The following is a 49,702-nucleotide window of genomic DNA, read 5'->3' as shown; positions in this document are numbered from 1 at the left end:
TATAAGAATTTTCAGGGTTTTACATACTGTTCAGTTTTCAAGGTTCTGTGCTGTTCTTGTCTTTCTCAGCGACAGCTTAGATAGTATATCATGTTGTTCGCCGTTTGTCAACAACTTTTTTCATTTTTTTATTTTTCCTTTTTTTCAGGAATTTTTGTCGATATCACTCAACATCGAACGAAAAAAGTAACAGCTCCGTGAGGTCTGTCCCTCATCGGAGTTTTAATATACCATGTTCTTCCAGGAATGTCAAGCAAATTTGTGTTATTTTTTAGAACAATTTTTCCTGCTTTTTACCAATCACAAGATACGACTTTTTTTCCTTGTTTTATCTATATTTTGTGGTTATCTTCTAAAAGTCCTCACTTCTTTTTTTACCTTTTCCTATGGTCATTCTATGAAAATTGTGTATTGCAGTCATACAATTTGATCCCAGGGCCGAAAAGATTTTCGGCCCTGGGATCATTTTTTACAGCATGCCCTTTACCAGGCCCAGAATAAAATATGAGATCACATTATGGTCGTACAGCCAGGACAGCCACGGGCTTGCCGCCACCTGCCCCATGGCTGCCGCTCCAAAATCCGTCCCAGACAGCGCAGTAAGTACCAGGCAGACGATCCATAAAAACATAAGGCCCTCCACGCCTCCCAGTACAGCTCCGGCGATCTGGTTGAGTCCTTTTATTATAGGAAGCCTTGCGATCAGATCCAGCCAGGCTGCCACAATATGAAGCAATATAAATACCACTGCAAACAGCAGGATCGAGGCCGCCGCTTTAATGACCGTATCAGCCAGGTATCCGCCCACGTAATCTCCAAACTGCTCCACACCCAGCATCTGATACACTTCTCTATTATTATTTTCGATCAGGATCCTCTTCATCTGCTCTGGCAGCTTCAGCTCTTCGATGGTCCTCCTCTCTCCAATTCCGGCTCCATTCCCGCCGGTTCCTTCTCCGATATCCAGCACACCGTCCAAAATCCCATCCAAGCCGACTGCATCCGCCATCCCCTGACGGATGGACTCATAGACCGGCGTATCGTTTTTAAGCCACTCTGTCACGTATGGCAGGGCCACCCGCACTGTCACAAGGCTGATCACCAGGGCCAGCGCTGACACACACAGCCGTATAAACCCTCTGTAATGGCCATACAGCACCATTCCCACCAGATATACCGCTGCCAGGATCTCCAGCCAGTGGCCGGAGAATCCAGAGACTCCTTCCATCATCTTCCATCTCCTCACTCAAGCACAAATTTTCGGATCGCACTGGCTACGCCTGCATCGTTGTTGGAAACAGTCACAAAATCCGCCGCCTGCTTCACCTGCTCCTCTCCATTTTCCATGGCAACCCCCAGACCGGCTGCCCGGAGCATGGACAGATCATTTTCTCCGTCCCCAAAGGCCATGGTCTCCTCCCTGCCGATACCGAGAAATTCCGCCAGTCTGAGAAGAGCGCTCCCTTTATCCGCGCCTGCCGCATTGATCTCCAGGTTATTGGGGATCGAGGATGTCACCAGGATCCCTGGAATCTGCCCAAGGGAAACACGCATCCTCTTTCTGGCTTCCATGTCCGTAAAAAACATGTTGATCTTATCGATCTCCTTCCCCATTTCCTTTACATACCGGATATTATCTGGAACCACCCGGCGGGTCTTCCGTATGAGCGCCGCCACTCCGGCAGAAACTGCATACCGTTCTGCGTGATCATAAAAATACTGGGTCGTACAGCCTATGCCGTCCATATAGGCATCATACATGATGTCATCACCGCTGTCTCTGGCCATTTCCAGTACCCGCAAAGCAGTATCCACCGGGATCCGGCAGGTGCTGATGATCCGGTCCTCTTTCAGATCCGCCACCACGGCTCCATTGGTGGTTATGGCATAGCGGACTCCCGGAAGCGTCCGGATCCTGTCGGGGATCCCCCGTACCGTGCGCCCAGTGGCCGGTACGATCTGGATCCCTCTGGCCGCACATGCCAGAAGAGCCTGCCAGTTTGCCTCCGGTATCTGTTTCTCATCATCCAGGAACGTCCCGTCCATATCGGTTGCGATCAGCCTGATCTTCATTCTCCACTCTCCCTGGTCATAATCAGAAGGGGCTGCTGCAAAAAGAAAGCGCAGAATCCGCTTTTTACAGCCCCCCCCGGTCCATTAATCAAAAAAGTTATCTTCCCGTAAGATCAGATGGCCTTCCTTGTCATACTTTGAAGAAAACAGCCCTGTGATCTTCTTTCCAAGAGACGGTTTTTCCGCCTTATCTGCGGCTTCCTCAATAAGATCCACCGCTGCCTTCCTCGTCAGCCGGACACCATCCTCTTCCATCATCTCGATACGTTCATAGAGAGCCAGCATGCTTTTTCCCGTAATGCTGCAGTCAATATCCGCCGCATACTTGCACGCATACTGCGCGAACTCCTCCAGCTCCATTTCCGTGCTGTCATCCAGATCATCCTCTTTCGGAGCTCCGGCAACCATCTTCGGGGCCGCTGCCGCCATTTCCCGGACAGGCTCTTCCTGCTCCAGATGCGGCGGCTCCTCCCTCCTGGCTTCAGGCATATCCCGGAAATCCTCTGTTCTTCCGTCAAAGCCATCCTCCGGCTCTGGCTCCCGGCCCTGGACCACCTCCTGGGCGATCTTTTCCTGGACCTCTGTCTGCTTTAACAGCGCCTCCTCCAGGGCCGCCTCATTCTGCTGTTTTTCCTGGGCCCTGCTGTCTGCTCCGATATACTGGAACTTGCTTGCCAGGGACATATTATTCCCATGGAGAGCCTCCAGATTCTCCGGAGTATCAATGAGCACCACGATCATGCCGCTCTTATCCCGTTCCATCAGCTCATCCAGCTCGTTCTGGACTGCGTTGCTGAGGCCTGCCGCATGTTCGATGATCAGATCCTTTCCCGCCAGTCTGGAGGCCACAGCGCTGATGCCGCGCTTGTTTAACTTCTCGCTGCTGATCTTGGCCACCGGATTCTTATGGCCTAACTCCCGGTGGATCTCTCTCAGGGCGTCCAGAGCTGCTGCCAGGCCATCCTCATCGTTGACCGCTTCGATCATAAGGTTATTCAGGTCAAGACCCTCGTCCAGAGATTCCAGTTCCAGGCTGTCGCTGTCGTCCTCTTCCTCTTCCGGACGGATGGTGCGCACGCTGCGGCGCATAGCCCGCTCTCTGTCGATCTCCGCCTGCTTTCTGGCGCGGCGCTCCTCTTCCTCTCTGCGGGCCAGCTCCCGCTCCTCTTCAGCACGGCGCAGAGCCTCTTCCTCCATCTCCTCCCGGGCCTTGGCAGCGCGGATAGCCATTCTCTGCCGCTCGATCTCCCGGTCAGACTCTTCTCCCTCCCGCTCTGCCTCCACATCCAGCACCCGCCTTGTGGGCCGGATCTCTTTAATGGAACGCAGATCGTCCAGGGTCCTTGTGGCGTCCATGTCGTCCTCTTCCACCTCTACCGTATGGGCAGCCGTATCGGAAAGCTTGGACATCTCCCGGGCCAGTTTCTGGGTCTGGGCGTCCTCATGAAGGCGCATGACCACTTCCTTTTCCACATCATAGGAAGGTTCCTCCAGCTTTGCGGCCTCCTTCCCGTCCTCATAATCATCCTGGTACGAGGGATTTCCGGCAAATTCCTCCTCCACAGCCCGGAGCTTCGCTTCATATTTGTCCCGGTTCTCCACCAGATCCATCTGATATTTGTTGAGAGGCTCGTACTCCAGCTTCAGATCCATGGCCTTTTCCACATATTTTCCCAGTCCGAACAGCAGCATGATCTTATCGCATGTCCTGACGCACTGGTCGCCCATGCCGCCCTTGTGGTACAGCTCTGCCAGCTCATACAGCCATTTCTCGTCCACTTCCACCGCCGTATACGTTTCCAGGGCGCGGATCAGCTGGTCCAGGGGCGCTTTTTTCGCCTTCAGGATCAGGTACCGGAGAAGGTACTGGCGGGAATCATCCTGGGCCAGGTCGCAGAACTCCCGGTAATAGGCCTCGGCCTCGGCAATGTTCCCCTCCTTCAGGGCCAGGTCCGTCAGCTTGTAAAGCAGGCGCTTGCCAATGGGGGCCCGCTCAAAGGCCAGCAGCAGAATATCCTTTGCCTCCTGGTATTCCTTGTTTTTTTCATAGATCTCAGCGATCATGGAAAGCAGGCTCGCATTCCGCACGCGGTGCCAGTCGATGGTATCCGCGATCTTCATGGCCGTTTCGTAGTCTCCCCGGCTGACCATTTTCTTGATCTGCTCCACCTTTATGTTAAACTCATATTTATCCATTTCTTTTGCATCTCCTAAATTCCTCGGCCGTCTTACGCCTAAAGCTCCACACGGCCCTCCAGCGCACGTAAAAGCGTCACCTCGTCGATATATTCCAGGTCTCCGCCCACCGGCACGCCGCTGGCGATCCTGGTGACCTTGATCCCTGTGGGCTTGATCAGCTTACTGATGTACATGGCCGTAGTCTCCCCCTCCAGGCTTGAGTTGGTCGCAATGATCACTTCCCTCACATCCTTCTGGAGCCGGGTCATCAGTTCCTTCAGCTTAATGTCCCCGGGACCAATCCCCAGCATGGGGGAAATGGCTCCATGGAGCACATGGTAGACCCCCTCAAACTTCCCGGTCTTTTCATAGGCCGCCAGGTCCCTGGGGTTCTCCACCACCATGATCACGCTGTGGTCCCTGGCCGGGCTCTTGCAGATGGGGCAGAGCTCCTGATCCGTTAAGGTATAGCACTCCCGGCAGTACCGGACGTTGTGCTTGGCGTCCCGGATGGCTCCGGAAAGCCGGTCCACCTGTTCCTCCGGCATATTGATGATATGGAAGGCCAGGCGCTGGGCCGTCTTATTTCCGATCCCCGGAAGCTTTGACAATTCCTCGATCAGTTTCGAGATCTGGCTGCTGTAATAGTCCATGTTAGAAAGAAAGGCCTCCTAAACCTCCAAGGCCGCCTGTCAGCTCCGCCATAACGGCACTGGACGCCTCTTCCATCTGATGGAAGGCCTCATTGGCAGCCGCCACGATCATATCCTCCAGCATTTCCACATCATCGGGATCCACTGCCTCGGGAGAAATCTTCACAGATACCACTTCTTTTTTACCGGAAACGGTCACCGTCACTGCACCGCCGCCGGCTGCTGCCGTATACTGCTTTTCCTCCAGCTCCTTGGTCTTCTCCTCCATCTGACGCTGCATCCTCTGGGCCTGTTTCATTAAATTTGTCATATTACCGGGCATACCGCCCGGAAAACCACCGCGTTTCGCCATGATTCTTTCCTCCTGCATATTCTTTTCGTTTTTTCTGTTTATTTCTATTTTTACCTGTTTTTGATATTTTTTATTGCCCCCAGGCATATCGGACTGCGGACAGTTCCTTAATCCTCTATGGTGATATCCATATGGATATTTTCCCTCAGCTCTTCGTCTGTAATATACCTGGTATCCAGACGCTCGCCGCTTTCCCTGAGGCGCGCCTTAAAATAGATGGATTTCCCGTAGGCCTGCTCTACATGGCGCTCCAGATCCCCAAGGATGCTGGGGCGGCTCCCCATGCTGAAGTTCATGGCATCGCTGAATACGATGCACAGGCAGCTGTCGCCCGCCGGCTCTACCACCGTCTCCCGGAAGCTGGGCCGTATGGACATTCCCATCTCCCGGACGATCTTTCCCCACTCATTCCGGATCAGGTTCAGATCCTCCAGCTGGGCTTTAGGAAGGGTCACCGTCCTGGGCTCCGCCTCTCTGCTTTCCAGAGACGGGGCCTGGGGCTGTACCGCCTGGGGCAGGGCTGGCTGGCTTCCGTCCCCGGCCATGTTTCCAGGCCACGGGGCCGCCGGGATCCCTTCCTCCATCTGGCGTTCCAGCCGTTCCAGCCGCTCCAGCACCGCATCCATGGACTGCTCCATCTCGGGCTTCGTCAGCCGGATAAACGCCAGCTCCACAAGGACCCGCTTCTGGGCCGCAAACCGGATCTGATTCAGGACCTCGGAAAACACACGGATATACCGCATCAGCACATTTTCATCGGCCAAAGCCGCATCCTCCCTGAGCTGCTTCAGATTGTCCTCCGACATATCCAGAAGCTCCTCCGCCTCATCCGCCGTCTTTAAGATCAGGAGATTCCGCAAAAACCAGATGAAATCTGCCACAAACTGGGAAAGCTCCCGGCCCTGGATCACCATTTCTTCCAGTCTTAAGATACAATCTTTTGTCTGCCCGTTCCTCAGGGCGCCAAACAGCTCCCGGAACACCCGGTTGTCCACAGCTCCAAGTACGTCCAGTACATTCTCATAGGTAAGGGTCTCCCCATAATGGAAGGCCGCGCACTGGTCCAGAAGGCTCAGTGCATCACGCATGGAGCCGTCCCCGGCCTTCGCCACATACCGCAGGGCACGGTCCTCCACCGCCATGCCCTCTGCATCGGTCAGTTCCTTTAACCGGTCCGCAATGGTATCCACCGTGATCCGCCGGAAATCGTATCTCTGACACCTGGAAAGCACCGTGATCGGGATCTTATGGACCTCCGTGGTGGCCAGGATAAAGATCACATAGGACGGCGGCTCCTCCAGCGTCTTAAGCAGGGCGTTGAAGGCGCCAGTGGACAGCATGTGCACCTCATCGATGATATAGACCCGGTACTTTCCTTCGGTGGGCGGATACTGGACCTGGTCCCGGATCTCCCGGATATTCTCCACGCCGTTATTGGAGGCCGCGTCGATCTCCACCACATTTAAGGATGTGCCTGCCTGGATCTGCTGACAGCTGGGACACTCTCCGCAGGGGCTTCCGTCCTCTGGATGCTCACAGTTGACTGCCTTAGCAAAGATCTTGGCCACAGAGGTCTTTCCTGTTCCCCTGGTCCCGCAGAACAGATAGGCGTGGCCGATCCGCTCTGACCGGATCTGATTCTGTAAAGTCGTAACGATATGGTCCTGGCCCTTCACATCCCCGAAGACCCGGGGCCGCCATTTCCTGTAAAGCGCTGTATATGACATCTCTTATTTATCTCCGAAGCTGATCCCCAGAAGCTTTGCCTCTTTAATAATATCCGACTGGGGATCCACATATTTCAGTTTTCCGGCGCTTTCCTCCAGGGGAATATCTGTGATCACGTTGTTTTTCACGACCACCAGCTTTCCAAAATCTCCCCGTTCGATCATAGCTGCCGCATGAGCGCCGATCCTGGAAGAAAGTACCCGGTCAAAGGGCACCGGCGCACCGCCTCTCTGCATATGGCCCGGAACCGTGACCCGGATCTCCTGTCCGGTCATCTCCTGGATCTTCGCTCCGATCTCATAGGCCACAGACTGGTATTTCTGCGCCCGTTCCTCCAGCTTTTTCTTATATTCCTTTTTGGACATGGCCGCCTCTTCTTTGGATATGGCTCCCTCTGCCACAGCCAGGATCGAGAAACGGCTGCCGCCCCTGGTCCTTTCCTTGATCTTTTTCACCACAGCGTCCAGATCATAGGGGATCTCCGGAAGCAGGATGATATCGGCTCCGCCCGCAATACCGGCGTGCAGCGTCAGCCAGCCCACCTTATGGCCCATGATCTCCACGATAAACACCCGTCCGTGGGAAGAGGCAGTGGTATGGATACAGTCGATGGCATTGGTGGCGATATCCACAGCGCTCTGGAAGCCGAAGGTCATATCCGTTCCCCAGAGGTCATTATCAATGGTCTTTGGAAGGCCTACTACGTTTAAGCCCTCTTTGCTTAAGAGATTGGCTGTTTTCTGGCTTCCATTTCCCCCGAGGACCACCAGAGCGTCCAGCTTCAGCTTATAGTAAGTGTGCTTCATCAGCTCCACCTTGTCCAGCCCGTTTTCGTCCGGAACCCGCATCATCTTAAAGGGCTGTCTGGAGGTTCCCAGCATAGTTCCGCCCTTTGTCAGGATCCCAGAGAAATCAGAGCGTTTCATCATACGGTAATTGGCATACATAAGCCCTTTATAGCCGTCTTCAAATCCAATGATTTCTACCTCATCCTGATAGATCTGGTACAGGCCCTTGGCCACGCCGCGCATGGTCGCATTTAACGCCTGGCAGTCGCCGCCGCTTGTAAGAAAACCAACTCGTTTCATATGGTCCATCCTTTCTGTTCCGTTCTGACGGTTACGAGTCAAACAGGTACACGTCATCCATTATGTCATTATAATACAAAGGAAACATAGGGGCAAGAAAAATTTTAGCCACACGCGGACAAGAAGACACATACCTGAACACTCACAGATTTCAGCCTGCCCGCAACGCGAAAGAGGGCACGGTGTTTTTCAACACCGCACCCCCTTCAGGCCTAATTATATCTTTTATCCGCACGTTCTGCTTTGAATGCCCACCATAAACGTTACCCTGGCAGCCTGCTCAGTTCCGGCTCCCTCACGGCACATGAGAGGTTCCCCTTAGTGCTGCTGCATTCCTGCCCTGACACGGTTCAGAGATTCCCATTGCGTAAGACCAAAACGTCAACGCCTCTTACCAGGGGCAGCTTCACAGTGAAACACCCGGGGCAGAACATCACCCCTGCTCTAGCGGCTTGCAGGTACAGGGCACCGCTGACTCCCCGGCTGTGCGGATTAGTTAAGTATACATGGAAGCCGTGGTTTTGTCAAGTATTCCCGCCGTTTTCCGCCGTTTTCCCTGCTTCCGGAGCAGTCCCTTTTACTGTCCGCAGCAGCCTCAGGCATCTGCTGCCTAAGATGAAAAAACACGATCCGGAAGGAAGAGGGCCGCCAAAGCACAGCCTATGAAAGGGCGATCTCCTCCCCGTCGATGAACAAGCGCTTTACGCCGCCGTCATACTCCAGTGGATCTCCGTCCCAGATCACCAGGTCTGCGTCCTTTCCAGGCTCCAGAGTGCCTACTCGGGAGGAAATTCCCATATACTCTGCCGGATAAGCCGTCACACCCTTGAGCGCTTCCTTCCGGCTTAAGCCCCGGTCTGTCATTAAGATCAGCTGGGTGCTTAAGATCTCCAGATTCATCTCCGGATGGCCTGTGGAAATGGCCGCATGGACGCCTTCCTTCTCCAGCTCTGCTCCCAGAGACAGGGATTTTCCATTTTCCTCCACGGAAAAGCTGGTCCCATAAAGGGGACCGATGATAAAACGGAGGTCCTTTCTGTCCAGATCCCGGATCACCTGGGAGGCGTCATAGGCCATGGTCAGCACATAGTTCAGCCCGAACTCCTCGCCGATGCGGACCGCCGTCTCCATATCGTTGGCCTTCATGGCCGCCATCTGGACCGGCATCCCGTCAAATACCCTGGAAAGGGCCGCCAGCTCCAGCTTGAACTCCTGGCTTTCTCCCGCCTTTTCCTTTCTGGCGTACTCCTTCGCCTTAAAAAGGATATCCCGGATCATGGCCGCGGAAGCCAGTCTCGTCTGGGGCGCCCGGTTCTTTCCGCCGTACCGTTTCCTGGGCCCGCTGGTGAGCACGAAGCGGTAAGCCGCCTCGGGCTTTATGATCCGTTTTTCCCTGGACGCCCCGGCAGTCTTTAAGGCCGCGCAGGTGCCTCCGATGAGGTTTCCATTTCCAGGCCCTGTTACCACTGTGGTCACTCCGGCCCGCAGGGCCATGGAAAAGCCCTCGTCCTCAAAATTCAGGGCGTCGTAAGCCCGCAGCTCTGGAACAATGGGGCCCTCCTCATTGGCATCGTTTTCCTCGAATCTATGGATCTGGCTGTTGACGCCCACCTGGCAGCTGGGCTCCACGATACCGGGAGTCACCAGAGCGCCTTCGGCGTCGATGATCTCCTCGTCTCCCTCCGGCATGAGGCAGTCCGCCACCTCTTTGATCTTTCCGTTTACGATACGGATGTCCTTCATCTCTTCAAAAATATCTGCACCGTCGATCAGCATACAGTTTTTTATCAGCATGGCTGCCACCTCCTTAATTTTCCGTCTGGTACTGGATCTTACCGTTGATGAGTACCGTCCGCGGCCTTCCTCCGGCCTTAAAGGGCTCGGATTCCCAGATCACTACGTCCGCCGCCTTGCCCGGCTCGATGGATCCCAGCTCGTCGGCCAGATCCAGGGCCTTTGCCGCCCGGATGGTCACGCATTTATAGGCCGTTTCCTCTGTGAGTCCATGTTTCATCAGCACAGCCACCTGGGATAAGAAGCCCTCCATGGGGATCACATGGGAATCGGTGGTCAGGGTAAACTCCACGCCGGCCCTCTCCAGGATCGCCGGGGCGTCATAGCGCTTATCCTCCACCTCCAGCTTACTCTTTCCGCCTACGGTGGGGCCGATGATGTAATGGGCCTTTGCTTCCTTTAAGTCGTCGATCATCTTCCAGCCCTCGGTACAGTGCTCAATGCTCAGATTCAGCCCGAACTCCTTTCCGACCCGCAGGGCCGTCAGGATATCGTTGGCCTGGTGGGCATGGATCTTTACCAGCATTCCATCGAAGGCACGCATCAGAGAGTGCATGGCCAGATCATATGTAAAGGTGGATTCTTCTCCATTTTTCAGCTTTTCTTCATGGGCCAGCCATTTTTCCCGGTATGCCTTCGCCTTATAGAACGCTTGGCGCATCAGGGCAGCAGAGCCCATTCTCGTGGACGGGGTCTGGCCCTTTTTCCCGTAGGAAACCTTAGGATTTTCTCCCAGGGCCATCTTTAAGGCAGCCTCCTCCTTCATGATCCTTTCGTTTAAGGTAGCTCCGGCGGTCTTCAGATAGGCAAAGGTGCCTCCCATGATGTTTCCGCTGCCAGGTCCCACAGCTACGGTGGTGACGCCGGCCTCCAGAGCCCGGTCGAACAGGCTGCAGTGAAAATCAATGGCGTCAATGGCCCGCAGCTCCGGGTGGATGGGTCCGGTCATCTCATTGCCGTCCTGGCCATCGGCGTCAATGATGCCCAGATGACAGTGGGGCTCAATGAAGCCTGGCGTTACCAGCTTTCCAGCGGCGTCGATGACCGTGTCCTCCGGCCCCGGGACGATCTCTTTTTCAACTTTCGCAATTTTCCCGTTTTCCACAGCAACATCGTATTTTTCCTTATAGATGCCTGCCATGGAGATCAGGGTTCCGTTTTTAATTACCAGCATGGCTGTCCTCCTTTATTTCTTCGGTTTTCTCCGCTTTTTTCCGTTTTCCTTCCTCTCGCAGCTCCTTGAAGAAGTCCTTCATCATCCGGGAGCACTCCTCTCCCAGCACTCCGGTCTCTACCTCTGCCTGGTGGTTGAAGCCGTCCTCATGGAGCATGTCCAGGACAGAACCGGCGCATCCGGCCTTTGGATTCATGCAGCCGATGACCACCCGGGGGATCCTGGCCTGAACGATGGCCCCGGCGCACATGGGGCACGGCTCCAGGGTGACGTACATAGTGCAGTCCTCCAGCCTCCAGTCTCCGATCTTTCTGCATGCCTTGCGGATGGCAATGATCTCCGCATGGGCCAGGACATTTTTATCAATGGTGCGGCGGTTATAGCCCCGGGCGATGATCGCTTCGTCGTAAACGATCACACAGCCGATGGGGACCTCCTTTAAGGCAGCCGCCTTTTTTGCCTGGCGCACCGCCTCCCGCATATATTTTTCTTCCTGTGTCATACGCTGTCTCCCAGATTCATGATTCTGAATATAAGTTTAACCGGGCCGGAAAGCGGTGTCAAGGAATTCGTTTTACAGCCCCGGCAAAAATAAACCGCTTACCATCGCTTACGGACAGCTTACCTCCTCGAGGAAAAAGATCCCCTCCGCCAGATTGATAAACATTTCCCTGTCCTTTATGGCCCGCGGCCTTCCCTTCCACCATACGGTCTCCCGGTCAGCTGAAACGGAAACCGTCCTGCCGTCATCCAGAACGTATGTAATGGTGATCATGGGGCTGCCGCCGGAGACCGGCTCCTCAAACAGGGCGTATCTTAAAAATCCTGTGAGCTTTACCGCCTGCTCCACATGCTCCCGGTCCGTGAATTCCTTCTTCTCATCCGTGACTCCGGGATACTCCACCACAACGCTCTGCACGTCCTCCGGATCGGGGATCCCCAGAAGGTACATGCCGTTCATGAAAATGCTGACGGCGAGCACTGCTGATACAGACAGAAATACGGCAAGGACGAAACGCAGGAGCTCTTTCACTGCCTTATGTTTCATGAAAATTCCTCCCTTCCAGCCGGAAAGCTGTACATCATTTCCTCCGATATTCCCATTATAGCAGAAAGCTGTCGTTTTTTCTTCTGTTTTTTCTATAAATACATCGCAGGTGGCCTTCTCACAAAAATAATGGCGCATCCAGCCGCCCAGACCGGCAGCCGCCGTCCGCTTTACATGGAGCCGGAGGAGTGGTATATTCATGTGGAAAGGATGGGATATTATGAAGATCTGCGGATTACAGAAAACGACGCTTTTAGATTTTCCCGGCCATGTGGCCGCAACCATATTTACCGGGGGCTGCAATTTCCGCTGCCCCTTCTGTCACAACAGCGACCTTTTGGGAAGCGACGCCCCGGCGGCCTTTACCGACGAGGAGGTGCTGGATTTCCTAAAAAAACGCAGGGGGATCCTGGAGGGGGCTGCCATCACTGGCGGAGAACCCACGCTCCAGCCGGATCTGGAGGATTTCATTCAGAAGGTTCGGGCGCTGGGATACCAGATCAAGCTGGATACCAACGGCTACCGGCCGGAGGTGCTGAAACGTCTCTGTGAAAAAGGCCTCGTCGATTATGTGGCCATGGACATAAAAGCATGTGAGGAACGGTATCCGGCGGTGGCCGGAGTATCGTCCCTCCAGATGGAAAACATTCGTGAAAGTATTGAATTTTTAAAAAGCGGGGCTGTTCCCTATGAATTCCGTACCACCGTGGTCAGAGAGCTCCACTCTGCGGAGGATTTCCAGAAGATCGGACCATGGATCGCAGGGGCTCCCCTGTATTTTCTCCAGAACTTCTCTGATTCCGGCAGTGTACTGAATCCCATATACACAAGCTGCACCGTCCCGGAGCTGACCTCTTATCTGGAGATTGTAAAGCCCTTTGTGGGACATGCAGAGCTCCGCGGCATCGACTACTAGACACCCGGCCTCTCTTATTCTCTGGAGCCAGAGCCTTTTACCGCACCCGGATATCCGTATACCAGTATCCAAAGCGGCCGTCGTTGGGCGGCTGCTTTTTTGACAGGACAAAATTGGGGAATCCAAACATGGACGCCATATATTTCTCACTGCTGTAATAATGGCCGGGAACTCCGATGAGATAGCGGGCGCGGCCGTCCTTGTTCCCAAGGCGGAACAGGATGATATACCGGAAATTGTAATAGCCATGGAGCAGAAAGCTGTTGTTTCCGTACACCCAGCTTTCCCTGGGCAGGCGGCCGATATCCTGGGGACGGATCGTTAAGATCTCGCAGCCGCTCTCATAATCAAAGGGCTGGATCTTCGGGTAGGATTTCCGCAGCTCCTGCCACAGCTTTTCCGGATCCGCCGTCACATCCTCTGTTTCCTGGAGGTATCTGAGGACCTCCGGGTTTTCCAGCTCCGGAGAGCGGGAAAGGGAAGAATCCTTTTCCGGGGCAGCCTGGCCGGAAGGCGGAGCTGTTTCAGCCCCTGGCCGTCTGTCTCCGGGCCTGGAAACGGGAGACGACGGGTTTGGCCCAGGCTTCCTGGCCTCCGCAGGCCGGGAGTCATGCTCCGGCAGGGCCGTCCCTGGCCTGGAAGCGGCGGCGGGAGGGCTGCCTGCCGGACGGGAAACCGTAACGGATGGTCCCCCCTCTGCACGGGAAATCGGCTCTGACGGGGCTCCCTCTGCCTGGGAAACCGGCGCGGGCGGATCTCCCTCCGGATACGGAACCAGACGGACTGGCTCAGCCGGAGATATGCCAGGAGCCGGAGCTGGCGGCAGCTCCTCCGGGAAAACCGGAGCTTCCGGTCTATCTGGTATCTCCTTCGGTGCAGACGGCCCTGCTGGCAGCTCCTCTGGTACTGGCGGCGCGGGCGTCCTCACTGGCTGCTCTTCGGGTACTGGCGGTGCGGATGACCTCCCCGGCAGCTCCTCTGGCGCTGGCACCACAGACGGCTCCGGCGCCGCAGCCGGGCCTTCCGGAATGGACGGCGCAGGCGGCGGGGAATATGGCAGTTCCTCCGGGACCGACAGCACGGCTGGTCCCGCCGGCAGCATCTCCGGCGCGGATGCCGGATCCAGGATCATTTCCTCCCGGCTCCTCCGCTCCTCCTCCCGGGCGATCTCCGCCTCGATCTCCCGCACCACGCTGGCCACGGCCATCACCGGTTCCTCTTCGCTCTGGTCCGGGCTTCCCGGCAGTATTTCCTGGGCCGGGAGCATTTTTACAGTATCTCCGTTTCCCTGGTCCCCTGGAAGGGATCCCGGCAGCGTCTCCGGCTCCACGGCATCCTCCCAGATCGTCGTATAGGAACGCCAGGGATTCTTTACGTCATGGATGGTCAGCCCATAATATGTATCCAGTCCCCCGCCTTTTCCCTCCACATTTTTCGCATCCACCACAGCCCGGAACTCTCCGGCTCCGCTGCGGATAAAGATGTTTCCCAGGAAAACCTCCGTCCCGGCCTTGGACAGAAGAAACACGCCGATGGCGCTGCTTCCCATATACACCTTCTTTACGCTCAGGTTCAGACGGCACTGCCCATTCCTGGCCTCCAGCTTTACAAAGCCTACATTCTTTCCCTTTTCTTTTCCTTCATATTCATAAATATAGGAAATCAATCTGCGATAGTCAGACATATTTTCACCCCTCTGTTATACAGTATATGACAGAGGGGTGATGAAATATTCTCAGGATATCCAGTTTATTTCCGGATGGCTCCGGATCTTACGGCGGCTTCTGCCACACGCTCCGCCACATGGGCGGCAACTCCCGGCTCTAAGGCCCCGGGAATGATGTATTCGGCGCACAGCTTATCGTCGGTCACCAGCTCTGCAATGGCATGGGCGGCGGCCACCTTCATATCATAGTTGATATCACGGGCTCCGCAGTCCAGCGCGCCCCGGAAGATCCCTGGGAAGGCCAGGACGTTGTTGATCTGGTTGGGGAAATCGGATCGGCCCGTTCCCATGACCTTCACGCCTGCGGCCATGGCCTCATCGTACATGATCTCCGGCGTCGGGTTCGCCATGGCAAAAACGATGGGATCCTTGGCCATGGTCTTTATCATCTCCGGCTTTAAGGCTCCGCCCACGGAAACGCCGATAAACACGTCCGCTCCCACAAGGGCGTCTGCCAGATCTCCCCTCTTATCCTCCAGGTTCGTGATGCCGCACAGCATTTCTTTATGGTCCTTGATGCCCACGCCCCGTTCCTTATAAAGAATGCCGTTCTCATCGCAGGCGATGATGTGCTTCACTCCGGCTGCCAGGAGCATTTTAATGATGGCTGTCCCGGCAGATCCAGGACCGTTTAACACCACATGGATCTCTTCGATCTTCTTTCCCACTACCTTTAAGGCATTTAAAAGGGCAGCCGTGACCACAACGGCGGTTCCGTGCTGGTCGTCGTGGAACACCGGAATATCCAGCTCCTTTTCCAGACGGGCCTCTACCTCAAAGCATTTGGGGGAAGCGATATCCTCCAGATTCACGCCGCCGAAGCAGGGGGCGATGGCCTTTACAGCCTGGATGATCTCTTCAGTGTCCTTGGTATCCAGGCAGATGGGGAAGGCATCTACGTTTCCAAATTCCTTAAACAGGATCGCCTTTCCCTCCATCACCGGCATAGCGGCCTCCGGTCCAATATCTCCCAGCCCCAGAACGGCGGTCCCGTCAGAGACCACGGCCACCAGGTTTCCCTTGGCCGTATATTTATATACTTCCTTTTTGTCTGCATGGATCTTCCGGCACGGCTCGGCAACGCCCGGCGTATAAGCGGTGCTCAGATCGTCCCTTGTGTTTACGGGCACCTTGCTCCTGATCTCGATCTTACCTTTGTGCTCTGCATGGAGCTTTAAAGCTTCCTCATTAAAGTTCACTGGCTGTTCCTCCTCTTTTTTCGTTTCAGTCTCCAGCCTTCTCCTCCCGCCCGGAGGCGGGGCCTGTCAGGATCCCAGGAAGACGGCGCGGCGGCTGTATATCCCGTCCAATAATTTAAAAATAGCACAAAAGCCGGCAAATCTCAAGCCTATTCGACCTTCATCATCCGGTATCCCACACCGATATGGGTCTGGATATACTGGGGACCGTCCACGCTGGAATCGATCTTTTTTCTCAAGGTGGCCATGAACACCCGCAGGGAAGCGATATCACTGGCTCCGCTGCTGCCCCAGATCTGCTGCATAATATACGTGTGGGTCAGGACCTTTCCCACATTCCTGGCCAGAAGGCATAGAAGCTTATATTCAATGGGCGTTAAATGAAGCTCCTTATCCCCAAGCCACGCGCATCCGGCGGCGTATTCGATCCGAAGCTCCCCGTTTTCAAACACCGCGTCCTCCGCCTGAGTCTGTCCCGAGGCCGAAAGCCGCCTGGTGGTAGCCCGCAGACGGGCTAACAGCTCCTCCACGGAAAAGGGCTTCGTCACATAATCGTCAGCCCCTGCGTCCAGGGCCTCGATCTTATCCTTATCCTCATTCCTGGCGCTGATGACGATGATGGGCATATTGGACCAGGTACGGATCTTTTTTATGATGTCCACTCCGTCCGTATCCGGCAGTCCCAGATCCAGGAGTACGATGTCCGGATTATGGGACGATGCCTCCAGCACCGCCTCAGCACCGTTCAAGGCCGTCAGATACCGGTAGTCATGGGTCTTCAGGATCGTCGTGATCAGATTGTTTACAGATCTGTCATCCTCCACCACAAGGATCAAAGGTTTATTCATTAAGCTGTACCTCCCCCGCTGGCAATGTAAATGTAAAGACTGCTCCATGGGGCGCATTGTCTGAAACAGTCAGCTCCCCCCCGTGGGCGTCTATGATGGACCGGCAGAGGGACAGGCCAATGCCGCAGTTGCGCCGGCTGTCGGCGATCGGATTCCCTCCGCTGTAAAACATATCGAATACCCTGGGCTTTTCCTGATCTGGGATCCCGGGCCCATCGTCGGCAATGGAAAGGATGATCGTTCCGTCCTTTTTTTCGGACCGGATCGTGATATGGGAGCCGGCGGGCGTATATTCGATGGCGTTATTGACGATGTTGATGATCACCTGGACGATCAGCCTGGGATCCATCCTGGCCAGGAGAAATTCCTCCCCGCTTTCTGTAACGATGGTATGCTCTGCGCTTTTTTTATTCACATGACGCAATGCCTCGGCCACCACGTCGTCCACCAGATCCTCGGTGATATTTAAATTTAAACGGCCCTCCACCAGCCGGGTGATGGATAACAGGTTTTCCACCAGATTGATGAGCCACATGGAATTTTCATAAATATCCGTATAAAGCTGTTTCCTCGTCTCCTCGTCAAAGTCCTGGCCCATGGCCAGAAGATTGCTGGCGTTTCCGGAAATGGAGGTCAGAGGCGTTCGGAGATCATGGGAAATGGCCCTCAGAAGGTTGGCTCTCAGCTGCTCGTTCTTTGCCAGGACGGCGGCTTCCTCCTTTTCTCTTGTGCTCTTTTCATTTTCCAGGGCAAAGGCCCATTCTCCCAGTACAGATAAGAGGATGCTGTTTTCCATGGCGTCCAGCTCTCCGCCTTCCATAACGATCCCCAGGACTCCGTAGACATTCTCTCCCACACGGATGGCCAGATACAGGCAGCCGACATCGGAAAAAGTATCCGTAGTGGCTCCCGCGTGTTTATTATTTTTCAGGGTCCAGGCGGCCACCTCCCGCTCCCTGGAGGAGATACAGCCGGCATCTGGCTCCGTTTCCCCGGCCTGAAAGATCTGCGGCTCTCCCAGCACTCCATTTTCCGCCGGATAGACCACAATGTCCTTTTTTAACAGCTTCACCAGCTGGCCCGCAGATACAGAAGTGATCTCCTCCTGCCCCCTGGCCTGCTGCAGGAGCCGGTTGGTATCAAACAGGATCCGGGTACGGAAGGCTACCTCCGCCGACTGCTTTGCATGGCTCTTCAGCCGCATCACCAGAGAGCCTGTGATGAAAGCCGACAGGAACATGACGCTGAAGGTCAGCGGATACCCGGGAGCATATGCCTGGAGTGTATAGCGCGGCTCTGTGAACAGGAAATTGAACACCAGAACACTGACGGCGGATGAGATCAGGCTGTAAATCTGGTTTTTTATCACCAGGGCCGTCACCAGGACCCCCAGTACATAGATGGTGATGATGTTGGCCTCATTGACCCCCAGGTTATAGAAAAAAAATCCAATGCAGCTGGCCGCCAGAAGGATCCCAATGCTTTTTAGGATATCTCCGGCCGAAAAGACCAGGTGGCGGCGCGTCCCAAAATGCCGTTTTCTGTAAAAGGGAGAGCCCGGATCAGCGTCAGGAATGATATATACGTCCAGATCCGGCGCGTTGGAGATCAGCTTTTCGGTCAGGGTAGGCTTGCTGAATATATGATCCCTGGTGGCGGCGCTGCGCCCGATGACGATTTTTGAGACTCCAGAGATCCGGGCAAATTCAGCGATCTGGAACGGGATATCGTCGCTGTACAGGATCTCGATCCTGGCTCCCAGCTGCTCTGCCAGCCGCATATGGGACTGGAGGCGTTTCCGGTCCTCCTGATCCATATATGCCAGATCCGGTGTCTTTACGAACAGGGCCGTAAATGCCCCACGGAACGCATTGGCCATCCTGGCCGCAGTTCGGACGATCTTTGCGTTGGAGGGAGATGCCGACAGACAGACCAGAACGTGCTCATCTCCATGAGCAGCTCCGTCTCCCCTGGTCAGCATATTGATCCGGTCAGCACACCGCCTTAAGGCCACCTCTCTCAGGGCCGTCAGGCTGGCCACTGCAAAATACGCTGTTTCTGGCGTCTGCTCCCCTTCCTTCTCTGCCAGGGCCCCGTTCCTGAGCCGCTCCAGAAGCTCCCGCGGCTCCAGATCCACCAGCTCCACCTGATCTGCATGATCAAAGACCGAATCCGGGATCCTGTCCTTTACAGGGACCCTGGTAATGGCCGTCACGATATCATTCAGGCTTTCTATGTTCTGGGCGCTGACCGTGGTATAAACGCTGATCCCGGCCTTCAAGAGCTCCCGGATATCCTGGTATCTCCTGGAGTGGCGGCTCCCTCTGGGATTTTCGCAGGCCAGGTCGTCCATTAAGATCAGATCCGGTTTTCTCCGGATGGCCTGGTCCAGGTCAAATTTCTCCAGCCGTTCCATGGCCCGAAGCCGCTCCGCCAGGGCTGTGTCCTCCAGCGACCGATACGGTGCAATGGAGCCGATGACCACATCCATGCCCCGCTCCTCTGCCATAAGTGCCGCCTGGAGCATGGCATACGTTTTTCCGACTCCGGCTGCGTATCCAAAAAAGATCTTCAGCTGGCCGCTTTTTCCGCCTTCCCCTGCATTTTGTCTTTCTTCTGTCATTGCCAGTCTCCTTCCCGGAATATACCACTATTATATATCATTCTGGTCCGGGAACTCAAGGCTGTCAAAAAAAGCGTCTGCCTTCCCCATAAAACGCCAGCTTCCATAAAATGACGCCAATACCAGACAGAGCAGGATCGCTTCCTTCATACGAGTCACTTCTTTCTTTTAAATGTGGAAACACCTTTGGATATCCCGGATATTCCCAAGAACCAGCATGGTATCCTCTGCCGGAAGGACCGTATCCGGCGAGATATTCAGCTTCATCTTTCCATCATGCTTCAGGGCCATGATGTTTATGTTGTATTTTCTTCTCACATTGAGCTGGCCGATGGTCTTTTCCGCCCAGCCCTCCGGGACTGCCACCTCAAAGATCGCATGCTCCTCATCCAGCTCCACATAATCAAAAATGTGGTCTGCGCTGTAACGGATGGCGGTCCAGGCAGCCAGCTGTTTTTCTGGATACACCACCTCGTCCGCTCCATTCCTCAAAAGGAATTTGGCCTGGACGTCCCTGGCTGCCCTGGATACCACATAGCCCGCTCCCAGCTCCTTTAAAAGGGAGGTGGTCTCCAGGGAACTCTGGAAATTGTCCCCAATGGCTACGATGCAGACGTCAAAGTTCCGCACTCCCAGGGAGCTTAAAAATTCCTCGTCTGTGGCGTCTCCGATCTGGGCATTGGTCACATAGGGAAGCACCGCCTCCACCCGCTTTTCATCTGTGTCCACGGCCATGACCTGGTGATGGAGCTCGTCCAGCTTCATGGCGATATGTCTTCCAAATCTTCCTAATCCGATCAGTAGTATAGATTTCATGATTTAATTCCTCCTTTATCCCACTGTGATCCGTTCCTGCGGGAACGCGGATCCGCTGACACAGCGGCTGGGTACAGCCGCGTAAATGATCGTAAGTCCTCCCACCCGGCCAAAGAACATAAGACCGATGAGGATCAGCTGGGAGATCCGTCCCAGCTCCGGCGTAACGCCAAGGGACAGCCCCACGGTGCCGATGGCCGAGGCAGTCTCAAATAATGCGTCCAGAAGAGGGATCCCCTCCTCATAGCTGATGAACATGCCGCCTGCCAAAAACAGCCCCAGATACATCAGAAGAATGGCTCCGGCAGTGCGGATGGCCTCCTCCGGGATCCTGCGCTGAAAGAAATGGGCGCGCTCCTTCTGCCGGAACACTGCCCTGGCAGAGGAGAAGATCACCGCAATGGTGGTAGTCTTCATTCCTCCGGCGGTGGACCCGGGAGAGCCTCCAATGAGCATTAAAACGATCATGAGCATCTGGCCTGCCTCAGTCATTTTCGTCAGATCTGCCGTGTTGAAGCCGGCAGTCCTGGGCGTCACTGACTGGAACAGAGAGCTTAATAGCCGCGTTCCCAGAGGCAGCTCCGAAAATTCAAAGAAGAAAAACCAGACGGCCGGAGCTGCGATCAGCACTGCCGTTGTCACCAGGATCACCTTGCTCTGCATCCGGTACCGGCTGAAATGGAGCCGGTTCCTCTTCACATCCTCCCAGGTCAGAAAGCCGATGCCTCCTACGATGATGAGCGCCATGATCGTCAGATTGATCACTGGCTGGGACGCGTATGTAGTCAGGGAGGAAAAAGGAGACCGGATCCCGATCAGATCGAAGCCCGCGTTGCAGAAGGCGGAAATGGAGTGGAACATGGCATACCAGACTCCCTTAAGGAAGCCAAAATCCCGTACAAACACTGGAGCCATGGCCACAGCTCCCAGAAGCTCCACCAGAAATACCGTTTTCAGGATAAATTCCGTCATACGGACGATACCGCCCACCTGGGGAGCGGAAATGGACTCCCGCATGGTGCTCCGCTGCATAAGACTGATCTTCCGGCCCGAGAAAATAGCCACTGCCACAGAGACTGTCACCACGCCCATGCCTCCGATCTGGATCAGAAACAGGATCACCGCCTGTCCGAACACGGACCAGTAGGAGGCTGTGTCATGGGGCACCAGTCCGGTCACACATACCGCCGAGGTGGATGTAAAGAGAGCGTCCAGAAAGGACGCGCCCTGTCCGTCCCTGGTGGCCAGGGGCAGCGTCAGACAAAGGCTGCCCAGAAGGATCACCAGCATAAAGCCCAAGATGATCACCTGGAACGAGGAAACGTGTCTGTGTATCTTTTCTTTAAACTTTGCATTGATCTCCCACTTGAGGTTCTGCCACATATTCCGCACCTGCCTGTAAATCTTCTTATTAATATGGTCTTTATTGCATCCTTATTATATCTTTAAACGCATTAAGCCGGTATGAGTATATAAGAATCTGTATTAATATTGTATGAAGACGGGCAGAGACAGGAGCATTTATTCCTGTGGAAAGGTATCCTTAAGCTTTACGGCGGCTTCACTGAGCATGGCTGTCAGAAGATTATATTCAAACTCTGCAATGGGACGGCGTTCCTCCAGATAAATTCCCATGACCCCCTTTACCTGATCCTCATCCTGGATCGGCAGATACAACGCCAGGGAATCCGGCAGCGTATGTGTCGAGGCACCTGCCCGGTGTCCGTTGGCCGCCGTCCACTGGGCCACTCCCTTTTCCCGGGCACTGAGGCAAACAGAAAATTCTTCTTCTGACATTCCCGGCCGGGGAAACACCATCGCTGTTCCCAAACGCCCCTTTTTATCCACCGGGTAGATCAGCACCGATAAATTTAAAAGTTTTCCGGCCTGGGCCGCTGTCAGCGCCCAGACCTCTTTTTCCCTCCGGCACCGACGGAGCCTCTGGCTGTTTTCAAGCAAAAGTCCTGTCCGGTATGCGATCTTGGCGCTTTCCGCGTTCTGCTGCTTTAGCTTTCTTGTCATTGCCGCAGCGAAGAACCCGGAGAAAAACAGAAGGATAAAGGTAACAGAGTCTCCCCTGTCGTAAGCTTTTAAGCTGTAAAGCGGTTCTATACAGAAAAAATTATATAAAACAACACTCAGAAGAGCGGAATATAAGGAGTAGATCTTCCGGTCCGCAATATAAGAGGAGATCAGGACACCCAGAAGATATAGTATGATCTGATCCGATCCCGAAAGTCCCAGCTTCAGAAATGCTAAGGACAGAAACGCTGCCGCTGCCATCACAGCCGTAATGAGTGACAGATCCAGAACCGTTTTTCTCCAATCCCCTTTCTTCCTTTTTTCCATCTGGGACGGATGGTATCGTTTGGTCTGGCGCATATCCGGTATGATGTATACGTCTATATTGGGGGCCAGGTAGGTAAGCTTTTCCAAAAGCTCTGACCGGTACATGGGCCGGATGGTAAGATGATTGGTCCTCCCCAAAACGATTTTTGATACATTGCTGATCCTGGCATACTGGGCGATCTGAGAGGCCACATCAGAGCCGCAGACCGTAACGACCCTGGCTCCCAGGACCTTGGCTATTTCCATATTTTCCCTCAAGGCCGCCTTTGTCTTTTCATCGGCCTCCCGGATCTTTGCAGTCTCTACCACCAGCCCTGTAAGCCTGCCCCGGAACGCGTCTGCCAGCCTGGCAGCCGTCCGGATCACTTTGGCACTGGATGGAGCCGCCGTAATGCAGACCAGGATATGCTCTCCTATATGATAATCCTGGTTATCGGAAAGACTCCTTTCCTCCTCCGCCATCCGGCTGACCCGGTCTGCCGTCCGCCTCAAGGCGATCTCTCGTAAAGCCACCAGCTTTTCCCGCCGGAAAAAATTGGAGAGCGCCCGTTCCGCCTGGCTCTCTCCGTATATCTTTCCCTCCTTCATACGACGGATCAGATCGTCCGGCTCAATATCTATGACCTCCACCTGATCCGCCTGGTCAAAAACATAATCCGGGATCCGTTCCCGGACCTGGATCCCTGTAATACTCCCCACCAGATCGTTCAGACTCTCCAGATGCTGGATATTGACCGTGGAATATACACTGATCCCCGCTTGGAGAAGCTCCATCACATCTTGATACCGCTTCTCATTTCTGCATCCCCTGACATTGGTATGGGCCAGCTCATCCACCAGCAGAAGCTGTGGCCTCCGCTTCAGCGCTGCATCCAGATCGAATTCCCGCAGCTGGATCCCCTTATAATCCACCATCAGCGGAGGAATTTCCTCAAGGCCCTCCCTCAGAGCTTCTGTATCAGGCCTGTTATGAGGCTCGATATAACCGGCCACCACATCGATCCCACTCTTTTCTGCCTCATGAGCCGCTTCCAGCATGGCGTAGGTCTTTCCTGTTCCAGCTGCATAACCAAGGAAAACCTTCATCTTCCCCCGGTTTTTTTCCTGCTCCCGTTTTTCCTCATATTGGATCCGCTTCAAAAACTGCTCCGAATCCGGTCTCATTTCTTCCATTCCGATATGCTCCATTTATATGAGCCCCATGGCCCTTGCCACTTCCAGGTTGCACTTTAACACATTTACACGCTCCTCGCCAAAGATCCCCAGGAACTTGTGTTCCGTATTGCCCTCCACGATCTCCTTCACCTTTTCTTCAGAAAGGCCTGAATTCCGGGCCACTGCTGCGATCTGGATCCTGGCAGCCTCGGGACTGATATGAGGATCCAGACCAGAGCCGGAAGCCGTCAGAAGGTCTGATGGGATCTCCTCTTTCTTTACTCCTGGATGGGACTCAAGAAAAGCTTCCAGATCCTCCTTTACCCGGGCTTTCAGATCCGGATTGGAGTTTCCATAATTAAAGCTACCAGAGGAAACTCCTCCGTACTCACCATTTTCCTTCTGCTCTTCCGTATACGTGTTATAATTTATAGAAGAGACTCGTCCGCGGAAATAATAATCCTCGGTAAATGCCTGCCCTAAAAGTTCAGAACCCACGGCCTCCTCGGCACTGGAAACCGGATCTCCATTCTTATTGATAAGGCTTCCGTTTGCCTTTTCCTTCATCGTTAGCTGGCTGACCCCTGTAAGAGCCATGGGATACAGAAAGGAGCAGAGCCCCATCATAACTGCACAAAAAATCACTGCTGTTTTTAACATTTTTCCAAAGGTTCTCATGAGCTTTCCTCCTACATACCGATCATCGCCAGCATGGGCGCAACCACAAGGTCAATGAGTTTAATACCGATGAACGGAACGATCACACCGCCCACTCCGTAGATCCCCATATTCCGAAGAAGCAGCTTTTCTGCCTTCATAGGCTTATACCTGACTCCCCGCATGGCAATGGGGATCAGCGCCGGTATGATAATGGCATTGAAGATCAATGCCGAAAGAATGGCACTGGCCGGGGTCTCCAGATCCATGATATTTAAAACCTTCATCTGGGGCAGGATCATGGTGAACATAGCCGGTATAATGGCAAAGTATTTGGCAATATCATTGGCGATGCTGAAGGTCGTCAGGGAACCCCTGGTGATCAAAAGCTGTTTTCCGATCTCCACCACTTCCAGGATCTTCGTGGGATCCGAGTCCAGGTCCACCATATTGGCTGCCTCCTTGGCCGCCTGGGTGCCAGAATTCATGGCCAGTCCCACATCTGCCTGGGCCAAAGCCGGAGCATCATTGGTGCCGTCTCCGGTCATGGCCACCAGCTTTCCCTCTGCCTGCTCCTTTTTGATCGCTGCAATTTTATCCTCCGGCTTACACTCAGCAATAAAGCCGTCTACACCTGCCTCTCTGGCAATGGTTGCCGCTGTCAGAGGATTATCTCCAGTACACATAACGGTCTTTATCCCAATCTCACGAAGTCTTGCGAATCGTTCCGCCAGACCCGGCTTTACAGTATCTTTTAGATAGATCACTCCAAGGATCCGCTTTCCCACAGCAACTGCCAGAGGCGTTCCTCCCAGATTGGATACCCGGTTCACGATCTCCTCCAGATCTTCCGGAATCGTGCCCCCCATTTCCTTTACCATGGCCTGGACTGCAGAGGAGGCTCCCTTCCGTACGATCGTACCGTCCGCCATGTTCACGCCGCTCATTTTACTTTGGGCCGTAAATTCCACAAATGTCATCCCGGCTGGAACTTCTGCACCCAAAATGCATCCCTGTTTCCTCCCCAATTCCACCGTGGATTTACCCTCCGGCGTCGGATCCAGCAGAGAACTCATGACGCTGAACTGGATCAATTCTTCCCTGGAAGCCCCCTTTACTGGATAAAACTCGGCAGCCAGCCGGTTTCCAAAAGTAATCGTCCCGGTCTTATCAAGAATCATCGTATCTACGTCCCCGCAGGCCTCAACAGCCTTTCCAGACATGGCAATAACATTGAACCTGGTCACACGGTCCATCCCCGCAATACCAATGGCTGAAAGAAGACCGCCAATGGTTGTGGGAATCAGGCATACCATCAAGGCAATGGCCCAGGAAACCGGGATATCCACCCCCAGATAAGAGGCAAAGGGATACAGCGTCACCACCACGATCAAAAAGATCAGTGTCAAAACGATCAACAGCGTATTCAAAGCGATCTCGTTGGGTGTTTTCTGTCTGGAAGCCCCCTCCACCAGGGAGATCATCTTATCCAGAAAGGACTGGCCCGGCTCTGCCTGGATCCGGATCTTCAGCCAGTCAGAAACCACTGTGGTCCCTCCTGTCACAGATGAAAAATCCCCTCCGGCCTCCCGGGTGACCGGGGCTGATTCACCAGTGATCGCAGATTCGTCCACAGAGGCGATTCCTTCCATGATCTCACCGTCATTGGGGATCACTTCTCCGGTCCTTACCAGCACCAGATCGCCCTTTTTTAGTTCCGAGGCGCTGACTATCTTTTCGCTGCCATCTGAAAGGAGGAGTCTGGCCTTTGTATCCTGTTTTGTTTTTTTCAAGGAAGCCGCCTGGGCTTTTCCCCGTCCCTCTGCCACTGACTCGGCAAAATTAGCAAACAGGACTGTGATGAACAAAATTCCGGTGACAATTCCGTTATAAAGCTGATATTCGGTTTTTCCTCCAAACAAGGTCGGGAAAACGGTCAGAAGAAGGGTCACAAGGCATCCAGCCTCCACCACGAACATCACCGGATTCTTTATCATATATCTGGGATCCAGTTTCTGGAAGGCCCCCTCCAGGGAGGACTTCAGAATATCCCGTGTGACAAATTTTGTACTGTTTTTCTTTGACATGCTGTTCTCTCCTCGTCATTTTATTCCCTTCCGGCTCTGGCCGGAAATTCATAAACGCCGCCTGCCTTACAGCCATAAGGACAAATGCTCCGCAATGGGACCCAGAGCCAGGGCTGGGAAGAAGGTCAGCGCGGCAAATATATATACGATAAATATAAGAACGACCATAAAGGTGACCGTATCCGTGCGAAGGGTGCCTGCGGACTCATTGATCCTCCGCTTTCCAAGAAGGGAGCCTGCGATCGCCAGCTGTGCGATGATCGCCAGATACCGGCCGAAAAACATGGCAAGACCTGTGGTCATGTTCCAGAACAGGCTGTTATCTGCCAGTCCCTCAAAGCCAGAGCCATTGTTGGCTGCCGAAGATGAATACTCATAGAGCACCTGGCTTAAACCGTGGAAGCCCGGGTTCGTGATCCCGTCCAGTCCTGCCTGCATAGATACAGCAAGTGCAGAAAAGCCCAGGATCAGAAGCGGATGTATCAGAAGCACCATGGCCACAAGCTTCATTTCCTTCCCCTCGATCTTCTTGTTTAAATATTCCGGAGTCCGTCCAACCATAAGGCCACAGATGAAAACAGCCAGGATCACATACATGACCATATTCATCAATCCCACGCCCTTACCGCCGAATACGCAGTTCAGCATCATGTGGAGCATGGGCACCATACCGCCCAATGGCGTCAGGGTATCATGCATATTGTTGACCGTACCGGTAGTAAAGGAGGTCGTGACCGTCGTAAACAGGGACGACTGGGGAATCCCGAACCGAACTTCCTTTCCCTCCATGCTGCCAGCCGACTGATCGATCCCCATCTGGGTGATCACTGGGTTTCCTGCCTTTTCTGAAAAAAAGCAAATGGAAAGTCCCACCAGAAAAATCACGGTCATCGCGCCGAATACAGCCGCTCCCTGGCCTCCTATCATGGCCCTGCACTTTTTTCTGTCTGTGGCCGATCCAGCCAGTCGCTCTTCCCTTTCCCTCCTGACAGTTTCCCTGCCCGCAGCCTGTTTCCTGTCGTGAAGCATCAGTCCAAAGGTCACGACACACGCGCCAGGAAGAAGCATCATAGAAAGCATTTCTGCCATATTGGAGAGAACCGTGGGATTCTCAAAAGGCGTAGCAGAGTTGGCTCCAAAAAAGCCGCCTCCGTTGGTGCCCAGGTGCTTGATGGACTCCAGGGCAGCCACCGGGCCCAGGGCAATATCCTGATATGAACCCTCCACAGTTTTCACCGTAAGATTTCCGATCATTGTCTGCGGCGTTCCCTGGCTTACCAGGAACAGTCCCACCAAAAAAGCCGCTGGAACCAGCACCCGGGTGGTGATCCGCACCATATCTGTATAAAAATTCCCAAGCTGTCTCCCAGCCAGCCCCCGGCAAAACGCCATGCAGGCTGCATAGCCACTGGCTGCCGAGGTAAACATCATAAAGATAATGACCCCCATCTGGGATCCATAAGACAGACCGCTCTCACCAGAATAATGCTGGAGGTTTGTATTGGTCATAAAGCTTATGATCGTATTGAAGCTCAGGCTCTCCTCCATAGCTCCAATGCCATTGGGGTTAAAAAATAATATTCCCTGGAGCCGCAGGACCGCATATCCGATCAGTACCATGACCGCATTGGCCATTAAAAGGGAGAGACCGTATTTTTTCCACCCCATATCCTCTCCCTTCAGACCGCAAAGCTTATAGATCAAACGGTCCACCGGATCAAAGACCGGGTCTGCGAATGTTTTCTGCCCAACGGCGATATGGTATAAATAGTGTCCCATGGGAATCACCAGAACCATAAATGCCGTCAGCGTCAGCATAATCTGCAACATATTTCTTTCCTCCTGCCTTTTTCACTTCTGCGCCCATCAGGACCTCTGTGACCGCAGCCTTTATAGTTTTTCCGGATTAATCAGTGCATACACCAGGTAAACTCCCAGCGCTGCGACCAGCACGCCCAATCCTGCCATATCCACGCCTCCTCCCGTTCTTTTCTGTCATATTCTCTTCCGTCCCACATCGGGACCTCTGCGCCAATTCTCCCTACCGGTCCACCTGGCCTTCGCAGAAATCTGCAAACAGCTTTACCAGCCCGAAACAACATATAAGTGCCGCAAGCATTACAGCATCCATCATAGCTCATTCCTCCTTTGCATGAAGCATTCTATCACCATTGGCCTTAAAACAGGATTAACAGTCATCCTCCGGTATTAAAGTTTTATTAATACCAGCCAAATACCATGGCAAAGGGCAGCGTCAGGACCAGTGTACTCGCCGATACGGTCATAAGGATAAACAATGGTATCCCAACAAACATGGTCCAGAAGGCCATGACCGGATGATGCGATGCAAAATACTCCGCCCTGCGGTCGAAGCGCTCTTCCGCCTCCCGGAAGGCTCTTAAAATCGCTGTCATAACGATCCCTCCTTACGGCTATAACCATACCACAGGGGATTTTAAAATGGGGTGAAGATTCCAGATGTGTCATTAAAAATGAATGAAGAAACGGTTTTTATGCAAACGGTGCAAAAAAGGCCGCCTCCGGCATATCACCGGAGACGGCCCATAGTATCTGCTGCGTTTTTATGTTTTACCCCACAGCCATTTTCCCGTCATGGAATATCACGGCTCCTTCAGACTGTGTCCAACCTGTGCTTCAGTGAGAACGACCAGAAGGGCGTCCTCCGCCAGTTTCCCATAGCTGGTCCCCTGGCTGTCTGTTCTGGAAAAATATCCCGTATCGCTTTGCAGCTGGTAAACCATCTCTCCTATTTTTATCTGGACATCAAAGCTTTCTCCTTCACCAGGGGCTTCCATTGCCTCTTCCCTCAGCGCCGTCTCAAAAAAATAAAGGGCATACCCACAGGCCAGCTTGTTCATTTTTGTTTCATATCCAGACTCTGGAACAGAAGCAGTTCCCGAATACAGCGGATCCTCTGTATTTGTCCTTACCTCAGCCGCCAGTTTCCCCAGCCTGGGAAAATCGAATGCTCCCGCAGGCCCCTTGATCTCAGATATGGGACGTCTGTCCGGGCCAGCAATCGTGATATACTGATAATTTCCAGTCATGTCCTGATAAATGGAAAGGGAAACCTCCATTTCATCGGTCTGGATTTTATACTTTTCCACGATTCCCCCCGCCTCCCTGGGGCCGGCGCTCTCAAATCCACTGAGGTCCGCCGCATACAGTTCGTCCAGGATCCGCTCTCTTTCCTCCTGGCTGGTCATGACCGTGATATCATCCAGCCCCCGGCGGTCCACCACCAGCATAAGATCCCGGACAGAATCCCTCTCGCATAAAAGCTCCCCAAGATCCTGGACCAGAACAGAAGTGGATTCTTCAGTCTGCTCCACAGGCAGCTCTTCTGACATGCTCTCTGTCACCACTGCGTTCTTATCCGGAATATCCGTTTCATTTCCTGTATCCGTCATATCGCCTTTACAGCCCGACAAAAGGAAAGAAAACAGGATCAGTAAAACCAGCCGTTGGATCCATGTAAGCTTCATTTCTTTCCCCCCCTTTACTGTCCTTCCTCTACAGCAACTGGAAGTGCTTTTACATTTAAAGAACTCCTTGTTTTTGTTTCATCCATACGAATGAGAGCGTTTTCTACAACCAAAAAGGATTTTTCAAGTTTAGATACAATATCCTCTTCCTTATCTCCCTCAATATAGTATAAAAATTCTCCCTTTGTAAAAATATCCTCTTCATCAAAATAAAGAACTGTTAGTCCTCCCAACTCCATGCCTTCTGTATGGATTCTCGCAAGACGCGGAAGTTCTTCTGCATCAGAAGTTATATTGATTCTTACTAAAAAAAGAGTTTCCGAGGCCTCTTCAACACTAATTGAATCAATTAAAAACCAATCTAATCCTGCTGTTTTAAAATCTGTTGCCTCTATACTCCTCTGCACAATCTGACCTTCCATCAACGGCACTTTTACAGGTACTGTTTCAACCGCCTTATACAGCACTGGTGGCCGAATATAAATTGTATCTATCTTACTTGAATCTTCGATATTAAACTGATAAATATAATTTTCGTCTACTACCCGACAATTTGTTATCTTTAATGGAGTTTCAAAATTTGGATCCGTCGATACGACTATGTCTTGTCCTATCTGAAAAGCTTCACCGCTACTATCGTAACTAGCCGTAACCGTCAGAATATCATTCTTTAGTTGTGCATTATGGTAGGTTACATTAACATTATGATTGTCCCCATGAGACAATTGTACCATAGAATCGTCTGTAAAGGCACAAAGAAACAGAGTACTTATACTTAAAACAATTATTGCTATCAGTCTTTGAATCTTCATAAATTCTCTTATATCATCCAATCCTATCAAACTACGATTGGACATCTCCTTTCCCCCAGACTTTTCTGGGTAATTTATTATATTATTCAATTTGTTCTTGGTTTATGTATATATATTTACACCTTTAACCATTTAAATCTAACCATATCTTTTCATACATTACTGTAACATCTTTTATTTTCTAACATGAATATTTAAAGTCTATTTTACATCTGCATTAATCTTTTACATGCTAACTATGAAATTTGTCTACCCTATGATCTACAAACCAATAACTGAGCCATCCACCCATAAGGCCATAGTTGTAACCAGAAGCCATGTCTGTAGACGCAAACTTGTCAGAACTATTTTTATCATAAACATGGCTTTTTCCTGCTGAATTACAAAGGCTATGCCAATCTGCTTCTATATAAGCACTCTCTCCTCCGGAGATCGGATCACCCAAAGGCCATTCTGTTGCCATTTAATTTGTATCTGTTCCATTCCGAGCAAGAAATCGAGCAAGGTCCACATCATATACGCCTTCATTTTCAACCCACTGTTTCATACTTGCAACATCAAGTACCTCTCCATTATTAGTATTGTATGTAACGTACCCGCCTACAGTAAAATTTGGGCTTCCATTTGCAATATTCACCCTATCTTTACCAATATAGACCGTTGTATCAGCCAAAGATATAATCGGAAAAGAGAAGATACAGGCTGTAAAAAAACATGCACTAAAAAACATTTTTATATTATTGAAGCTGTTCCCACTCATTAAATAACTCCCTTCTGTATTTAGTTTACGATAATACATTAACACGTTTCTTATGAAGGATTTCCGTATTTTTTGCTTTCCACTATCAAAAACAAGTTTTTATTATTCTATAGAGCAAAATTCATTCATAAATATCCCCTCCTCCTGTATTCCTAAATAACTTAAACCGTTTATATTATCTGTGAATTTATATAACGTTTTTTATTTGAAACTTTCGTTGTTTTCGCATTGCATACAGATATTCTACTATATTATATATTATTTTTTGATTATTATCAATATGATATCGATTTTTGTTATATATAATATATTTTCATTGTTATATTTTTATAATATTTAAAATACAATATATTTTATGTTTTTTTATAAAAACTCCGTTTTTTATTAATGCGTATTTATCTTAATTATATGATATTTTATCAATAAGTTAAGAACTTAATGACCGGCTCCAATATGTCATTTCAAATGGCTAAGTACAAATTTTCTTCTTTCAGCTATTGTTATAAAAAGGCCGCCCCCGGCATAACACCGGAGACGGCCCATGGCTTGCATCCTGTCTTATTTATCAAGTTCTAAATTTCACGATTTTCAGCCTGTTCCACCGGGAGTAGCCGCTTCATCCTAACTTTATATTCTGCAGTCCCCTCCTGGATCTGCCGTTCATGTGTTAACGAAAAGCCATGACGCTGATAAAAGCGGATCGCACGGACATTTTTTTCCAATACAAACAGGTTCTGAACCCCAAACATGCGGACCGCAAATTCCACAAGCGCTCCCCCTATGCCTTCTCCTTGAAAAAAAGAATCCACATAGAGCTCTGCAAGTTCTCCGCCTTCTATATGAACCATTCCTTTGACGATCCCGTCGTCATACACCCAGATATTTTCCAATCTTTCTGGATTGCTCATATAGTCCAGCACCAGCGGGTAAACCTGCATCTCGCCAAATGAGACTTTGTCATCATGAAAAATATCTCTATAATTCATTCTCTTTGTAAAGATCAGTATTTCTGCTATCCTTGAAGCATCCTGTACGGTTGCTTTTCTGATGTGGTCCATCACTTCGCCTTTCTTCCCCCCTTAATGGCAGACGCGCCCCTCGCCGTGGCCGCAGCCCATATAATGGGTATAGTAGGCTGCCAGATCATCTCCGTAGGCCGCCGCCAGGTCTGCATTCTGTTCTTTATATACTGCCACATTGAAATCCGCGCAGCCGGGCCGGCCTTCCTTCATGCCGCAGGTGAGGAAGTGCTCCTGGAGCTGGTCCGTATCGTATCCAAAGGCCTCGTAAAGGTCCGGATTGTGATCCGCGTAGTAGATGGGATCAAAGACCATGGACAGATTCTCCGGTACCTCCGCAGCTGTCTCCTCTGGGGAAACCGCTGGAGCAGCCTCCTCCACATAGGATGCATAGGGGCATACGCCGTTTTCGTGCAGATGGGCCGGATGGCCGCCGCAGTGATAGTGGTAACTGCCCAGTCCGCTCTTATTTTTATTGTCCCGGTGGCCGCCGTACCGGTCTGTGCGGCCGCTGTGGGCCTCGGCCACAAGAACGCCGGAATCTCCCGGAACTGCCTGGGGAACCCAGGCGCAGACCATCAGGGCCGCTAAAAATGCTGCTGTTTTTCTCTTTTTCATCTCTGCTCCTCCTTCGTATATGCAAAACGATCTTTTCTCCTTTATAATAGCTCTTCTGCCTGTAAATATCAAGGCTTTATGCCCCCGCGCAGGCTCCGGTACAAAAAACCGCCTCCCGGACGGCCCCCAGGGGCCTCCGCAGAGACGGCTTTTTCTCTTATTCCTCTGCCACCTTACATACGGTGGCCTCCCCGTAGGCGGAGATCGCTTTATAATATCCGCACAGGGAATGATTCAGTTCCTCATCATAGGTATCCACCAGAAGCGGTCTCCCGGAAAGGGAAGCCAGCTTTGTTTTTGTGGCCAGAATGATGATATTTTCTTTTCCCACTTCCCGGATCACATCCGGCGTCAGCTGCTGGTTTCCGCGGCCAAAGAGGTATCCCTGGCCGCCGGTGATGGTTACGATCATCTTTGCCCTCTTCCCCTTTATATAGGAAAGAAGCTCTTTACCGCCGAGATCGTTGGCCACCAGCTCCTTATTCCGGATCAGATCCACGCCGATCAGCGTGTTCTTAAGCCCCAGAACCTCCATGATCCCCCGGGTAGTGGTTCCGGCCCCAATGATATAATAGGTATCCGGTTCCATCTGGCGGATGGCCTCATAGGCAATGGATTCCATGGCCGCCGCATCCGATAAGGGGGACGGGGCCTTTTTGTTCTGGGTCAGGGTCCGTTCCTTGGGAACCCTCAAATACCCGTACAGGCGGGTGTTGATATGTTCCTTCCGGTACTGCTCCTCGTCAATGTCCAGGACTTCCTCCTCCTGGGTCATGGAGAGCTTTCCCGACAGCCATAAAAGCGCCAGACGGCCTGCCGCCCTGGGATTTTTCGCATAGACCGGAGAATGGATCTTCACTCCGGCAGGGATCCCCACACAGGGGGAAGCCAGCTCCACGGCCTGGTACACATCCCGGGCAGTACCGTCGCCTCCGGCAAAGAGGATCAGATCCACCTGCTCCGAAAGAAACCATTCTGCCAGCTTCCTGGTGTCCTCTGCCGATGTGGCGGAAAGTGACTCCGGCAACGCTCCCGCATCCATTGAAGCGCTGTCAGACTCCATTCCGGCCCCAGCGGCAGCCGTACCTGGCCGCAGCACCGTCTGAAATCCCATTTCTTCTGCTGTATCTCCGCCCATGGCTCCCGGGCATGTGTATACAAGGATCTCCTCCTTCACCGGCAGGAGCTCCGAAAGGGCAGCCTTCGCCCGATCACCGGCCCTTGGAACAGCACCGCGGCGAAAAGCTTCCGCCGCGGTGTTGTCAGTACCTTTCAATCCGACACTTCCGCCCATTCCGGCGATCGGATTTATGATCAGTCCTAATTTTTTCATTATTCGCACTTCTTTAAGTAAGTCTTCCAGCTCAGAACCCACTTTGCCGGATCGTCCATCTCAGACTCGTCAACCTGGTGGGTAACGCTTCTGTGCGGAGCGGTCTTAATGGTCTCGGGATCCTCATGAGCCTCTTTGAATACATACTTTAAGGTCTCGATGTACTCGTCGATATCCTTCTTGGACGGAGTCTCTGTGGGCTCTAAGGTCATGGGCTCAGGCAGATAGAACGGATGGTGGGAGGTCCAGTAATGCATACCGAAGTCCATCATTCTTCTCTGGATATCAAGAGTGCCGATGCCGGTCTCCTTCTCCAGGTTCTCTAAGGAGTAACGGGCCTGCTCGATCCTCTGGTTGTGTCCGTCCTCGTAGTAAGCGGAAACCTCCGGAAGCTCCATTAACTTCTTAAATAAGTAGTTGTTGTTGAGAACTGCGGTCTTAGCAACCTGATACAGTCCGTTGGGGCCTAAGGAACGGATCCAGCAGTATGCCTTTAATACGACCTCGGCAACGCCGTACCACTCTCTTACCTTACCAACTGCACATGCGTTGCTGGCTGTCTCATAATCGAAGAAGTATTTCTGGCCGTCAAAGCCCACAAGCGGAGACGGAAGATACTTCACCAGATCCTTCTGTACGCCGGTAGCGCCGCAGGCCGGGCCGCCGCAGCCGTGAGGTGTGGAGAAGGTCTTGTGCAGGTTGAAGAAGCACATATCAAAGCCTGCGTCTCTGGCTCTTGTAACGCCCAGAAGACCGTTGGCGTTTGCCTGGTCATATGCGCAGAGACCGCCGATGGAGTGGATGTAATCCACGAATTCTTTTACATGGCTGTTGTAAACACCGGTATCCTCCGGGTTTGCAACGATGTATCCAGCTGTCTTCGGACCAGCAACTGCCTTTAACTGCTCAAGATCCGGCACACCGGTCTTGGGATCCGGCTGTAAGAAGATGATCTTAAAGCCTGCAACGTGAGGAGCTGCTGCATCGGACGGATGGGAGTAAATGGTCGTGATGATTTCGTCACGGTCCTCGCCTTTATCCTTGAAGTAAGCGCGGATCAGGGAAGCCATGGTCATGATACCCTGGGAGCCGCCGCTGGGCTGGAAGGAGAAACGGTCCATACCGGAGATCTCACACATATATTTATCTGTTTCATGGAAGATCTGGAGCATACCCTGTACAGTGCTCTCATCCTGGAGCGGATGGTACTCACGGATCAGGTTTGCCAGCTGATCGTTTACCTTGGGGCTGTACTTAACGGTACATGTACCCTGGCCGATCTCGATATTTACATCGGCGCCCAGTGTCTGCTGTGCCAGTCTGGAATAGTGGCGTAAAACAGCAGCCTGAGACATTTCCGGAAGATTTAATTTTGTATTTCTTGCCATTCCTGCGGGGATCGCAGCCTCGCCTTCCACTTCTTCTGCAACGGCCTTCTCCGGCTGTCCTACAAGGATACCGCGCTCGCCGGGAGTGCTCAGTTCATAAATGATCGGCTCGTCCCATTTTGCCTGGTGGAAGCCTGTTCTTACTTTAGAAGATCTGTCTATTCTTTTCACAATATCATTCCTTTCTGCAGCTTACTGGAGCACTTCTTTGAGGGCTGCCGCTAAAGTATCAATATCTTCCTTGGTGTGGATCTCAGTTACACAGTAAAGTGCAGACTGGCCCAGGTTTGCAAACTCTGCGGAAAGGTCTTTTCCACCGAAGATGCCCTTTTCAAGTAATGCCTTGTTGATGTCTGCAACGGTCTTTCCTGTGCCGTTGAAGTCAACAACGAACTCTTTGAAGAATGCGGAACCGAATGCATTGGCTTTCACGCCCGGAACCTCATTTAATTTCTTAACTGCGTACTGGGCGTTGGCCATGATCTTCCTGCCAACCTCAGCCATTCCCTGCGGTCCCATGGTAGCCAGGTATACGCCTGCTGTGATGCCCCAGAGAGCGGACTGGGTTCCTACATACTCCTTACCATGCTCTCTGTGATGACCGAAGGAAGTTCTGTCGTAAGCTACGTCACCGAAGCCGTACTCACCCGGCTTGGATGTGGGAGCAAGACCAAACAGACGGGACGGGAACTCCATTACGAATTTCTCTTCGTCTCTGGTCGCCATGAAGCCGGACTGGCCTCCGCCGTAATACATGTGGATTCCGAGGGGCTGTAAATCTCCGCACACGATGTCAGCACCATAGGAGGGTGGTGTTGCCAGTACGCCAAGAGAGATCGGATCCACGCCAACCAGGCTCAGTCCTCCTGCTTCATGTACCATATCAGATATTTTCTGGCCATTGGGCTCGATTACGCCCAGATAGCCCGGGTTCTCAAAGTATACGCCGATGGTATCTTCATTGATCTTGGACTTTAAGTCCTCCAGATCTAAGTGGCCCATGCAGTCGCATTTTACACTTACCATCTTTAAGCAGCATTCTGCGTAGTTTTCAATTACTTTCTTTTTCTCTGCGTCCATGTACTCCGGTACAAGGAGAGTGCTGCGGCCAGTGATACGCTGTGCCATACGTGCAGTTGTAGCGGCAGCCTGTGCCCAGTCCATGGTCGGAACGTTTACAACGTCCATGTCAACCAGCTCAGCTACCATGCTCTCGTACTCGAATAATGCCTGGAAACGGCCCTCGTCGTTGTAGGGCTCTCCGCCGTAAGCGGTCAGGAACTCGCCCTTTCCGTTGATCTCGTCACAGATCGCCGGAACATAGTGCTGCCAGCAGCCTGCACCCAGGAAGTTTAAGTTCTTTTTGCAGTCTGTATCCTTGGAAAGGAGACGCTCTACATGTCTTCTTAATTCATACTCAGAACCAAATGCCTCCGGCAGGTTCATCTCTTCTTTTAATTTTAACAGCTCCGGAACGTTTTTGTGGAGCTCTTCTAAAGAACTCATTCCGATTTCCTTCAGCATTTCTGCCTGGACGTCCGGTACAGAGTTCGGTATGTAAGGATGGCTTTCAAATCCTCTCATGAGTCACTTTCCTCCTAAAAATGGTGAAATTAATATTTGGGATCCGGGGAGCCGGCATTTTCCGGTTCCCGGTCAGGCTTCTTTTTTAGCGATTATGCGATTCCGCCGCCGTCTACAACTAAGGCTGCGCCTGTTACCCAGCTTGCCAGGTCGCTGCACAGGAACAGAACGCCGTTGGCGATATCTTCCGGCATACCGATTCTTGCAAGCGGTCTGCTGGTTCCGCAGTCTTTCAGGTAATCATCCATCTTAGCGTCGCCCTTTTCAACCATACCGGTCTGTCTTCCTTCATCACGAAGCATTGCAGTATCGGTATCGCCCGGGTTGATGCTGTTTACACGGATGTTCATTGGGCCGTAGTCGATGGCCATGGCTCTTGTTACGTTTACGATACCGCCCTTAACTGCACAGTATGCAGCTGCCAGGTCGCCGCCCTTTAAGCCCCAGCCGGAGCCAGTGTTTACGATGCTTCCGCCGCCGTTGGCTTCCATTACCGGAATCACATATTTGGAGAAGAGGAATAAGCCCTTCAGACCTACATCCAGGACGAAATCCCATTCCTTCTCAGAAAGGTCCGCGATCTTCTTCCTTACAGTAACGCCTGCGTTGTTATGTAAGATATCGATCTTTCCGAATTTTGCAACGATGGCATCCACCGTAGCCTTCACCTGCTCCTCATTGGTAACGTCGCACTGGAAGAAGGCTGCGTCACGGCCTGCGTCTCTTAACTCCTGCGCCTTCTCCTCACCCTTGGGGCTGATATCTACCATAGCGATCTTTGCGCCGTAAGCGGATAATAATTCGCATACGCCAAGACCGATTCCGGAGCTGCCTCCGGTGATGACTGCAACTTTTCCTGTGAGGTTTAAGGGATCTTTCTTAACTAACATACATTTTCCTCCTAAATTGATATTTGGATGTTACAATAAGTTTCCATTTCATTTATCCGTCCGGCACCAGGACCAGACCGATGACTTCCGACTGTACTGACCTTTTTGTACTGCCCTTTTATAAAAGCAATTCCCATGCCAACTTTTCAAATCTCCGTCCTGTTTTATTTGTTTTCTCAATAGTCCCCTGCATTTACAGGGATTTTTTCTATCTGGTCTATTTGTCAATCTGTCTCTGCCTGTCATTGACACAAAGAAAATTGTCATCCTCCCCCGTCTCTCCGATGTCACCTGTCACTATTATGTCATTTGATGTCAACTTGTGCCATTTTTGCCATTTGTATTTGTTTTTTCCCTGGTTCCATGGTATAATTTATAAAGATTTTCGACGAACTCTCTCCACTGACCTTTGGGAAAGGAGACTGTCTTATGACAAACCTGGAAGTGATCCGCCCGTTCATTGAACGTTTTATCACCGCCGTCAGCAATTCCCTGCGGCTGGAAATGGCAGTTTTTGACGGCAGCTGCCAGTTGTTCTACTGTACGCCTACCTACTCGAAGAAAAAAGGACGCTCCGTCCATACTCCCTCCCTCCAGGAGGTGATCGAAAACGGAAGCATCTTAATCAATACTCCCGGAGAAATGGCCTCCTGCATCGGCTGCCGGTTCCGGGACCACTGCCCCTCCACCATTGAGATCCTGTGCTGCATCCACGCAGGAACCGAGGTGGCAGGCGTTCTGGCCTTCACCTCCTTTACTAAGGAAGGCCAAAAACGGATCACCGAAAATGATGCCGTTTACCTGAACGCCATCACAGAAATGGCAAATCTCTTCGGCAACCAGCTGGAGACTATGACAAACGGACAGAGTCCGGCCAATCTGGACGCCAGCATCCTGCCGGTTATGGAGCTCTGTGATCAGCCGCTGCTCTTAACTGACGCCCACGGTGTGATCCTTCAATATAACCAGCTGGCCGAGGATCTTTTAAAGGTCTGCGAACTGACCTCCGCATCCCTTTGGCAGATCTTCCCCAATTCCGTCGTAAAGCGGATCATGGAGGGCAACGACCTGTTTGAAAAGAGTGTGACCATCAGCGGCATGGCCACCAAGATCTCCACCAGAGCCGTAAAGATCAACGGCCAGGTCACCGGTTTCTATATCCGGATCTCCGACCAGCTCCGGGCGCTTTCCAAGGACACCAGCTATTTTGAGGGGATCATCGGCACCAGCCCGGCCATTTCCGAGGTCCAGAGGATGATCCGGCGGATCGCCGACAGTCCCACTCCGGTGCTGATCACCGGGGAGACCGGCACTGGAAAGGAGCTGATTGCCAGAGCCATCCACGAACAGAGCCGCCGGAGCAAATACCCCTTTGTGGCCATCAACTGCTCCAGCATCCCGGACAATCTGTTTGAGAGCGAGCTGTTTGGCTATGAGGAGGGCTCCTTCACCGGAGCGAAAAAGGGCGGAAAGATCGGAAAGATCGAGATGGCCCAGGGCGGAACCCTGTTTTTGGATGAGATCGGGGAAATGCCGCTCTTTGCCCAGCCAAAGCTCCTCCGGATCCTTCAGGAATATGAGCTGGAACGGGTGGGCTCCAATAAAAAGATCCATCTGGATATCCGGGTCATTGCCGCCACCAACCGGGACCTGGGTGAAATGGTGGCAGAAAAGACCTTCCGCGGAGACCTGTATTACCGGATCAACGTGATCAATCTGAAGCTGCCGCCCCTGAGGACCAGGAAGGATGATATCATCCCTATTTCAGAAAACTATATTAAGAAGCTGAAGCTGAAGATGGACACTCCTTTATCCTCCATTTCTCCAGAGGCCCGGCAGCTGCTTTTAGATTACCAGTGGCCCGGGAATGTGCGCCAGCTTCAGAATGTGATCGAATACGCTGCCAACCTCTGTGAGACCGATGTGCTGATGCCAGGCGACCTTCCGGAGACCATGCATACCGAAAGACTTCCCTCTCTGCCGCCCGTCTCCCCCTTTCCTCCCTCCCAGGATTCCCGGGACCAGGAGCTCCTGGAGCTCTTTGAAAAATACGGCTATACTCTGGAGGGGAAAAAGCGGATCGCCGACGAGCTGCATATCAGCCTTCGGACCCTGTACCGGCGGATCAGCCATCTCAAAGAAGAATTGTCAAAAAATTGACTGGATTTCACACTCCAGTCATTTTTTTGGCATTAAACTGGCAAATAATATCTATTCTGTCACTTCTGTCAACCTCTGTCAGTCCCCTTAAAAAAACTCTCCGCTCTTTTATCCCTCTTCCACAGACATTTGTTTTTCCTATAAAATGCGGCGTTTCTATCAATATTCTCTTTGTCTCCCTTGTTTTTTTGTACATTTTTTATAGTTTTTGTGCGCTTTCGGCACAGAAATTGCTTAAATACACAGTAACAAAGTTAAATGGCAGGTGCACGGAGGAGCAGCCGGAGAATCTCCTCCTGCACAGCCGCTAAAAAGGAGGAATTTGTATGGAAGCTAACTATGGGATTTTGGCATTGATCCCCCCGGTTGTGGCAATCGGACTTTGCTTCGCAACCAAACAGGTACTGATCTCCATGTTTGCCGGACTCTTCGCCGGTGCTCTGGTCATCAGCAACTGGAACCCCTTTGCAGCAGCGTCCTATTCTCTGGATGCGCTGGCAACAAACATGGCGGACAACGTTGTTCTGCTCCTCTTCACGCTCTTCATGGGCGTTGGCATCGCCTTTATCTGGAGACTGGGCGGCAGCTACGCTCTGGCAGAAGCAGCCAAAAGACGCTTCAAAAAGAGACGCTCCGTATGTCTGGGAACCTGGGGCCTTGGTATGGTCTGCTCCGTAAATGACTGTCTGGTTGCAGCCGTTGACGGAAACGTGTTCCGTGACATCTGTAAGGATTACCGGATTTCTTCCGAGAAATTCTCCTATGTTCTTGACTCCACCGCAGCTCCGGCCGCAGCATTCTTCATTTCTGACTGGATCGCATACCAGATCAGCATGATCGGCCAGGGTCTTGACATGGCTGGGATCACCGGCATCACACCTGTAAGCGCCTACATCAACGGCCTTCCCTTCAATATGTACTCCATCTTCACCCTGATCTTCGTAGGCATGATGATGTACACAGGAAGAGACTACGGCCCCATGTTAAAGGCTGAGGTACGTGCCCTGACCACCGGTCAGTTCACCAGCCCCACTGCAAAACCGATGTTAGACGTTGGAAGCGAGCTTGGCGAAGCGAAAAAGACAAAACCCATGATCATGTGCTTCATTCTTCCCATCGTAATTGCATTTGCCATCATCATCGCCGGTATCCTTTACACCGGTATCACCAATCCGGACCGTTCCGGCACAGGCATCATGGCCATTCTTGACGCCTGCGACGCCCAGAAGGCTCTGTACTGGGGCTCCTTTGGTATGGCAGTTACCGGTATCGTGCTGGCACTGGCTACCAGGATCATGACCTTTGAAGAGACCATGACCACCATCGTTGACGGCTTCAAGCTGATGTCCATGACCGGCGCGATCCTGGTTCTGGCATGGTCCCTGGGCTCTGTAACAAAGAGCATGGGCCTTGGTGATTTCGTAGCTACCTACGTAGGCGAGAGCATCCCCACCGGTCTCCTTCCGTTACTGGTGCTTGTCTGCTCCTGTCTGATTGCTTTCGCAACTGGTACCTCCTGGGGAACCATGGCTATCATGACTCCTCTTGCGATCCAGCTTGGATACGCCATCACCGGCGACATCACATTCTCCACCGGTATGACTGGTGCAGTTGTTTCCGGCGCTATCTTCGGCGATCACTGCTCACCTGTATCCGATACCACCGTTATGGCCTCCATCTTCTCTGGTGCTGACCATATCGAACACGTAGGAACCCAGGTTCCGTACGCTGTAACCGTGATCTCTGTGATCGCAGTCCTGTACGTGATCTTTGGCTTCACAAGGGTTTCACCGTTCGTGCTGATCCCGATCGGTATCGTTGCCCTGTACTTCTTACAGATCGTTCTTCATAAGTACTACATGAAGAAGTACAACATCGATCCCAATTACAGAAAGTTCATGACTGAAGACCATAAGAAATAAGACGGTCCTGTCTCATCTACATAAAAAAGAACAGCTGCACCGGTTAAGGTGTGGCTGTTCTTTTTTCTTTACCACTTATCGTTGTGATACAGATGTCTCGGGATACCGTCCACCATGATCGGCGGAACATCTCCCTGGATCAGCGGTTTTACATAGTTCAAAAATTCTTCCGTCACGTAATCCCCATCCTCATTGATCCATTTTCTGGGTACTACCTTTTCCACGTTGGAAACCTTGTGGACATTCCTCAGGCTGGTGGTACACTGATACGGATCGTCGGAAATCCTCTCCAGGATCACCATTTCTCCGGTATCTCCCTCATCGGCTGCCTTTACGGCCGCACCGCCTACCTGGTAGGCCTCGATGATATCGATCCTGGAAACCAGATGGGAAGCGGCTCGCTGAAGTGTGGAAAGCTCGATGCCCCTTGCCTTGCACCCCAGCTCGTTGGCGATCCGGCAGGCCAGGTAATTGGCAGTACCGCTTAACTGCTTGTGGCCAAAGGCGTCCACATAATCCACGCCGTCGGTCAGCTCGCACACATAGCGGCCGTCTGCCAGGCGGATCCCCTCAGAAACAGCAACCACAACGGACTGCTTTTTCTCCAGAAGTCCCTTTACCTTTTCCACAAACTTCTCCACATCAAAGGCAAGCTCCGGCAGATAAATGAGATCCGGCCCTTCACAATCCTCTCCCTTGGAAAGAGCGGCTGCACCTGTGAGCCATCCGGCATTCCGTCCCATGATCTCAATGACAGTTACAAGTCCCTTTCCATATTCCAGGGCATTGCTGTCGCGGATGATCTCCTTTGTGGAGGTTCCAATGTACTTGGCAGCACTTCCGTATCCCGGTGTGTGGTCGGTCAGCGCCAGATCATTGTCAATGGTCTTGGGAACGCCGATGAACTTTGTGGTGTAGCCCTTCACAATGGCGTAATCGGAAAGCTTTTTGATGGTGTCCATGGAGTCGTTGCCGCCGATGTAGATAAAGCACTCGATCTCCAGCTTGTCCAGGATCCCAAAGATCTTTTCAAAAATTTCCGGATTTTCATGGATTTCCGGTAATTTATACCGGCAGGAACCCAGGTACGCCGCCGGCGTTCTCTTTAAAAGCTCCTCATCCAGCTCATTGCGGATATGCTCGGACAGGTCGATATACTTTTCCTCCAGAAGGCCCTGGATCCCGTGACGCATTCCATATACCTTTTTCGCTCCCCGGTCAATGGCCGTTCTGTATACTCCCGCCAGACTGGAGTTGATGGCAGAAGTCGGTCCGCCGGATTGTCCGACGATTACATTTCCTTTCATAATTAAAATCCCCCTTACTATTTCTTTGCAGCTTTCCCTCTCTCACTCCATCGGGACCGGATCTGTTCCGGCCCGCTGGAAAGCTACTTGGATTCTACTATACGATATCCAGGGGCTTTTTTCAATCGTTATATTTCAATATACTTACTGATTTTGCCTCTCTTTTTCCCTGAACCAGTCATCCAGCCGGGAAAGGGCCTTCACCAGGACCTGCATCTCCTCCTCGCTCAGATCCCCGGTCACCCCGTCGATCATCTCCCGGTGGAACCTGGCATGGTGCTCAAAGGCCTTCCGTCCCCGGTCAGACAAGGAAATATAGACCACCCTCCGGTCCTCCTGGCCCCGTTCCCGGACCACATATCCCTTTTTCACCAGGCTGTTCATGGCGATGGTCAGAGTACCCACGGTCACCGACAGCTCTCTGGCGATGGAGGACATATTTTTAGGCGCACCGGTGCCGATGGCCTCGATCACATGCATGTCGTTATTGGTGATATCCTTGAATTCCGGCGTAATGATGGCCTTTTCCTCTATGTCCATAATGTCGCGGAACAGGCGCACCAGTACCTCGTTTAAGATTCCGTACTTATCCACTGTCAGGAGATCCTTTCTTTTTCGTCCGTTTACATACGCTTCCGTCTGAAGCGGGTTAGCTATGCACAGACATGATACCACATCCCCGGACGGGAAATCAAGGAAAGACGCCGGAATCCCTCTATTTTTCCCTAGCAGGACTCCTTTGTATAATCGGCCAGCATGGCGCGTACCGACCGCTTCATCTCCTTGGAGAAGGCCGCCCCTGTTTTTCTCCGGTAAAAGGCCTGGGCGAAGTTTTCCGCAGAGCTGGTCGGAGTCTTTACGAACCCGACAGCCCTTTCTGCAAACATTTCCTTCAGCTCTTCATCGGAAAGCTCTCTATATTTTTCCTCAAATACCACATATTTCTGGTCGAACCGTTTTCTGTGGACCCGCTTATGGCCTTCCTTATAATATCCCAGGCATACCAGGGAGATGGGCACCACATAGTCCGGCAGATCAAACAGCTCCTTATGGAACTCGTAATTTTCCAGAATATCCCCGATATAGCAGGATCCGATCCCCAGGGACTCAGCCATGAGCACCGCATTCTGTGCCGCGATCATGGTATCCTCAATGGAGAGCATCAGATCCGATTCATTGGGAGCTTCCCAGAAAAGCCCGGGCTCCCGCTCAGAAAACTCCTTGCAGCCCTCCAGCTGGTAATAATCAAACCATTTTTTCTGATCGGAAACAAACAGGAGAAGGACCGGCGCCTTGGCGATAAATGGCTGGTGATCACAGCTTTCGGATAATTTATCCTTGGTCTCCTGGCTTTTGATCACGATGACAGAATATAACTGCTGATTCCCGGCAGTGGGAGCCAGGGACGCCGCCTCCAGGATCTTCTCCAGATCCTGATCCTCGATCATCCGGTCGTCATATACCCTTAAGGACGTCCTGTTTTTAATGACTTCTGAAATGTTCATGGCATACTCCTTTTTTCTTTGATTATATCACGTTCCCTGGCTCTCTTCCAGATGGCAGGCGCAGAAGTAACATTTTCTCTATTTCCCCCTATGCAGTCCACACAAATGATGATATAATAAAAGGACAGCTTTAGAAAACAAATGGGGTAGAGCTATGGTAATGCAAAGGAAAACGGAATCAACAGACGCAGCGGGCTTTGAAGAGCCCGCTTTCTTTTTTGCTTTGCCAATTTGAAGGGAGAAAGAATATGACAAATGAAAAAATGAAGAAACGGATCATGGAGCTGCTTCTGGTGCTGGCTGGAAACGTCCTCATGTCCATCGGCGTAGGCGCCTTTGTGATCCCGGAGGAGCTGATGAGCGGCGGGGCCACCGGTCTGGGACTGCTGGCCGCCCACTATTTCCACATTCCTGTGGCCGTGTTCCTGGGCGGCTACAATGCCATTATGTTCGTGGTGGGCGCACTCACCCTGGGAAAACATTTTGCGGTCACGACGCTGATCAGCAGCTTTCTGTTCCCGTTCCTTTTAAGCCAGATCCAGCTTGTGGTCACTGAGCCGCTCACTGCGGATCCCATGCTGGCCACAGTCTTAGGCGGCCTTCTGATCGGAGCGGGCATCGGCCTGGTGATCCGTGCCGGTTCCTCCACCGGAGGAAATGATGTTCCTGTACTCCTTCTTAAAAAGAAGCTGGGGATCCCCCTGTCTGTGTCCATGTACGGCTTTGATATCGTGATCCTCCTTTTCCAGATCCCTTATTCCCAGCTGGAAAAGGCTCTGTACAGCATCATCCTCATCATCCTGTATTCCATGATCGCCGATAAGGCCTCCACCATGGGAAAGAGCCGGATGCAGGTACGGATCATCAGCAAGGACTACCAGAAGATCACCGATGCCATCAAGACCCAGATCAACCGCGGCGTCACCCTGTATCACATCGCCGGAGGCTATACGGGAGAGGAATCCTGCGAGGTCATGACCATCCTGACCTCCAGGGAGTTAAACGAGCTCAGCGATCTGGTCACGGAGATCGATCCCAAGGCCTTTATGACCATTGCCCGTGTCAACGAGGCCAGAGGCCGCGGCTTCTCCATTGGAAAAATGGAGCCGTAAGACCTTACCCGCCCGGTATGCGGGAAAAAGGCAGGAAGAGACACTCCTTCTTGGAATGGACTCCTCCTGCCTTTTTCGTTTCTGTCTGGGTGTATCGCACACCAGGGCATAAAATGCGAAAAAAACGGATTTCCAATGTAATATCCGGGCGCATATGGTATGATTAAACCACCAGAAACCTTTTTATGCAGCTATGGATCGGAGGGATACGTTTGAAGAAACTCTTTAAAAACCAGTGTACCGCTTCCCTGCTTACTGTCATCACCGGCTTCCTTGTCCTTGTGGCAGTTTCCGTCTGGGGCATGGGGATGTACTGTCTCACATCGGTCACCGCCGAGTATGCCGCATCAAGGTATCTGGCCGGTTATGGCGATTTTGCATCCACCATTGCCCAGCGCTGCTTTGAGTCCCGGTTGGGAAAGGCCGGTTCCTCCAAATATAAAAACCTGGAAAAAAGTCTTCTCTGGAAGGCTGTGGATACGGGAGGAGGAGCCGGTTCCTTCAACGGCGCCCGTTTCATAGTCGGTGAGGGAGGCGGCTTTCTTCCCCGCCCAGACAAGACTGAGGTATATTCTGCATCGGCAGTTTTTGATGCCGAAGGCAGCCTTCTGGAATGCAGCTGGACGGATTTCTTCTATTTTGAATATCTGACCGAGGGGCAGTGGAAAAACCGCGAAGAACGGTCTGGAAATAATGCCAGGGCATTCTTTGACCGGGAAAAGCTGACCGAAGCGGGAAAGGAGCTGGTCAACGGCAGCGCGCCGTCTATGCATGCCGCTACCATGCGTTTTACTGGCGCCTTTGACGGCGTTTCGTTCATACCGCAGAAGATCGAATCCATCGACCGAGATGAATTTCAGGATGTCTTACATTCCAGAGGAGCCGGATCGTATACTGTTTCCGGCATTACGGAGGATCATGGTCTTCAATGGCGGTCCATTTACGAGGATCCGGACGCCGCGGCCTCTGCCAGTGAAACCGTCACCCTCTATTCCGACTGGTTTGACGTCTGCTATGACCAGCCATCTCCTTCTTTTTCATATAAAGGAAAGGAGCATAGCGGCGTGTCTTCTCTGGCCGCCGGGCTGGGAGCCTCGTTGGTTTCGGGAATTGGAACAAAGGAACTGGTCTTTTATGACGGTTTAAATCTGCTGATCCCCAGCGTCAACTATTACCTAAGCGGCAATAACGAAGCTTACTATACCCCTTATTATCAGGAGACCGCCGATTCAGAAGAATCACCCCGGCTCCGTTTCTACACGGTCAGCATTGTATACTGTTCTCCATGGCGCACGGCAATGGGCGAGCTATGCCCTGTGTATCTGATCACATTTTTACTGGCCGCAGCTCTTGTCCTTTTTGTACGCTTCCTTATAAAGCGGTATCTGGATGAAGACAGGTCAGGCCAACAGGTTTAAAAGCAGATGCGAAAGGCAGGGGAAGATCTCCCCTGCCTTTTATCATCCGGCCATCTATTGGATCCAGACTCCGTCCATATCTGTCTGATAGCCGTCCGGCGTTCTGCCGTTTACAAGCAGCGAACCCATAGGGCCGTCTGCTGTTTCATGGAAGAAATACCATTTACCACCGATCTCATGCCAGCCTGTGAACATACGTCCCTGGCTTCCATCAGTACTGGGATCCAGATAATACCACCGGTCTCCGTCCTTCATCCAGCCAGTTGCCATATATCCCTCAGCATTAAAGTAATACCAGCTGGGAACGTGATTCCAGGTCATCTCGATCCACCGGGATGCGGGCCATGTTCCGTCCTCATACTTCAGCCACCAGCCCTTTTCATCCTGTACCCATGTACCAGCAGGCTTCTGGGTCTTCGTATCCTCCGGTCCTTTATTTCCCGCTGTTCCTGTATCCCAGCGGCCCGGTCCGTAGGAGCTGGTGGAACCTCCTCCGCTGCTTCCGCTGTCCGTATCCTCCGCATCCTCTACAAACACAAAGGTACTGAACTGCTCAGCGGCAAATGTGACTAAACCGTCCTCTTCAACATAATTGACCTCTTCCGCCTCTCCGGCATTCATGTGGTATAACTGGAAATCATCGGTCTTGATGCTGTCGGGCTTTGAGATCGTGATGAGTGCCGGAACGTCCAGCTTTTTCGTGCTGGCTCCATTTTTTAATACCTTTAGGTCAAACGCCACGGCTGTCTTTTCCTTTGTAAGCTCCTCGGGAAGCTTTTCATTGGAGGTTCCGATCTTCAGACCGATCTTTCCTTCTTTCTCCATGGAAAGCCCCAGGCCGATCACAGAGCAGGTATCCTTATCCGCAAACCCCAGGGAATCGTCCACATCAATGTATGTATCCACCTTCTTTGAGCCATTATGCATCAGTTCCAGGGCCTGGATCTTTGTCTGGACCTCCGCAGATCCCACAAGGCTCTCTTTCACGCTGTCTGGTTCTTCCTCCGTCAGCGTTTTTAATCCAGCAACCAGAGCGTCCCCTTCCTGTTCGTCCTTGAACAGATCCTCGATCCTGGATTCCATGGACTGACTTTCCGGATATCTGCATACGATCCCAAAGTCCTCTGATTTAGTATTTCCGATACGCATATTTCCAAATACGGCTCCCATACAGTCGATGGGGATCCGGATCAGCTGGTCCTCCCAGTCGATCTCATACTTCGTCTCGATCTCGTACTTTAACTGGCTTCTCCCCACCTCATATTTGGGAACCATGACGCCTCTGTTCACACGATACGTATGGGATACGTCGTATGCATTTTTGAACATATCATAATCGGCTTCCTTCGTCGCGTTGCTGGGAGAAGCTTCCTTCACCTCGATCTTAAACGGGATCTCCACCACATCTCCTACAAAAGCCTCTTTCTGGGAATTATCGATCTCCACAGACGCAATCTCCGGAAACTCTACCTGGGAAGCGTCCACAAATCCATCTGTTCCGAAATCATATTCCGTTCCCTGGATGGTCTTCTTTCCAAAGACCTGCTCCCCGTTTTCATCGAAATAATACCATTTTCCATTCCTGGGGATCCAGCGGTCGATGGCTGCGGAGTAATCTCCCATTATATAATGCTTGTCAACGATCGTACCCTTCTTTTTTAATTTGATCTCATTATCCTTATCAAAATAGTACTTAAAGCCCTGGATCTCCTGTAATCCGCCCAGCTTATTTCCTTCCTCGTCCCAGTAGCACCAGGTTTCATAAGCAGACCCATCCTTCGCAGTCTCATAAAAATCCCATGTATCAAACTGTTGTGGTCAAGCATTTTTGTAACACTTGTGGCTAAAAAATATCATGAATCAGTTACGCTGCCATCCGGGCTTCGTATGGTGTACGATAATCA

41 protein-coding genes and 1 other RNA gene are annotated in these 49,702 nt (G+C 52.1%); 5 read left to right on the top strand and 37 right to left on the bottom strand.

The annotated features are described in order from the left end of the window. Positions 1-469: 469 nt before the first annotated feature. The 12 genes from OCV69_RS11890 to OCV69_RS11835 all read right to left on the bottom strand — a co-directional run bounded on the left by OCV69_RS11890 (position 470) and on the right by OCV69_RS11835 (position 12,088). On the bottom strand, positions 470-1,231 hold the full coding sequence (locus tag OCV69_RS11890; protein WP_262563113.1) for a CvpA family protein: 762 nt from the start codon (positions 1,229-1,231) through the stop codon (positions 470-472). Between the two features lie 11 nt (positions 1,232-1,242). Continuing rightward, complete coding sequence (locus OCV69_RS11885; RefSeq protein ID WP_158359263.1) at positions 1,243-2,073, bottom strand: Cof-type HAD-IIB family hydrolase; 831 nt, start codon at positions 2,071-2,073, stop codon at positions 1,243-1,245. An 84-nt stretch (positions 2,074-2,157) separates the two neighbouring features. Continuing rightward, a complete protein-coding gene (locus tag OCV69_RS11880) occupies positions 2,158-4,269 on the bottom strand; it encodes a tetratricopeptide repeat protein (RefSeq protein WP_158359264.1) in 2,112 nt (703 codons plus the stop codon). A gap of 38 nt (positions 4,270-4,307) precedes the next feature. Beyond that, positions 4,308-4,904 (bottom strand): recombination mediator RecR, encoded by a 597-nt coding sequence (gene recR, locus OCV69_RS11875; RefSeq protein WP_022274316.1) that lies wholly within the window; start codon positions 4,902-4,904, stop codon positions 4,308-4,310. A 1-nt stretch (position 4,905) separates the two neighbouring features. Next, complete coding sequence (locus OCV69_RS11870) at positions 4,906-5,256, bottom strand: YbaB/EbfC family nucleoid-associated protein (protein WP_022274315.1); 351 nt, start codon at positions 5,254-5,256, stop codon at positions 4,906-4,908. Between the two features lie 107 nt (positions 5,257-5,363). Beyond that, complete coding sequence (gene dnaX, locus OCV69_RS11865; protein WP_158359266.1) at positions 5,364-6,983, bottom strand: DNA polymerase III subunit gamma/tau; 1,620 nt, start codon at positions 6,981-6,983, stop codon at positions 5,364-5,366. 3 nt (positions 6,984-6,986) lie between these two features. Continuing rightward, positions 6,987-8,072, bottom strand: a complete 1,086-nt coding sequence (locus OCV69_RS11860) for a 6-phosphofructokinase (RefSeq protein WP_158359268.1) — start codon at positions 8,070-8,072, stop codon at positions 6,987-6,989. Between the two features lie 229 nt (positions 8,073-8,301). Then, positions 8,302-8,563, bottom strand: an RNA gene (gene ffs, locus OCV69_RS11855) — signal recognition particle sRNA large type. Between the two features lie 169 nt (positions 8,564-8,732). Beyond that, on the bottom strand, positions 8,733-9,866 hold the full coding sequence (locus OCV69_RS11850) for an amidohydrolase family protein (protein WP_158359270.1): 1,134 nt from the start codon (positions 9,864-9,866) through the stop codon (positions 8,733-8,735). Between the two features lie 13 nt (positions 9,867-9,879). Further along, positions 9,880-11,040: an amidohydrolase gene (locus tag OCV69_RS11845; RefSeq protein WP_158359271.1), complete on the bottom strand. Its 1,161-nt coding sequence runs from the start codon at positions 11,038-11,040 to the stop codon at positions 9,880-9,882. After that, positions 11,027-11,542 (bottom strand): tRNA adenosine(34) deaminase TadA, encoded by a 516-nt coding sequence (tadA, locus tag OCV69_RS11840; RefSeq protein ID WP_158359273.1) that lies wholly within the window; start codon positions 11,540-11,542, stop codon positions 11,027-11,029. The genes OCV69_RS11845 and tadA overlap by 14 nt, the downstream gene beginning before the upstream one ends. Before the next feature lie 108 nt (positions 11,543-11,650). Beyond that, a complete protein-coding gene (locus OCV69_RS11835) occupies positions 11,651-12,088 on the bottom strand; it encodes a hypothetical protein (protein ID WP_158359275.1) in 438 nt (145 codons plus the stop codon). 220 nt (positions 12,089-12,308) lie between these two features. Here OCV69_RS11835 and OCV69_RS11830 point away from each other — a divergent pair, with 220 nt between their 5' ends. Further along, positions 12,309-13,004, top strand: coding sequence for an anaerobic ribonucleoside-triphosphate reductase activating protein (locus OCV69_RS11830; RefSeq protein WP_158359277.1), 696 nt, complete (start codon positions 12,309-12,311; stop codon positions 13,002-13,004). Between the two features lie 37 nt (positions 13,005-13,041). Here OCV69_RS11830 and OCV69_RS11825 read toward each other — a convergent pair whose 3' ends face one another. From OCV69_RS11825 to OCV69_RS11730, 21 genes are all read right to left on the bottom strand, one after another. Then, positions 13,042-14,688 (bottom strand): DUF6128 domain-containing protein, encoded by a 1,647-nt coding sequence (locus OCV69_RS11825; protein WP_158359279.1) that lies wholly within the window; start codon positions 14,686-14,688, stop codon positions 13,042-13,044. 65 nt (positions 14,689-14,753) lie between these two features. Continuing rightward, complete coding sequence (locus tag OCV69_RS11820) at positions 14,754-15,929, bottom strand: NAD(P)-dependent malic enzyme (RefSeq protein ID WP_158359281.1); 1,176 nt, start codon at positions 15,927-15,929, stop codon at positions 14,754-14,756. A gap of 149 nt (positions 15,930-16,078) precedes the next feature. Further along, positions 16,079-16,777, bottom strand: coding sequence for a response regulator (locus OCV69_RS11815; protein WP_022274304.1), 699 nt, complete (start codon positions 16,775-16,777; stop codon positions 16,079-16,081). Next, entirely contained in the window at positions 16,770-19,400 is a 2,631-nt protein-coding gene (locus OCV69_RS11810; protein WP_158359283.1) for a sensor histidine kinase, read from the bottom strand. Before OCV69_RS11810 ends, OCV69_RS11815 begins: the two co-directional genes overlap by 8 nt. A 168-nt stretch (positions 19,401-19,568) precedes the next feature. Beyond that, on the bottom strand, positions 19,569-20,216 hold the full coding sequence (locus tag OCV69_RS11805; protein WP_158359285.1) for a potassium channel family protein: 648 nt from the start codon (positions 20,214-20,216) through the stop codon (positions 19,569-19,571). Positions 20,217-20,231: 15 nt separating this feature from the next. Continuing rightward, complete coding sequence (locus tag OCV69_RS11800) at positions 20,232-21,599, bottom strand: TrkH family potassium uptake protein (RefSeq protein WP_158359287.1); 1,368 nt, start codon at positions 21,597-21,599, stop codon at positions 20,232-20,234. 138 nt (positions 21,600-21,737) lie between these two features. After that, positions 21,738-23,738 (bottom strand): DUF4118 domain-containing protein, encoded by a 2,001-nt coding sequence (locus tag OCV69_RS11795; RefSeq protein ID WP_158359289.1) that lies wholly within the window; start codon positions 23,736-23,738, stop codon positions 21,738-21,740. Positions 23,739-23,753: 15 nt separating this feature from the next. After that, positions 23,754-24,398: a potassium-transporting ATPase subunit KdpC gene (gene kdpC, locus OCV69_RS11790; RefSeq protein ID WP_158359291.1), complete on the bottom strand. Its 645-nt coding sequence runs from the start codon at positions 24,396-24,398 to the stop codon at positions 23,754-23,756. Between the two features lie 11 nt (positions 24,399-24,409). Then, positions 24,410-26,464, bottom strand: a complete 2,055-nt coding sequence (gene kdpB / locus OCV69_RS11785; protein ID WP_158359292.1) for a potassium-transporting ATPase subunit KdpB — start codon at positions 26,462-26,464, stop codon at positions 24,410-24,412. A 66-nt stretch (positions 26,465-26,530) separates the two neighbouring features. Then, on the bottom strand, positions 26,531-28,294 hold the full coding sequence (locus OCV69_RS11780; protein ID WP_158359294.1) for a potassium-transporting ATPase subunit KdpA: 1,764 nt from the start codon (positions 28,292-28,294) through the stop codon (positions 26,531-26,533). Positions 28,295-28,354: 60 nt separating this feature from the next. Next, a complete protein-coding gene (gene kdpF, locus OCV69_RS17135) occupies positions 28,355-28,432 on the bottom strand; it encodes a K(+)-transporting ATPase subunit F (RefSeq protein WP_158359323.1) in 78 nt (25 codons plus the stop codon). A gap of 251 nt (positions 28,433-28,683) precedes the next feature. Beyond that, on the bottom strand, positions 28,684-28,878 hold the full coding sequence (locus tag OCV69_RS11775; RefSeq protein WP_022274295.1) for a hypothetical protein: 195 nt from the start codon (positions 28,876-28,878) through the stop codon (positions 28,684-28,686). A gap of 207 nt (positions 28,879-29,085) precedes the next feature. After that, positions 29,086-29,970 (bottom strand): hypothetical protein, encoded by an 885-nt coding sequence (locus tag OCV69_RS11770; RefSeq protein ID WP_158359296.1) that lies wholly within the window; start codon positions 29,968-29,970, stop codon positions 29,086-29,088. A gap of 14 nt (positions 29,971-29,984) precedes the next feature. Then, a complete protein-coding gene (locus OCV69_RS11765) occupies positions 29,985-30,827 on the bottom strand; it encodes a hypothetical protein (protein WP_262563112.1) in 843 nt (280 codons plus the stop codon). A gap of 418 nt (positions 30,828-31,245) precedes the next feature. Continuing rightward, a complete protein-coding gene (locus OCV69_RS11760; protein ID WP_158359299.1) occupies positions 31,246-31,542 on the bottom strand; it encodes a hypothetical protein in 297 nt (98 codons plus the stop codon). Positions 31,543-32,114: 572 nt separating this feature from the next. After that, positions 32,115-32,600 (bottom strand): GNAT family N-acetyltransferase, encoded by a 486-nt coding sequence (locus OCV69_RS11755; RefSeq protein WP_158359301.1) that lies wholly within the window; start codon positions 32,598-32,600, stop codon positions 32,115-32,117. 21 nt (positions 32,601-32,621) lie between these two features. Further along, positions 32,622-33,140, bottom strand: a complete 519-nt coding sequence (locus tag OCV69_RS11750; protein ID WP_262563114.1) for a YHYH domain-containing protein — start codon at positions 33,138-33,140, stop codon at positions 32,622-32,624. A gap of 196 nt (positions 33,141-33,336) precedes the next feature. After that, the gene (locus OCV69_RS11745; RefSeq protein ID WP_158359304.1) at positions 33,337-34,512 is read right to left on the bottom strand and encodes an ATP-NAD kinase family protein; all 1,176 of its coding nucleotides are present in this window, start codon (positions 34,510-34,512) and stop codon (positions 33,337-33,339) included. Then, on the bottom strand, positions 34,512-36,071 hold the full coding sequence (gene gcvPB / locus OCV69_RS11740) for an aminomethyl-transferring glycine dehydrogenase subunit GcvPB (RefSeq protein ID WP_158359306.1): 1,560 nt from the start codon (positions 36,069-36,071) through the stop codon (positions 34,512-34,514). Before gcvPB ends, OCV69_RS11745 begins: the two co-directional genes overlap by 1 nt. Positions 36,072-36,092: 21 nt before the next feature. Next, a complete protein-coding gene (gcvPA, locus tag OCV69_RS11735; protein ID WP_158359307.1) occupies positions 36,093-37,484 on the bottom strand; it encodes an aminomethyl-transferring glycine dehydrogenase subunit GcvPA in 1,392 nt (463 codons plus the stop codon). 92 nt (positions 37,485-37,576) lie between these two features. Continuing rightward, positions 37,577-38,374, bottom strand: coding sequence for an SDR family NAD(P)-dependent oxidoreductase (locus OCV69_RS11730; protein ID WP_022274289.1), 798 nt, complete (start codon positions 38,372-38,374; stop codon positions 37,577-37,579). 429 nt (positions 38,375-38,803) lie between these two features. On the opposite strand from OCV69_RS11730, the gene OCV69_RS11725 reads away from it, so the two are divergent. Both OCV69_RS11725 and OCV69_RS11720 read left to right on the top strand, forming a co-directional pair. Then, positions 38,804-40,534 carry a sigma-54 interaction domain-containing protein gene (locus OCV69_RS11725; protein WP_158359309.1) on the top strand — a complete coding sequence of 577 codons (1,731 nt, stop codon included), beginning with the start codon at positions 38,804-38,806 and terminating at the stop codon, positions 40,532-40,534. Between the two features lie 326 nt (positions 40,535-40,860). Further along, positions 40,861-42,456: a Na+/H+ antiporter NhaC family protein gene (locus OCV69_RS11720; protein ID WP_158359311.1), complete on the top strand. Its 1,596-nt coding sequence runs from the start codon at positions 40,861-40,863 to the stop codon at positions 42,454-42,456. Between the two features lie 68 nt (positions 42,457-42,524). On the opposite strand, the gene OCV69_RS11715 is transcribed toward OCV69_RS11720, so the two are convergent. From OCV69_RS11715 to OCV69_RS11705, 3 genes are all read right to left on the bottom strand, one after another. Beyond that, positions 42,525-43,763 (bottom strand): 6-phosphofructokinase, encoded by a 1,239-nt coding sequence (locus OCV69_RS11715; RefSeq protein WP_158359313.1) that lies wholly within the window; start codon positions 43,761-43,763, stop codon positions 42,525-42,527. Between the two features lie 144 nt (positions 43,764-43,907). Further along, entirely contained in the window at positions 43,908-44,357 is a 450-nt protein-coding gene (locus OCV69_RS11710) for a MarR family winged helix-turn-helix transcriptional regulator (RefSeq protein ID WP_331485717.1), read from the bottom strand. Positions 44,358-44,488: 131 nt separating this feature from the next. Beyond that, positions 44,489-45,268, bottom strand: coding sequence for a nitroreductase family protein (locus OCV69_RS11705; protein WP_158359315.1), 780 nt, complete (start codon positions 45,266-45,268; stop codon positions 44,489-44,491). A 248-nt stretch (positions 45,269-45,516) separates the two neighbouring features. On the opposite strand from OCV69_RS11705, the gene OCV69_RS11700 reads away from it, so the two are divergent. Both OCV69_RS11700 and OCV69_RS11695 read left to right on the top strand, forming a co-directional pair. After that, on the top strand, positions 45,517-46,380 hold the full coding sequence (locus OCV69_RS11700; protein WP_158359316.1) for a YitT family protein: 864 nt from the start codon (positions 45,517-45,519) through the stop codon (positions 46,378-46,380). A gap of 212 nt (positions 46,381-46,592) precedes the next feature. Beyond that, positions 46,593-47,798 carry a hypothetical protein gene (locus tag OCV69_RS11695; protein WP_158359318.1) on the top strand — a complete coding sequence of 402 codons (1,206 nt, stop codon included), beginning with the start codon at positions 46,593-46,595 and terminating at the stop codon, positions 47,796-47,798. A 54-nt stretch (positions 47,799-47,852) separates the two neighbouring features. Here OCV69_RS11695 and OCV69_RS11690 read toward each other — a convergent pair whose 3' ends face one another. Beyond that, positions 47,853-49,421 (bottom strand): hypothetical protein, encoded by a 1,569-nt coding sequence (locus OCV69_RS11690; protein ID WP_158359320.1) that lies wholly within the window; start codon positions 49,419-49,421, stop codon positions 47,853-47,855. Positions 49,422-49,702 lie beyond the last annotated feature (281 nt).

The organism is Alitiscatomonas aceti, assembly GCF_025567195.1.
GTDB lineage: Bacteria > Bacillota > Clostridia > Lachnospirales > Lachnospiraceae > Alitiscatomonas > Alitiscatomonas aceti.
This window is presented reverse-complemented; position numbering and strand designations above follow the sequence as displayed.

Excerpts from the sequence above, each read along its gene's own strand:
- OCV69_RS11825 (WP_158359279.1), bottom strand. The coding sequence starts at position 14,688 with ATGTCTGACTATCGCAGATTGATTTCCTATATTTATGAATATGAAGGA.
- OCV69_RS11880 (WP_158359264.1), bottom strand. The coding sequence starts at position 4,269 with ATGGATAAATATGAGTTTAACATAAAGGTGGAGCAGATCAAGAAAATG.
- OCV69_RS11770 (WP_158359296.1), bottom strand. The coding sequence starts at position 29,970 with ATGAAGCTTACATGGATCCAACGGCTGGTTTTACTGATCCTGTTTTCT.
- OCV69_RS11850 (WP_158359270.1), bottom strand. The coding sequence starts at position 9,866 with ATGCTGATAAAAAACTGTATGCTGATCGACGGTGCAGATATTTTTGAA.
- OCV69_RS11725 (WP_158359309.1), top strand. The coding sequence starts at position 38,804 with ATGACAAACCTGGAAGTGATCCGCCCGTTCATTGAACGTTTTATCACC.
- OCV69_RS11730 (WP_022274289.1), bottom strand. The coding sequence starts at position 38,374 with ATGTTAGTTAAGAAAGATCCCTTAAACCTCACAGGAAAAGTTGCAGTC.
- OCV69_RS11780 (WP_158359294.1), bottom strand. The coding sequence starts at position 28,294 with ATGTTGCAGATTATGCTGACGCTGACGGCATTTATGGTTCTGGTGATT.
- OCV69_RS11745 (WP_158359304.1), bottom strand. The coding sequence starts at position 34,512 with ATGAAAAAATTAGGACTGATCATAAATCCGATCGCCGGAATGGGCGGA.
- OCV69_RS11835 (WP_158359275.1), bottom strand. The coding sequence starts at position 12,088 with ATGAAACATAAGGCAGTGAAAGAGCTCCTGCGTTTCGTCCTTGCCGTA.
- OCV69_RS11845 (WP_158359271.1), bottom strand. The coding sequence starts at position 11,040 with ATGCTGGTAATTAAAAACGGAACCCTGATCTCCATGGCAGGCATCTAT.
- OCV69_RS11800 (WP_158359287.1), bottom strand. The coding sequence starts at position 21,599 with ATGTGGCAGAACCTCAAGTGGGAGATCAATGCAAAGTTTAAAGAAAAG.
- OCV69_RS11870 (WP_022274315.1), bottom strand. The coding sequence starts at position 5,256 with ATGGCGAAACGCGGTGGTTTTCCGGGCGGTATGCCCGGTAATATGACA.
- kdpC (WP_158359291.1), bottom strand. The coding sequence starts at position 24,398 with ATGAGAACCTTTGGAAAAATGTTAAAAACAGCAGTGATTTTTTGTGCA.
- OCV69_RS11700 (WP_158359316.1), top strand. The coding sequence starts at position 45,517 with ATGACAAATGAAAAAATGAAGAAACGGATCATGGAGCTGCTTCTGGTG.
- tadA (WP_158359273.1), bottom strand. The coding sequence starts at position 11,542 with ATGACACAGGAAGAAAAATATATGCGGGAGGCGGTGCGCCAGGCAAAA.
- OCV69_RS11890 (WP_262563113.1), bottom strand. The coding sequence starts at position 1,231 with ATGATGGAAGGAGTCTCTGGATTCTCCGGCCACTGGCTGGAGATCCTG.
- OCV69_RS11810 (WP_158359283.1), bottom strand. The coding sequence starts at position 19,400 with ATGACAGAAGAAAGACAAAATGCAGGGGAAGGCGGAAAAAGCGGCCAG.
- OCV69_RS11815 (WP_022274304.1), bottom strand. The coding sequence starts at position 16,777 with ATGAATAAACCTTTGATCCTTGTGGTGGAGGATGACAGATCTGTAAAC.
- kdpB (WP_158359292.1), bottom strand. The coding sequence starts at position 26,464 with ATGTCAAAGAAAAACAGTACAAAATTTGTCACACGGGATATTCTGAAG.
- OCV69_RS11715 (WP_158359313.1), bottom strand. The coding sequence starts at position 43,763 with ATGAAAGGAAATGTAATCGTCGGACAATCCGGCGGACCGACTTCTGCC.
- OCV69_RS11690 (WP_158359320.1), bottom strand. The coding sequence starts at position 49,421 with ATGGGAGATTACTCCGCAGCCATCGACCGCTGGATCCCCAGGAATGGA.
- OCV69_RS11860 (WP_158359268.1), bottom strand. The coding sequence starts at position 8,072 with ATGAAACGAGTTGGTTTTCTTACAAGCGGCGGCGACTGCCAGGCGTTA.
- OCV69_RS11705 (WP_158359315.1), bottom strand. The coding sequence starts at position 45,268 with ATGAACATTTCAGAAGTCATTAAAAACAGGACGTCCTTAAGGGTATAT.
- OCV69_RS11765 (WP_262563112.1), bottom strand. The coding sequence starts at position 30,827 with ATGTCCAATCGTAGTTTGATAGGATTGGATGATATAAGAGAATTTATG.
- OCV69_RS11760 (WP_158359299.1), bottom strand. The coding sequence starts at position 31,542 with ATGAGTGGGAACAGCTTCAATAATATAAAAATGTTTTTTAGTGCATGT.
- recR (WP_022274316.1), bottom strand. The coding sequence starts at position 4,904 with ATGGACTATTACAGCAGCCAGATCTCGAAACTGATCGAGGAATTGTCA.
- OCV69_RS11805 (WP_158359285.1), bottom strand. The coding sequence starts at position 20,216 with ATGAAATCTATACTACTGATCGGATTAGGAAGATTTGGAAGACATATC.
- dnaX (WP_158359266.1), bottom strand. The coding sequence starts at position 6,983 with ATGTCATATACAGCGCTTTACAGGAAATGGCGGCCCCGGGTCTTCGGG.
- kdpF (WP_158359323.1), bottom strand. The coding sequence starts at position 28,432 with ATGGCAGGATTGGGCGTGCTGGTCGCAGCGCTGGGAGTTTACCTGGTG.
- OCV69_RS11720 (WP_158359311.1), top strand. The coding sequence starts at position 40,861 with ATGGAAGCTAACTATGGGATTTTGGCATTGATCCCCCCGGTTGTGGCA.
- OCV69_RS11750 (WP_262563114.1), bottom strand. The coding sequence starts at position 33,140 with ATGGTCTGCGCCTGGGTTCCCCAGGCAGTTCCGGGAGATTCCGGCGTT.
- OCV69_RS11775 (WP_022274295.1), bottom strand. The coding sequence starts at position 28,878 with ATGACAGCGATTTTAAGAGCCTTCCGGGAGGCGGAAGAGCGCTTCGAC.
- OCV69_RS11795 (WP_158359289.1), bottom strand. The coding sequence starts at position 23,738 with ATGGAAGAAATGAGACCGGATTCGGAGCAGTTTTTGAAGCGGATCCAA.
- OCV69_RS11755 (WP_158359301.1), bottom strand. The coding sequence starts at position 32,600 with ATGGACCACATCAGAAAAGCAACCGTACAGGATGCTTCAAGGATAGCA.
- OCV69_RS11885 (WP_158359263.1), bottom strand. The coding sequence starts at position 2,073 with ATGAAGATCAGGCTGATCGCAACCGATATGGACGGGACGTTCCTGGAT.
- OCV69_RS11830 (WP_158359277.1), top strand. The coding sequence starts at position 12,309 with ATGAAGATCTGCGGATTACAGAAAACGACGCTTTTAGATTTTCCCGGC.
- gcvPA (WP_158359307.1), bottom strand. The coding sequence starts at position 37,484 with ATGAGAGGATTTGAAAGCCATCCTTACATACCGAACTCTGTACCGGAC.